This is a genomic window from Streptomyces sp. NBC_01549, assembly GCF_026339955.1.
Taxonomy (GTDB): Bacteria; Actinomycetota; Actinomycetes; order Streptomycetales; family Streptomycetaceae; genus Streptomyces.
This window is the reverse complement of record NZ_JAPEPW010000002.1, coordinates 1,542,399-1,599,579: the sequence shown is the minus strand read 5'-3', so window position 1 is coordinate 1,599,579 and position 57,181 is coordinate 1,542,399. Positions and strand designations below refer to the sequence as shown.

50 protein-coding genes and 2 pseudogenes (1 of these 52 running past the window's edge) are annotated in these 57,181 nt (G+C 70.5%); 39 read left to right on the top strand and 13 right to left on the bottom strand.

Annotation, left to right across the window (positions count from 1 at the left end; all coding sequences use genetic code 11):
- The first annotated feature begins 104 nt into the window (after positions 1–104).
- The 4 genes from OG819_RS42120 (at position 105) to mmpA (ending at position 2,628) form a co-directional block, all read left to right on the top strand.
- Complete coding sequence (locus tag OG819_RS42120) at positions 105–1,193, top strand: oxidoreductase (protein WP_266654445.1); 1,089 nt, start codon at positions 105–107, stop codon at positions 1,191–1,193.
- 103 nt (positions 1,194–1,296) lie between these two features.
- Positions 1,297–1,623 carry a plasmid stabilization protein gene (locus tag OG819_RS42115; protein ID WP_266654443.1) on the top strand — a complete coding sequence of 109 codons (327 nt, stop codon included), beginning with the start codon at positions 1,297–1,299 and terminating at the stop codon, positions 1,621–1,623.
- Positions 1,624–1,671: 48 nt separating this feature from the next.
- Positions 1,672–2,406: an endonuclease V gene (locus tag OG819_RS42110; RefSeq protein WP_266654441.1), complete on the top strand. Its 735-nt coding sequence runs from the start codon at positions 1,672–1,674 to the stop codon at positions 2,404–2,406.
- 75 nt (positions 2,407–2,481) lie between these two features.
- On the top strand, positions 2,482–2,628 hold the full coding sequence (gene mmpA / locus OG819_RS42105; protein WP_266431944.1) for a morphogenic membrane protein MmpA: 147 nt from the start codon (positions 2,482–2,484) through the stop codon (positions 2,626–2,628).
- 17 nt (positions 2,629–2,645) lie between these two features.
- Here mmpA and OG819_RS42100 read toward each other — a convergent pair whose 3' ends face one another.
- Positions 2,646–3,818: a trans-acting enoyl reductase family protein gene (locus OG819_RS42100; RefSeq protein ID WP_266631995.1), complete on the bottom strand. Its 1,173-nt coding sequence runs from the start codon at positions 3,816–3,818 to the stop codon at positions 2,646–2,648.
- 365 nt (positions 3,819–4,183) lie between these two features.
- On the opposite strand from OG819_RS42100, the gene OG819_RS42095 reads away from it, so the two are divergent.
- The 5 genes from OG819_RS42095 to OG819_RS42075 are packed head-to-tail and all read left to right on the top strand — an operon-like array spanning position 4,184 to position 11,003.
- Positions 4,184–5,350: a CaiB/BaiF CoA-transferase family protein gene (locus OG819_RS42095; RefSeq protein ID WP_266654439.1), complete on the top strand. Its 1,167-nt coding sequence runs from the start codon at positions 4,184–4,186 to the stop codon at positions 5,348–5,350.
- Positions 5,350–6,363: an LLM class F420-dependent oxidoreductase gene (locus OG819_RS42090; RefSeq protein WP_266631999.1), complete on the top strand. Its 1,014-nt coding sequence runs from the start codon at positions 5,350–5,352 to the stop codon at positions 6,361–6,363. Before OG819_RS42095 ends, OG819_RS42090 begins: the two co-directional genes overlap by 1 nt.
- A 14-nt stretch (positions 6,364–6,377) precedes the next feature.
- Positions 6,378–7,520 carry an acyl-CoA dehydrogenase family protein gene (locus tag OG819_RS42085; RefSeq protein ID WP_266654437.1) on the top strand — a complete coding sequence of 381 codons (1,143 nt, stop codon included), beginning with the start codon at positions 6,378–6,380 and terminating at the stop codon, positions 7,518–7,520.
- A 30-nt stretch (positions 7,521–7,550) separates the two neighbouring features.
- Entirely contained in the window at positions 7,551–8,765 is a 1,215-nt protein-coding gene (locus tag OG819_RS42080; RefSeq protein ID WP_266632003.1) for an acetyl-CoA C-acetyltransferase, read from the top strand.
- A 57-nt stretch (positions 8,766–8,822) separates the two neighbouring features.
- Positions 8,823–11,003 carry a 3-hydroxyacyl-CoA dehydrogenase NAD-binding domain-containing protein gene (locus tag OG819_RS42075; RefSeq protein WP_266632005.1) on the top strand — a complete coding sequence of 727 codons (2,181 nt, stop codon included), beginning with the start codon at positions 8,823–8,825 and terminating at the stop codon, positions 11,001–11,003.
- A 58-nt stretch (positions 11,004–11,061) separates the two neighbouring features.
- Here OG819_RS42075 and OG819_RS42070 read toward each other — a convergent pair.
- Positions 11,062–12,284, bottom strand: a pseudogene (locus OG819_RS42070) (RNA-guided endonuclease InsQ/TnpB family protein).
- Positions 12,285–12,582: 298 nt separating this feature from the next.
- A complete protein-coding gene (locus OG819_RS42065; protein ID WP_266654435.1) occupies positions 12,583–13,344 on the bottom strand; it encodes a MerR family transcriptional regulator in 762 nt (253 codons plus the stop codon).
- A 113-nt stretch (positions 13,345–13,457) separates the two neighbouring features.
- Here OG819_RS42065 and OG819_RS42060 point away from each other — a divergent pair, with 113 nt between their 5' ends.
- From OG819_RS42060 to OG819_RS42050, 3 genes are all read left to right on the top strand, one after another.
- Positions 13,458–13,580, top strand: coding sequence for a hypothetical protein (locus OG819_RS42060; RefSeq protein ID WP_266632009.1), 123 nt, complete (start codon positions 13,458–13,460; stop codon positions 13,578–13,580).
- A 43-nt stretch (positions 13,581–13,623) separates the two neighbouring features.
- Entirely contained in the window at positions 13,624–14,103 is a 480-nt protein-coding gene (locus tag OG819_RS42055; protein ID WP_266632011.1) for a macro domain-containing protein, read from the top strand.
- A 185-nt stretch (positions 14,104–14,288) separates the two neighbouring features.
- Positions 14,289–14,765 (top strand): hypothetical protein, encoded by a 477-nt coding sequence (locus tag OG819_RS42050; protein WP_266654433.1) that lies wholly within the window; start codon positions 14,289–14,291, stop codon positions 14,763–14,765.
- Positions 14,766–14,863: 98 nt separating this feature from the next.
- Here the strand turns inward: OG819_RS42050 and OG819_RS42045 are convergent, their stop codons facing one another.
- Entirely contained in the window at positions 14,864–16,363 is a 1,500-nt protein-coding gene (locus OG819_RS42045) for a M1 family metallopeptidase (protein ID WP_266654431.1), read from the bottom strand.
- A 180-nt stretch (positions 16,364–16,543) separates the two neighbouring features.
- Between OG819_RS42045 and OG819_RS42040 the strand changes: the two genes are divergently transcribed.
- Complete coding sequence (locus OG819_RS42040; RefSeq protein ID WP_266654429.1) at positions 16,544–18,505, top strand: Xaa-Pro dipeptidyl-peptidase; 1,962 nt, start codon at positions 16,544–16,546, stop codon at positions 18,503–18,505.
- A gap of 13 nt (positions 18,506–18,518) precedes the next feature.
- Here the strand turns inward: OG819_RS42040 and OG819_RS42035 are convergent, their stop codons facing one another.
- Positions 18,519–19,493 carry an FAD-dependent oxidoreductase gene (locus OG819_RS42035; protein WP_266654427.1) on the bottom strand — a complete coding sequence of 325 codons (975 nt, stop codon included), beginning with the start codon at positions 19,491–19,493 and terminating at the stop codon, positions 18,519–18,521.
- A 66-nt stretch (positions 19,494–19,559) separates the two neighbouring features.
- Between OG819_RS42035 and OG819_RS42030 the strand changes: the two genes are divergently transcribed.
- Positions 19,560–20,585, top strand: a complete 1,026-nt coding sequence (locus OG819_RS42030; protein WP_266654425.1) for an oxidoreductase — start codon at positions 19,560–19,562, stop codon at positions 20,583–20,585.
- An 85-nt stretch (positions 20,586–20,670) separates the two neighbouring features.
- Positions 20,671–22,311, top strand: a complete 1,641-nt coding sequence (locus tag OG819_RS42025) for an ABC-F family ATP-binding cassette domain-containing protein (RefSeq protein ID WP_266654423.1) — start codon at positions 20,671–20,673, stop codon at positions 22,309–22,311.
- A 113-nt stretch (positions 22,312–22,424) separates the two neighbouring features.
- On the opposite strand, the gene OG819_RS42020 is transcribed toward OG819_RS42025, so the two are convergent.
- Together OG819_RS42020 and OG819_RS42015 are read right to left on the bottom strand one after the other, a co-directional pair.
- The gene (locus tag OG819_RS42020; protein WP_266632024.1) at positions 22,425–24,812 is read right to left on the bottom strand and encodes a Tex family protein; all 2,388 of its coding nucleotides are present in this window, start codon (positions 24,810–24,812) and stop codon (positions 22,425–22,427) included.
- 88 nt (positions 24,813–24,900) lie between these two features.
- Complete coding sequence (locus tag OG819_RS42015; protein WP_266632026.1) at positions 24,901–25,767, bottom strand: hypothetical protein; 867 nt, start codon at positions 25,765–25,767, stop codon at positions 24,901–24,903.
- A 111-nt stretch (positions 25,768–25,878) separates the two neighbouring features.
- Here OG819_RS42015 and OG819_RS42010 point away from each other — a divergent pair, with 111 nt between their 5' ends.
- Both OG819_RS42010 and OG819_RS42005 read left to right on the top strand, forming a co-directional pair.
- Positions 25,879–26,832, top strand: coding sequence for a GlxA family transcriptional regulator (locus OG819_RS42010; protein ID WP_266654421.1), 954 nt, complete (start codon positions 25,879–25,881; stop codon positions 26,830–26,832).
- A gap of 50 nt (positions 26,833–26,882) precedes the next feature.
- The gene (locus OG819_RS42005) at positions 26,883–27,518 is read left to right on the top strand and encodes a DJ-1/PfpI family protein (RefSeq protein ID WP_266632030.1); all 636 of its coding nucleotides are present in this window, start codon (positions 26,883–26,885) and stop codon (positions 27,516–27,518) included.
- Here OG819_RS42005 and OG819_RS42000 read toward each other — a convergent pair.
- Positions 27,508–28,338, bottom strand: a complete 831-nt coding sequence (locus OG819_RS42000; RefSeq protein WP_266654419.1) for an enoyl-CoA hydratase-related protein — start codon at positions 28,336–28,338, stop codon at positions 27,508–27,510. The two genes, OG819_RS42005 and OG819_RS42000, sit on opposite strands and share 11 nt — an antisense overlap.
- A 294-nt stretch (positions 28,339–28,632) precedes the next feature.
- Between OG819_RS42000 and OG819_RS41995 the strand changes: the two genes are divergently transcribed.
- The gene (locus OG819_RS41995) at positions 28,633–29,139 is read left to right on the top strand and encodes an ATP-binding protein (RefSeq protein ID WP_266431806.1); all 507 of its coding nucleotides are present in this window, start codon (positions 28,633–28,635) and stop codon (positions 29,137–29,139) included.
- 33 nt (positions 29,140–29,172) lie between these two features.
- Here OG819_RS41995 and idi read toward each other — a convergent pair whose 3' ends face one another.
- The 4 genes and pseudogenes from idi to galE form a co-directional block, all read right to left on the bottom strand.
- Positions 29,173–29,766, bottom strand: coding sequence for an isopentenyl-diphosphate Delta-isomerase (gene idi / locus OG819_RS41990; protein WP_266427509.1), 594 nt, complete (start codon positions 29,764–29,766; stop codon positions 29,173–29,175).
- Between the two features lie 374 nt (positions 29,767–30,140).
- A pseudogene (locus OG819_RS41985) lies at positions 30,141–30,893 on the bottom strand (cyclopropane-fatty-acyl-phospholipid synthase family protein); the annotation flags it as partial.
- A gap of 230 nt (positions 30,894–31,123) precedes the next feature.
- Positions 31,124–32,062, bottom strand: a complete 939-nt coding sequence (locus tag OG819_RS41980; protein WP_266654417.1) for a cation diffusion facilitator family transporter — start codon at positions 32,060–32,062, stop codon at positions 31,124–31,126.
- A gap of 137 nt (positions 32,063–32,199) precedes the next feature.
- Positions 32,200–33,177, bottom strand: coding sequence for a UDP-glucose 4-epimerase GalE (galE, locus tag OG819_RS41975; protein ID WP_266632036.1), 978 nt, complete (start codon positions 33,175–33,177; stop codon positions 32,200–32,202).
- Between the two features lie 360 nt (positions 33,178–33,537).
- Here galE and OG819_RS41970 point away from each other — a divergent pair, with 360 nt between their 5' ends.
- From OG819_RS41970 to OG819_RS41880, 20 genes are all read left to right on the top strand, one after another.
- On the top strand, positions 33,538–35,331 hold the full coding sequence (locus OG819_RS41970; protein WP_266634939.1) for a DUF5941 domain-containing protein: 1,794 nt from the start codon (positions 33,538–33,540) through the stop codon (positions 35,329–35,331).
- On the top strand, positions 35,328–36,080 hold the full coding sequence (locus OG819_RS41965; protein ID WP_266632038.1) for a phosphocholine cytidylyltransferase family protein: 753 nt from the start codon (positions 35,328–35,330) through the stop codon (positions 36,078–36,080). Before OG819_RS41970 ends, OG819_RS41965 begins: the two co-directional genes overlap by 4 nt.
- A complete protein-coding gene (locus OG819_RS41960; RefSeq protein WP_266632040.1) occupies positions 36,068–37,129 on the top strand; it encodes an iron-containing alcohol dehydrogenase family protein in 1,062 nt (353 codons plus the stop codon). Before OG819_RS41965 ends, OG819_RS41960 begins: the two co-directional genes overlap by 13 nt.
- A complete protein-coding gene (locus tag OG819_RS41955; protein ID WP_266654415.1) occupies positions 37,107–37,886 on the top strand; it encodes a CDP-alcohol phosphatidyltransferase family protein in 780 nt (259 codons plus the stop codon). The genes OG819_RS41960 and OG819_RS41955 overlap by 23 nt, the downstream gene beginning before the upstream one ends.
- A complete protein-coding gene (locus OG819_RS41950) occupies positions 37,883–38,767 on the top strand; it encodes a glycosyltransferase family 2 protein (RefSeq protein ID WP_266427494.1) in 885 nt (294 codons plus the stop codon). The genes OG819_RS41955 and OG819_RS41950 overlap by 4 nt, the downstream gene beginning before the upstream one ends.
- Positions 38,768–38,885: 118 nt before the next feature.
- Positions 38,886–39,815, top strand: coding sequence for an ABC transporter permease (locus tag OG819_RS41945; protein WP_266632044.1), 930 nt, complete (start codon positions 38,886–38,888; stop codon positions 39,813–39,815).
- Positions 39,808–40,581: an ABC transporter ATP-binding protein gene (locus OG819_RS41940; RefSeq protein ID WP_266427487.1), complete on the top strand. Its 774-nt coding sequence runs from the start codon at positions 39,808–39,810 to the stop codon at positions 40,579–40,581. Before OG819_RS41945 ends, OG819_RS41940 begins: the two co-directional genes overlap by 8 nt.
- 358 nt (positions 40,582–40,939) lie before the next feature.
- On the top strand, positions 40,940–41,842 hold the full coding sequence (hpnC, locus tag OG819_RS41935; protein WP_266632048.1) for a squalene synthase HpnC: 903 nt from the start codon (positions 40,940–40,942) through the stop codon (positions 41,840–41,842).
- The gene (hpnD, locus tag OG819_RS41930) at positions 41,839–42,789 is read left to right on the top strand and encodes a presqualene diphosphate synthase HpnD (protein ID WP_266654410.1); all 951 of its coding nucleotides are present in this window, start codon (positions 41,839–41,841) and stop codon (positions 42,787–42,789) included. Before hpnC ends, hpnD begins: the two co-directional genes overlap by 4 nt.
- Positions 42,789–42,929: a DUF6380 family protein gene (locus OG819_RS59225; protein WP_353961895.1), complete on the top strand. Its 141-nt coding sequence runs from the start codon at positions 42,789–42,791 to the stop codon at positions 42,927–42,929. Before hpnD ends, OG819_RS59225 begins: the two co-directional genes overlap by 1 nt.
- Positions 42,926–44,341, top strand: a complete 1,416-nt coding sequence (gene hpnE / locus OG819_RS41925) for a hydroxysqualene dehydroxylase HpnE (RefSeq protein WP_266632052.1) — start codon at positions 42,926–42,928, stop codon at positions 44,339–44,341. The genes OG819_RS59225 and hpnE overlap by 4 nt, the downstream gene beginning before the upstream one ends.
- Complete coding sequence (locus tag OG819_RS41920; RefSeq protein ID WP_266632054.1) at positions 44,341–45,468, top strand: polyprenyl synthetase family protein; 1,128 nt, start codon at positions 44,341–44,343, stop codon at positions 45,466–45,468. The genes hpnE and OG819_RS41920 overlap by 1 nt, the downstream gene beginning before the upstream one ends.
- 111 nt (positions 45,469–45,579) lie before the next feature.
- Complete coding sequence (shc, locus tag OG819_RS41915; protein ID WP_266654408.1) at positions 45,580–47,604, top strand: squalene--hopene cyclase; 2,025 nt, start codon at positions 45,580–45,582, stop codon at positions 47,602–47,604.
- A complete protein-coding gene (locus OG819_RS41910; protein WP_266632058.1) occupies positions 47,604–48,245 on the top strand; it encodes a 1-hydroxy-2-methyl-2-butenyl 4-diphosphate reductase in 642 nt (213 codons plus the stop codon). The genes shc and OG819_RS41910 overlap by 1 nt, the downstream gene beginning before the upstream one ends.
- 5 nt (positions 48,246–48,250) lie before the next feature.
- Positions 48,251–49,273: an adenosyl-hopene transferase HpnH gene (gene hpnH / locus OG819_RS41905; protein ID WP_266427467.1), complete on the top strand. Its 1,023-nt coding sequence runs from the start codon at positions 48,251–48,253 to the stop codon at positions 49,271–49,273.
- Positions 49,274–49,277: 4 nt separating this feature from the next.
- On the top strand, positions 49,278–50,435 hold the full coding sequence (gene ispG / locus OG819_RS41900; RefSeq protein ID WP_266632060.1) for a flavodoxin-dependent (E)-4-hydroxy-3-methylbut-2-enyl-diphosphate synthase: 1,158 nt from the start codon (positions 49,278–49,280) through the stop codon (positions 50,433–50,435).
- A gap of 28 nt (positions 50,436–50,463) precedes the next feature.
- Positions 50,464–52,392, top strand: a complete 1,929-nt coding sequence (gene dxs / locus OG819_RS41895) for a 1-deoxy-D-xylulose-5-phosphate synthase (RefSeq protein ID WP_266632062.1) — start codon at positions 50,464–50,466, stop codon at positions 52,390–52,392.
- Positions 52,389–53,789 carry an aspartate aminotransferase family protein gene (locus OG819_RS41890; RefSeq protein WP_266632064.1) on the top strand — a complete coding sequence of 467 codons (1,401 nt, stop codon included), beginning with the start codon at positions 52,389–52,391 and terminating at the stop codon, positions 53,787–53,789. The genes dxs and OG819_RS41890 overlap by 4 nt, the downstream gene beginning before the upstream one ends.
- Before the next feature lie 121 nt (positions 53,790–53,910).
- Positions 53,911–54,564: an XRE family transcriptional regulator gene (locus OG819_RS41885; protein WP_266654406.1), complete on the top strand. Its 654-nt coding sequence runs from the start codon at positions 53,911–53,913 to the stop codon at positions 54,562–54,564.
- A 149-nt stretch (positions 54,565–54,713) separates the two neighbouring features.
- Complete coding sequence (locus tag OG819_RS41880) at positions 54,714–54,830, top strand: DUF6126 family protein (protein ID WP_266431802.1); 117 nt, start codon at positions 54,714–54,716, stop codon at positions 54,828–54,830.
- Positions 54,831–54,867: 37 nt separating this feature from the next.
- On the opposite strand, the gene OG819_RS41875 is transcribed toward OG819_RS41880, so the two are convergent.
- On the bottom strand, positions 54,868–55,665 hold the full coding sequence (locus OG819_RS41875) for a tyrosine-protein phosphatase (RefSeq protein ID WP_266632066.1): 798 nt from the start codon (positions 55,663–55,665) through the stop codon (positions 54,868–54,870).
- 182 nt (positions 55,666–55,847) lie between these two features.
- On the opposite strand from OG819_RS41875, the gene OG819_RS41870 reads away from it, so the two are divergent.
- Positions 55,848–57,181 carry the 5' portion of an alpha-galactosidase gene (locus OG819_RS41870; protein ID WP_266632068.1) on the top strand. The gene runs 736 nt beyond the window's last position, so 1,334 of the gene's 2,070 nt are visible here — the first part of the coding sequence; it begins with the start codon at positions 55,848–55,850; the stop codon falls past the right edge of the window.

Sequence of the window (57,181 nt, the reverse complement as noted above, 5' to 3'; positions counted from 1 at the left end):
TTCCGACATGCCCGCGATACCGGAGAGGACACCAACCGCGGCCCCCGGGTTCCCGCCGAAGGCCATCTGGACGGCGCCAAGGGAGTGGGCTAGCTTCGCCCGCCATGAGGGGCTTGGGGAAGTCGAGACGTACGAGTCGGGCGGTCACCGTGGGACTGTGCGCGGCGGCGTTCGCCGCCGCGCTGACGGCGGCGCCCGCGCAGGCACACGAGGCGGGGAAGGCGGCCCACTGGGCGCTCAAGGACAGCAGCAGCGACGTTCGCTTCCGCGGACTGTCGGCCGTCAGCCGGGACACCGCCTGGGTGGCGGGTTCCCAGGGCACTGTCCTGCGGACCACCGACGGCGGCGCGAAGTGGCGGAACGTGTCGCCGCCCGGCGCCGCCGACCTGGAGTTCCGCGACATCGAGGCGTTCGACGCGCGGCGCGCGGTGGTCCTCGCCATCGGTGAGGGCGAGGCCTCCCGGGTCTTCAGGACCGACGACGGCGGCGCGACCTGGACCGAGTCCTTCCGCAACACCGACGCGAAGGCCTTCTACGACTGTCTGACCTTCTTCGACCGGCGCCACGGCCTTGCGCTGAGCGACCCCGTGGACGGCAGGTTCCGCATCCTGTCCACCAGCGACGGCGGACGGTCCTGGAAGGTGCTGCCCAACGACGGCATGCCCGCCGCACAGGACGGCGAGGCGGGCTTCGCCGCCAGTGGACAGTGCCTCGTCAGCGCGGGATCGCACGATGCCTGGCTGGCCACCGGCGGGGGCGCACACGCACGTGTGCTGCACTCCACCGACCGGGGACTGACCTGGAAGGCGGCCGAGACGCCGATCCCGGCGGGCGACCCGGCGCGTGGCGTCTTCGCCCTCGCCTTCCGGGACCGCGCCCACGGCCTCGCGGTCGGCGGCGACTACCGCGCCGACCAGGCATCGCCCCAGGCGGCCGCCCTCACCCCCGACGGCGGGCGCACCTGGACGCCGGCCGTCCAGCCGCCGCCCGCCTACCGCTCCGGTGTCGCCTGGCTCCCGCACAGCCGCACCTCCGCGCTCGCGGTCGGCCCGACCGGCACCGATCTCACGACCGACGGCGGCCGCACCTGGCACGCCCTGGACACCGGCTCGTACGACACCGTGGACTGCACCCCCGACCTGGGCTGCTGGGCGTCCGGGGAGAAGGGCCGGGTGGCACGTCTGGAGCGGTGATCGCCGCGTGCCCCGCGACGAGTGGGGTACCCGTGTCGCCGAGACGCAATGAAGAGATCGGCGACACGGAAGCGATCCGCGACACGGAAGGAAGTGAGCCGTCATGCCTCGTGGCTCCAGCCCCAAGCGCGAACGCCAGTACGAGCACATCAAGGAGAGCGCACTCGACCGGGGAGAGAGCAGGGATCGCGCCGAGGAGATCGCCGCGCGCACCGTCAACAAGGAGCGCGCCCGGTCCGGCGAGTCGAAGACCGCGAGCCGCACGTCCACCCAGGACATCTCCTCCGGCAGGCGCGGCGGCCTGCGCTCCCACCAGGGCGCCCAGGGACCCACCTACGACCAGCTGTACGAGGAGGCCAAGCGCCGCGACATCCACGGCCGTTCGGACATGAACAAGGAGGAGCTGAGGCGCGCGCTGGGCGGCAAGTGACCGGCCGGGGATCTCCTCGGGTGCCGGGGGTCTAGTCTCGTCAGCACCATGAACACCACGTCGAACACGGTACCGATTCCTGCGGGTTGGCCCGTGACCGAGGAGCAGGCCCGCGCCGTGCAGGACGAGCTGCGGGGGCGCGTGGTCCTCGACGAGCCAGGGCCGCCGCCGGGCACCGGCAGGGTGACGGGCGTCGACGTGGCGTACGACGACGAGCGGGACGTCGTCGTGGCCGCGGCCGTCGTGCTCGACGTGGCGACCCTCGTCGTCGTCGCCGAGGCGACCGCCGTCGGACAGGTCTCCTTCCCCTACGTTCCCGGGCTGCTCGCCTTCCGCGAGATCCCGGCCGTGCTGGCCGTGCTCGACGCGCTGCCGTGCGCGCCGGGTCTCGTGGTCTGCGACGGCTACGGGCGCGCCCACCCCCGCCGTTTCGGCCTCGCAAGCCACCTCGGCGTACTCACCGGGTTCCCCACGATCGGGGTGGCCAAGAACCCGTTCACCTTCTCCTACGAGGAACCCGGCGCGCGGCGCGGCAGCGCCTCCCCGCTGCTCGCGGGCGAACCGACGGGCCCGGAGGAGGTCGGCCGCGCACTGCGCACCCAGGACGGCGTCAAGCCGGTCTTCGTCTCGGTCGGCCACCGCATGAGCCTCGACAACGCCTGTGCGCACACCCTCGGGCTCGCCCCGAAGTACCGCCTCCCGGAGACCACCCGAAGCGCGGACTCCCTGTGCCGGCGGGCCCTGAAGGAGACAACTCCCTCGGAAGCCCCACCCGTTGACTGAGTACGTGCCCTGAGTAGTTGTTCTGAGTACCTGTACGGATGCGGGGGCGCCGTCATGATCGGCAGGCTGTTCCGCATGACGACGCACCGCTCCCCGAAGCCCGCCGCCGGCACCACCCAGCCCGTCGAGCGCACCGTGATGGCCGCGCTGGTCCTCTCCGTCCTCGCCGGGGTCGGCTGGATCGGCGGGATGATCTATACGGTGCTGGGCTGGCCCCTCTAGGGACCTTCCGGACGGTTCTACCGGGTCGCGGCCACCCGGAAGGTGATCCCCGCCCCGCGCAGCCGGTCGATGAGCGCGTCGCCCATCGCCACCGCCGTCGTGACCTGTCCCGCCGTCTTGGGCAGGTCGTCGAAGGCGAGGGACAGCGCGGACTCCGCGAACATCTTGGCGGTCTCGCCGTAGCCGGGGTCGCCGCCCGCGACCTCGGTGTACACGCGCCGCCCGCCGCCCTCGCCCACGAACCGCACCGAGAACCAGCTCTTCGCCCGCAGGGAGGCACTGGGGCCCTCGCCCGGCTTGATCCGGTCGGACAGCCAGCGTCGCGCGGGCGGCACCTGGGCCGCCGCGAACACCGCGCCGACGGCGGTGACCCCGCCCAGCGCGACCGGCAGCCGTTCGACGGCCGCGTAGTGGCGGTAGCGGAAGTCGGGCCCGTAGCGCTCCAGCGCCCGCGCCGAGCGCTGCACGACCTGGGCGTCGATCGTGGGCAGCGGCAGCGCCCACGCCCCGACCTCCTTGGCGAACCGCGGCGCGCTCAGCGGCGCGTACGCCCGCCGCCCCACCAGCCGCGGTTCGTGCCGCCCGCGATCCCGCGCCGCGGCCAGGATCTGCCGCCCGCGTGCGAACTGGGTGAGCGCGGAGGTGAAGGTGCCGCCCGAGAACATCGCCCGGGTGCGGACGAAACCGTCGACCCGCAGCGGCACACCCTCGGGCAGCTGCCGCACCGTGAAGTAGGCGCCCAGGTCGTGCGGTATCGAGTCGAAACCGCAGGCGTGCACAAGGCGCGCCCCGGTCTCCCGCGCGCGTGCGTCGTGCCGGACGTACATCAGGTCCACGAATTCGGGCTCGCCGGTGAGGTCCAGATAGTCGGTGCCCGCGTCGGCGCAGGCGGCGACCAGTTCCTCGCCGTGCAGGACGTACGGCCCGACCGTACTGGCCACCACGCGCGCGCTGCGGGCGAGTTCGCGCAGTGACGCCGGATCGGCGACATCCGCCCGCAGCACGTCGGGGGCACCGGACAACCGCTCCCGCAGCCGCTCCAGCTTCTCCTCGCCGCGGCCCGCGATCGCCCAGCGCAGCCCTTCGGGCGCGTGCGCGGCGAGGTACTCCGCGGTGAGGGCCCCGACGAACCCGGTGGCTCCGAAGAGCACGATGTCGTACGTGCGAGCCGTCTCGTTCAGCCTGCTCATGACACCCCTCTGTCGGGCGCGAAGCGCCGTTGTCGGTGGCTGAGGCTAGCGTGAGGTACGAGCAGCCGAACGATTGAGGTCGACGTAGAGGTCGGAGGTGGCCATGACCGTGCCGGGGAATGCCCTGAAAAAGCGGGAGAAGGCGTGTGACCTCACCCTCGGCCCGAAGGCGATAGCCCCGGCCGGGCGAGGCACGTCGGCCACGCGGCGGCATACCCGCTGACATGCCCTGTTTCGTCACTTTTCATCACGATACGCCACCCGGGATTTAACTAAGCGCTTGCTCGCTGGGGGCTTGCCCGGCGTGGTACACGTTCTTAACATCACTGATGTCACATCAGTGGTGTCACAGTGCTGGGGGTTCGATGGCAGTGGCAGGGACGCCGGCGCACGGCCCGCTGGCCGGAGTGCGGGTGGTGGAGCTGGCGGGCATCGGCCCCGGCCCGTTCGCCGCCATGCTCCTCGCCGACCTCGGCGCGGACGTGGTCCGCGTGGACCGGCCCGGCGGCACGGGGCTCGCCGTCAACCCGGAGTACGACATCACCAACCGCAACAAGCGGTCGGTCGTGATCGACCTGAAGGTCGAGGACGGTCCCGCGCGCGTCCTCGACCTGGTCGAACGCGCGGACATCCTCGTCGAGGGGTACCGCCCCGGCGTCGCCGAGCGTCTCGGCGTCGGCCCCGAGACCTGCCACGCCCGCAACCCCCGACTCGTCTACGGCCGGATGACCGGCTGGGGCCAGCAGGGCCCGCTCGCGCCGCGTGCCGGGCACGACATCGCGTACATCGCCCTCACCGGCACCCTCGGCATGATCGGCAGGCCGGACGAGCCGCCCACGGTCCCCGCGAACCTCGTCGGCGACTACGCGGGCGGCTCGCTCTACCTCGTCGTCGGCGTCCTCGCCGCGCTCCACCACGCGCGCGCCACCGGCGTCGGGCAGGTCGTGGACACGGCGATCGTCGACGGCGCCGCGCACCTGGCCTCGATGATCCACGGCATGCTCGCCGCGGGCGGCTGGCAGGACCGGCGCGGCGCCAACCTCCTGGACGGCGGCTGCCCGTACTACGGCACGTACGAGACGGCCGACGGGAAGTACATGGCGGTGGGCGCCCTGGAGCAGCAGTTCTACGCCGAGTTCGTGGAACTGCTCGGCATCGAGGAGTACGCCGACGCCCGCAAGGACCTGGCCCGCTGGGGCGAGCTGCGCGAGGCGGTCGCGGCCCGCTTCAAGACCCGCACCAGGGACGAGTGGAGCGCGGTCTTCGAGGGTTCCGACGCCTGCGTGGCCCCCGTCCTGTCGCTGCGGGAGGCCCCGGCCCATCCCCACCTCGCCGCCCGCGGCACCTTCACCGACCACGGCGGCATCACCCAGCCCGCCCCCGCACCCCGCTTCTCCCTGACCCGCACCTCCGTCCGCACCGGCCCCGCCCTGCCCGGCGCCGACACCGCGGACGTGGCCCGCGACTGGGACGTACCACGGCTGACGGGGCACGGCCTCATGAAGGACGACTCGATGAAGGACGGCGACTGATGGAGCTCTCCCTCCCGCTCGACTACGCCGGCGACCCCCGGCAGGCCGCCGACGAGGTCGCCGCCCTGGAGTCCGCGGGTCTGGACGCCGTCTGGGTCGCGGAGGCCTACGGCTTCGACGCGCCCACGATCATGGGCTATCTGGCCGCCCGCACCGAGCGCATGAAGATCGGCTCCGGGATCCTCAACGTCTACTCGCGCACCCCGGCGCTCCTCGCGCAGACCGCCGCCGGACTCGACGCGCTCTCGGGCGGCCGCGCCATGCTGGGGCTCGGTGCCTCGGGCCCGCAGGTCGTCGAGGGCTGGCACGGGAAGGCGTACGACAAGCCGCTGGGCCGCACCCGCGAGGCCATCGAACTGACCCGCCGCATCCTGCGCCGCGAGGTCATCGACCACCACGGCATCACCGACATGCCCCGCCCCGGCGGCCCGGGCAAGCCCCTGAAGCTCCTCACCAAGCCGGTGCGCCCCGACATCCCGCTTTACGTGGCGTCCCTGGGCCCCGCCAACGTCCGGATGACCGCCGAAGTCGCCGACGGCTGGCTGCCCACCCTCTTCATCCCGGAGAAGGCCCACCAGGTGTGGGGCGGCCCCCTCGCGGAGGGCGCCGCACTGCGGGACCCGGCGCTCGGCCCGCTGCGGACCGTCGCCGGCGGCCTGCTCGCCATCGGCGAGGACGCGGCGGCCGTACGGGAACTCGCGCGACCCAAAATCGCCCTCTACGTAGGCGGCATGGGCGCCCCCGGCAAGAACTTCTACAACGACCTCGCGGTGGCCTACGGCTACGAGAAGGAGGCCCGGCTCATCCAGGAGCTGTACCTCTCCGGTCGTAAGAAGGAGGCCGAGGCCGCCGTACCGGCCGAGTTCTGCGAGCTGATCTCGCTGTGCGGGCCGGAGAGCTATGTGCGCGAGCGGGTCGAGGCCTTCCGGGAGGCCGGGGTCGACATGCTCAACATCACTCCCGTGGGGCCCGAGCCGACCCGGCTGGTCGAGACCGTCAAGAGCTGGCTCTAGGAGGGCATTCGCGCATGAAGCGGCAGATTTTCGGCGCCGAGCACGACGCGTTCCGTGAGACCGTGCGCACCTTCCTCGGCAAGGAGGTGACGCCGTACTACGAACAGTGGGAGAAGGACGGCATCGTCTCGCGCGAGGCCTGGCGCGCGGCCGGCAGGCAGGGGCTGCTCGGCCTCGCCGTACCGGAGGAGTACGGAGGCGGCGGCAACGCCGACTTCCGCTACAGCGCCGTACTCGCCGAGGAGTTCACGCGCGCGGGGGCCGCGGGTCTCGCCCTCGGGCTGCACAACGACATCATCGGGCCGTATCTGACGGACCTGGCCACCGAGGAGCAGAAGCGGCGCTGGCTGCCCGGGTTCTGCGACGGCTCGCTCATCACGGCGATCGCGATGACGGAGCCCGGCGCCGGATCCGACCTCCAGGGCATCAGGACGCACGCCGAGGACCGGGGCGAGCACTGGCTGCTCAACGGCTCCAAGACCTTCATCTCGAACGGGATCCTGGCCGACCTGGTGATCGTCGTCGCGAAGACGACCCCGGAAGGCGGCGCTCACGGTCTGTCTCTGCTCGTCGTGGAGCGCGGCATGGCAGGCTTCGAACGTGGCCGCAACCTCGACAAGATCGGTCAGAAGGCACAGGACACGGCCGAGCTGTTCTTCCACGACGTACGCGTCCCCAAGGAGAACCTGCTCGGGGAGCTCAACGGCGCCTTCGTGCACCTCATGACGAACCTCGCGCAGGAACGCATGGGCATCGCCGTCGCCGGGATCGCGGCGGCCGAGCACCTGCTGGAGATCACCACCCAGTACGTCAAGGAGCGCGAGGCCTTCGGACGGCCGCTCTCCAAGCTCCAGCACATCCGCTTCGAGATAGCCGAGATGGCGACCGAGTGCGCCGTCACCCGTACGTTCCTCGACCGCTGCGTCGTCGACCACACGAACGGGGAACTCGACGCCGTGCACGCCTCGATGGCCAAGTGGTGGGCCACCGAACTGCAGAAACGCGTCGCGGACCGCTGCCTCCAGTTGCACGGCGGCTACGGCTACATGGCGGAGTACCGCGTCGCCAGGGCCTTCACGGACGGCCGCATCCAGACCATCTACGGCGGGACCACAGAGATCATGAAGGAGATCATCGGCCGCTCCCTGCTCGGCTGATCCTCCGCACCCTCCCCGAAAGGCTTATCAGTGAGCACCGAAGCGTACGTGTACGACGCGATCCGCACCCCGCGCGGGCGCGGCAAGGCGAACGGCGCCCTGCACGGCACCAAGCCCATCGACCTGGTCGTCGGGCTCATCCACGAGATCCAGCGCCGCTTCCCGGGCCTGGACCCGGCCGCGATCGACGACATCGTGCTCGGTGTCGTGGGCCCGGTCGGCGACCAGGGCTCCGACATCGCGCGGATCGCAGCCATCGCCGCCGGACTGCCCGACACGGTCGCCGGAGTCCAGGAGAACCGCTTCTGCGCCTCGGGCTTGGAAGCCGTCAACCTGGCCGCGATGAAGGTCCGCTCCGGCTGGGAGGACCTGGTGCTCGCGGGCGGCGTCGAGTCGATGTCCCGCGTGCCCATGGCCTCGGACGGCGGCGCCTGGTTCGCCGACCCGATGACCAACATCGCCACCAACTTCGTGCCGCAGGGCATCGGCGCCGACCTCATCGCCACCATCGAGGGCTTCTCACGGCGTGACGTCGACGAGTACGCGGCCCTCTCCCAGGAGCGCGCGGCCGCCGCCTGGAAGGACGGCCGCTTCGACCGGTCCGTCGTCCCCGTGAAGGACCGCAGCGGACTCGTCGTCCTCGACCACGACGAGCACATGCGCCCCGGCACCACCGCCGACTCACTCGGCAAGCTGAAGGCCTCGTTCGCGGACATCGGCGAGCTGGGAGGCTTCGACGCCGTGGCGCTGCAGAAGTACCACTGGGTCGAGGAGATCGACCACGTCCACCACGCGGGCAACTCCTCCGGCATCGTCGACGGCGCCTCCCTGGTCGCCATCGGCTCCAAGGGGGTCGGCGAGCGCTACGGCCTCACTCCCCGCGCGCGGATCGTCGCCGCGGCCGTCTCCGGCTCCGAGCCCACCATCATGCTCACCGGCCCCGCGCCCGCGACCCGCAAGGCGCTCGCCAAGGCCGGACTGACCATCGACGACATCGACCTCGTGGAGATCAACGAGGCCTTCGCCGCCGTCGTCCTGCGCTTCGTGAAGGACATGGGCCTGTCCCTGGACAAGGTCAACGTCAACGGTGGCGCGATCGCACTCGGCCACCCGCTGGGCGCCACCGGCGCGATGATCCTCGGCAGCCTCGTCGACGAACTGGAGCGCCAGGACAAGCGCTACGGCCTCGCCACGCTGTGCGTGGGCGGCGGCATGGGCATCGCGACCATCGTCGAGCGCCTGTAACCCCCGGCGGACCCCCAGACTTCCACGGCTTAAACGGCTTCTACGGAGACCCTCCTCATGACCGAGAGCACCACCATCCGCTGGGAACAGGACGAGACCGGTGTCGTCACCCTCGTCCTCGACGACCCCAACCAGTCCGCCAACACCATGAACCAGGCCTTCAAGGACTCGATCGCGGCGATCGCCGAACGCGCCGAGGCCGAGAAGGACTCCATCCGGGGCATCATCTACACCTCCGCCAAGAAGACCTTCTTCGCGGGCGGCGACCTCAAGGACATGATCAAGGCAGGTCCGGAGAACGCCCAGGACGCCTTCGACACCGGCATGGCCATCAAGTCCTCCCTGCGCCGCATCGAGACCTTGGGCAAGCCGGTCGTCGCCGCGATCAACGGCGCGGCCCTCGGCGGCGGCTACGAGATCGCCCTCGCCTCGCACCACCGCGTCGCCCTGGACGCCCCCGGCTCCAAGATCGGCCTGCCCGAGGTCACCCTCGGCCTGCTGCCCGCGGGCGGCGGCGTCACCCGCACCGTCCGCCTCATGGGCATCACCGACGCGCTGCTGAAGGTGCTCCTCCAGGGCACCCAGTACTCCCCGCAGCGGGCCCTGGAGAACGGGCTCGTCCACGAAGTGGCGGCCACCTCCGAGGAGATGCTCGCCAAGGCGCGCGCCTTCATCGACGCCAACCCCGAGTCGCAGCAGCCCTGGGACAAGCCCGGCTACAAGATCCCGGGCGGCACGCCGTCGAACCCGAAGTTCGCCGCCAACCTGCCCGCCTTCCCGGCCAACCTGAGGAAGCAGCTGAACGGCGCCCCCTACCCGGCCCCGCGCAACATCATGGCGGCCGCCGTCGAGGGCTCCCAGGTCGACTTCGAGACCGCGCAGGTCATCGAGGCCCGCTACTTCACCGAGCTGGTCACCGGGCAGACCTCGAAGAACATGATCCAGGCGTTCTTCTTCGACCTCCAGGCGGTCAACTCCGGTGCCAACCGCCCCCAGGGCATCGAGCCGCGCCCGGTCCGCAAGGTCGCCGTCCTTGGCGCCGGGATGATGGGCGCGGGCATCGCCTACTCCTGCGCCCGCGCGGGCATCGACGTCGTTCTGAAGGACGTGTCGGCGGACGCGGCGGCCAAGGGCAAGGCCTACTCCGAGAAGCTCTGCGCGAAGGCCGTCTCCCGGGGCCGTACGACCCAGGCGAAGGCCGACGAACTGCTCGCCCGCATCACGCCCACCGCCGACCCGAACGACCTGGCCGGCTGCGACGCCGTGATCGAGGCCGTCTTCGAGGACACGGCCCTCAAGCACAAGGTGTTCCAGGAGATCCAGAACGTCGTCGAGCCCGACGCGCTGCTGTGCTCCAACACCTCGACCCTGCCGATCACCGTGCTCGCCGAGGGCGTGGAGCGGCAGGACGACTTCATCGGACTGCACTTCTTCTCGCCCGTCGACAAGATGCCGCTCGTCGAGATCATCAAGGGCGAGCGGACCGGTGACGAGGCACTGGCGCGCGCCTTCGACCTCGTACGACAGATCAAGAAGACCCCGATCGTCGTCAACGACTCGCGCGGCTTCTTCACCTCCCGTGTCATCGGCCACTTCATCAACGAGGGCGTCGCGATGGTCGGCGAGGGCATCGAGCCCGCCTCCGTCGAGCAGGCGGCGGCCCAGGCCGGCTATCCCGCCAAGGTCCTCTCCCTGATGGACGAGCTGACGCTCACCCTGCCCCGCAAGATCCGCAAGGAGTCCAAGCAGGCCGTCGAGGAGGCGGGCGGCACCTGGCAGACGCATCCGGCGGAGGCGGTCATCGACCGCATGGTCGACGAGTTCGGCCGCACCGGGCGCAGCGGCGGCGCGGGCTTCTACGAGTACGCCGAGGACGGCAAGCGCGGCAAGCTCTGGCCCGGGTTGCGCGAGCACTACACCAAGCCCGGCTACGAGATCCCGTTCGAGGACATGCAGGAGCGCATGCTCTTCTCCGAGGCGCTGGACACCGTCCGGCTCCTGGAGGAGGGCGTCCTGACGTCCGTCGCCGACGCCAACATCGGGTCCATCTTCGGGATCGGCTTCCCGGGCTGGACCGGCGGCGTGCTGCAGTACATCAACGGCTATGACGGCGGTCTGTCCGGATTCGTGGCGCGCGCGCGTGAACTCGCCGAGCGCTACGGGGAGCGGTTCACGCCGCCCGCGCTGCTCGTCGAGAAGGCGGAGAAGAGCGAGGGCGAGAGGTTCGGCGACAATTGACTTGCTCCGTGGGCTGAAGCCCGAGGGTTCTGGCCTTCCCGCCCGGAACCCCGTGCCGCTACGCGGCACGGGGTCCCGGCGGGGATCCGTGGCTTCCTGTTTCTTCGCGCTGTGCCGGGACGAGTCCTGGTCTTACCTGCGCTCCGCAGGCTGTCACCGCCAGTCCGGCGGCCGTTTTGACGTTCTTCGCGGCGTTGTGGTCCCGGTCGTGGAGGGTGCCGCAGGCGGTGCAGGTCCATTCCCGGACGTTCAGGGGTTTGGGTCCGCCTTTGATGCCGCAGGCCGAGCAGGTCTGGGAGGTCGGCTCGAACCGGCCGATCCTGACCAGGGTCCGGCCGTACCGGGCGGCCTTGTATTCCAGCATGTGGACGAATGCCGACCATCCGGCGTCGTGAACGCTCTTGGCCAGCCTGGTGCGCGCGAGTCCTTTGACCGCCAGGTCTTCCACGCCGATCGCTTGGTTGTCGCGGATCATCGTGGTGGAGAGCTGGTGGTGGAACTCACGGCGGGCGTCGGTCACCTTCGCGTGGGCGCGGGCGACCTTGAGGCGGGCCTTCTCCCGGTTCTTGGATCCCTTCTGCTTGCGGGAGAGCTCCCGCTGGGCCTTCTTCAGCTTCTTCTCCGCCCGGCGCAGAAACCGCGGCGAGTCGATCTTCGTCCCGTCGGAGAGGACCGCGAAATGGGAAAGGCCCAGGTCGACGCCGACAGCCTGGTCGGTACCGGGCATCCGGGCGGCGTCCGCGGCCGGGTCGGTGTCGACGACAAACGAGGCGAAATACCGTCCGGCCGCGTCCTTGACCACGGTGACCGACGAGGGCTGCGCGGGCAGGGACCGGGACCACTTCACCTTCACCGCACCGATCTTCGGAAGGTTCAGCCTCCCGGAACCGGTGAGCGACCAGCGGGCATTGGCCGTGAAGCGGATCGACTGACGGCTGTCCTTGCGGGACTTGAAGCGGGGCGCACCGCTCTTCGCACCTTTCCGCTCGCCCTTGAGGGAGGCGAAGAAGTTCTTGTAGGCGGCCTCCGCGTCGCGCAGGGACTGCTGGAGGACGACCGCGGAGACCTCGCCCAGCCAGGACCGCTCGGGTGTCTGCTTCGCCTGGGTGATCAGCTTCCGGGACAGCACACCCGCCGTGGGGAAGGGTTCGCCCGCCCTGCGGGCGTCCTCACGGCACGCACGGCGTCGTTGTACACGACGCGGGCGCACCCGAACGCCCTGGCCGGCGCAAGGCGTTGGCCCGGTTCCGAGTACAGCCTGAAGGCATACCGAAGCTGCATGCGGTGATCGTACGAACGAGCGCCACCCACTACCAGAGGGAACGTATGAACGGTCAGTACTCCCTTGAACCGGGGGAGTGGAACGGGCCGAACGGGATAGGCGTCGCCCGGCTCGTCGGACCGGGCCCCGTGACGCTCCGCGTCGGCCATGGTGACGCCTGCCCTCTCATGCTCCGCAGGACAGCATCCGTGACGCTCCGCGCCACCATGACAGATTCGCTTCACCACCGGCCTGAAGGCCGATGCACTGCGAATGAATCCCGGTAGCGCCGACACGTCAGTGAGCGGGGAGAGTGGCTCAGGACTCCTTGAGCCACTCCCGCAGCTCCTCCTTCAGGGAGCGCTGGAACGTGGTCAGCAGCGCCTGCACCACCAGCGGCTGCATGTGCGCCGACAGGGACTTCACCGCCGCCACCGACTCGTGCTCGCCCACCGCCTCGCGCAGCAGCGCGGACAGCTCGCGTGCCGCCGCGCGGGAGTGCTCCAGCAGGACGCCGCGCGCGGCGAGGATCGACTCGTGCGCGAGCGGGACGTCGAGGAGCTGGACGCCGAGGGCCAGCAGCGCCGGGTCCACTCGGAAGGAGACCGGTGAGCCCGGAGAGACCGAGGAGCCTGGGCAGTCCATGGAGCCCATCGTCTCCGGGGCGCCCTCGGCGCCGTCGATGACGTTCATCGCGACCAGCCGCTCCAGATCCTCCTCGCCCAGGGGGCGGCCGGCCCGCCGTTCCAGTTCCTCGCGTGTCACGTCCTCCGCGGCGTCCGGCGCCCAGGAGGCGACCACGGCGCGGTGGAGGGCGAGATCCTGGGCGCTCAGGTCGGCAGGCAGCTGCTGAAGATGGCGCTCGATCGCGGCCAGCGTCATGCCCTGGCGCTGCAGCTCCTCGATCAGCGCGAGCCGGGCCAGATGTTCCTGGCTGTAGTGCCCCACCCGGCGGGGTCCGATCACGGGCGGCGGGAGCAGCCCCTTGGAACTGTAGAAGCGGACGGTACGGACCGTGACGCCCGCGCGTGCGGCCAGCTCGTCGACGGTGAGCGTCGGCTCGTCGGTGTCCGTCGTCATGGCAGGTCCTTGCCTCTTCGATGGTGCGGTGATCGGGTGCAACAGTATTGCTGTCTCACCGGTCCTGTGAAAGCGCTGTCGAGGATTTATGCACTCTTTGATCACCATGTGAGATGTTTCGCGATACCCTGCTCCTCGTCCCGGTGATCGCGGCCCTGCTGATCGGCGGCTGGTTCGCGATCCGCCACCGCGTCTCGACGACCACGGACCAGGAACTGAGAGAGCTGACGAAGTAGCGGGCCGGACGCCGTTGTCAGTGGCTGCACCTACGGTGGCGTCATGTCGGAGATCACGTATGTCCGGGGTGATGCCACCGCTCCGTCGGGCAAGGGCGTCAAGCTGATCGCCCATGTCTGCAATGACATCGGGGGCTGGGGGAAGGGCTTCGTCCTGGCCCTCTCCCGCCGTTGGACCGAGCCCGAGGCGGCGTACCGGGCGTGGCACCGGGACCGCGCCCACAACGACTTCGGGCTGGGCGCGGCTCAGTTCGTCCAGGTCGAGAAGTACGTGTGGGTGGCGAACCTGATAGGCCAGCGGGGCATACGGACGGGCAGCAAGGGGGTCCCTGTCCGCTACGAGGCGATCGACATGGGCCTCGCCCACCTCGCGACCAAGGCCGCCGAGCTCGACGCATCCGTCCACATGCCTCGCATCGGCTGCGGTCTGGCCGGCGGTCACTGGTCCCGCGTGGAGCCGCTCGTCACGCGACGGCTGGTGGAGCAGGGGGTGGCGGTGACGGTGTACGACCACGGGGAGTGAGCGGTGCCCGAAACCCGGCCGCGGGCTCGCGCGACGGCGTTGTCGGGTACGGGGTCCGTCGGTGGCCGGGAGCGCGGTTCCCCGCGCCTGTGACAGGGCGCCGGGGTCGGCTGGAAGGGCTACTTTCGGTCAACTCTGGCGCAGATGCGCGTTGGTTCGCACGCATGAGCGGGTAAGTCACGGCCATGGAACTCATCCCCTACCCGATAGGTCCACTCAACCCGAAGGTTCAGGACGTCGGCTACGCCCTGGCGCTGTTCGCCTTCATCTATGTGTGCGTCACCCGCGTACTCCCGCGGATGAACCGGGCGCTCGAACTGCGGGACGACGCGATCAACGGCACCAAGGAGCGTGCCGAAGCCGTGCGCGCCCGCGCCGAGAGTGAGCGTGCCGCGACCGAGGTCCTGTTGGCCGAGGCCCGCCACGACGCCGCCCGGATCCGCCAGCAGGCCCTCGAACAGGGCTCCGCCCTGATCGCCGAGGCCCGCGCGGACGGGCAGCGCGAACGTGACGCCGTCGTGGCCGACGGCCGCGCCCGCATCGAGTCCGAGTGTGCGGCGGCCGAGGTCGAACTCCGTATGTCCGTCTCGGAGTTGGCCTCGGAGCTGGCGAGCCGCATCGTGGGCGAGCGGATCGCGGCCCCGGTGGAGCAGGGCAACTGACGCCCGTACGGGAACGGCCCCCACTCGCCCGCCCCGAAAGGGAGAAGGGCGGACGAGTGGGCGAAGGCCCGGCTCACGGGCCCGGGGTGGGTGCCGGTTCAGCCGGAGTGGACGGAGTCGGTCGCCGCGATCTTCTTCCATGACCTGGGTTGCGCCGGGGTACCCGTGGTGGCCGGGGCCACCGCGATCGACGCACCCCGCGCCGCGGGCGCCGCCGGCTTCGACGGTTCGAACAGCCAGGTGTCGAAGAGCGTGGCGAGCGACGTGCCGGACACCTTCTCCGCGTACTTCTGGAAGTCCCCGACCGACGCGTTCCCGTAGGCGTGCTCCTGGGGCCACCCCTTCAGGATGGCGAAGAACGTGTCGTCCCCGACCTCGTTGCGCAGTGCCTGGATCGCCAACGCGCCCCGGTCGTAGACCGCGATGTCGAACTGGTTGTCCGGACCGGGGTCACCGGGCGCGACCGTCCAGAAGGCGTCGCCCGCCGGGTGCGAGGCGTACACATAGTCCGCGAGTTCCTGAGCCGTCCCCTCGCCCTCGTGCTCGGACCACAGCCACTGCGCGTAGCGCGCGAAGCCCTCGTTGATCCAGATGTCCTTCCAGCCCTTAAGGGACACGTCGTCGCCGTACCACTGGTGCGCCAACTCATGGACGGCCACGGAGGTGTTGGCGCCGTTCGCGAACTGCCGGGGGCTGTAGTACACGCGGGTCTGGGTCTCCAGCGCGTACCCGGTGGTGGTGTTCGGCACGTATCCGCCCACCGAGCTGAAGGGGTAGGGGCCGAAGTAGCCGGTCAGCCAGTCGACGATCTCCCCGGTCCGCTCGACGCTCGCCCGCGCGGCCCCGTCGTTGTCGCCGAGGTCCTTGCTGTACGCGTTGACGACGGGGACGCCGTCGGACGTCTTTCCCGTCGTGATGTCGAACCTGCCGATGGCGAGCGTGGTGAGATAGGTCGCCTGTGGCCTGTTGGAGCGCCAGTTGTAGCGGGTCCAGCCCAGCTGTGAAGTCGTCGACTGGAGCGTGCCGTTGGAGATCGCCTGCGTACCGTTCGGCACGGCTACCGAGACGTCGTAGGTGGCCTTGTCACTGGGGTGGTCGTTGCTGGGGAACCACCACCAGGCCGACTCGGGCTCGTCCGCCGCGACGGCCCCGTCCGGAGTGCGGTGCCAGGTCGAGAAGCCGTACGCGCTCTTCGTCGAGGGCACCCCGCTGTACCGGACGACGACCGTGACGGGTGTGCCCTTCGGCAGCGGGGTCGCCGGAGTGATCTCCAGCTCGTGCTGGCCCGAACGGGTGAACGAGGCCTTCGCCCCGTTGACCCGCACCTCGCTCACATCGAGCAGGAAGTCCAGGTCGAACCGTGAGAGATCCTGCGTGGTGGTGGCCAGGAGGGTCGCCGTTCCCTGCAACTCGTCGGTCGCGGGCTGGTACTGGAGTCGCAGGTCGTAGTGCGAGACGTCGTATCCGCCGTTGCCGTAGGCCGGGTAGTAGGGGTCGCCGATACCGGGCGCCCCGGGGGTGTAGTCCGCCGCCGATGCCGGGATCGCCAGCAGGAGAGAGGCGGCGAGAGCGCCCGGGGCGATGAGTCTGCGGTGCACGGAGAGCTCCAAGTCATGGGGGAACGAGGACGGTTCGGAGCCTATTGACTCCCTGTGCCGTCACCCTGTCCATCGCCCCTCCTGTCACACGATCGCCATTCGGCCGACATGACCCATTCGGGCCTGGCTGCCTCCACAGACCCTCTTTTGCACGGGAGTTGGCCGGGGTACCTTCCGCGCATGCCGAAACCAGCGCGCCGTATGCGCTTCACGACCTGGAGAGCGCTCGTGACGGCGGCCACCGCCGTCCTGATGGCCGTCTTCCTCGCCCCCGTCGCCGCACACGGCGCGCCCCGGGAGAGCACCCCGGTCTACTCGTACGAGAACGCGATCCGCGAATCCGTCTGGGTGGACACCGGCCTCGACGGCGACGGCGACGGGAAGACCGACCGCGTCGCCGTCGACATCGTCCGGCCCCGCGAACTCGCCCAGCAGGGCCGCAAGGTTCCCGTGATCATGGACGCCAGCCCGTACTACTCCTGCTGCGGGCGCGGCAACGAGAGCCAGCTCAAGACGTACGACGCGAACGGCAACGTCGTCCAGATGCCGCTGTTCTACGACAACTACTTCGTGCCGCGCGGCTACGCCTTCGTCGGCGTCGACCTGGCCGGAACCAATCGGTCCGACGGCTGTGTGGATGTCGGCGGCCGCTCCGACATCCAGTCCGCGAAGTCCGTGATCGACTGGCTCAACGGCCGGGCCAAGGGCTACACCACGCGCACCGGCGCGGACCGGGCCAAGGCGACCTGGACCAACGGCAGCACCGGCATGATCGGCAAGAGCTGGGACGGCACCATCGCCAACGGTGTCGCCGCGACCGGCGTCAAGGGCCTGAAGACCATCGTGCCGATCAGCGCCATCTCCTCCTGGTACGACTACTACTTCGCCAAGGGCGCCCCGCTGTACGACTCGGGCCCGGACTGGCTCTCCGGCTACGTCGACAGCCCCGAGGCCACCGCCAAGTGCGCCGCCGTGCAGCAGAAGCTCGTCGACGGGGCGCCGCGCACCGGTGACTGGACCAAGTTCTGGACCGAACGCGACTACGTGAAGGACGCGAGCAAGGTCAAGGCGAGCGTCTTCCTGGTGCACGGCATGCAGGACCTCAACGTCCGCACCAAGAACTTCGGCCAGTGGTGGAGCGCCCTCGCCAAGAACGGCGTCGAGCGCAAGATCTGGCTCTCCCAGACCGGCCATGTCGACCCCTTCGACTTCCGTCGCACCGCCTGGGTCGACACCCTGCACCGCTGGTTCGACCACGAACTCCTCGGCTACGACAACGGCATCGACGACGAGCCCATGGCCGACATCGAGCGCCACCCCGACCAGTGGGTCACCTCCAGCGTCTGGCCGCCCCGCGGGACGCGGACGACGACACTCCGTCCGGGCACGGGCACCCAGGCAGGCGTCGGCACCCTCGGCCTGCGTACGGGCTCCGGAACCGAGACCTTCACCGACGACCCGCGGCTGAGCGAGACCGACTGGGCCGCGGACATCGACCGGTCCACCCCCGGGAAGGCCGGGTTCGTCACCAAGGCGCTGACCAGGGACGTGCGGCTGTCCGGTTCCTCCAAGGTGACCGTCACCGCCACGCCGACGACCTCGACGGCCCACCTCTCCGCGGTCCTGGTCGACCTGGGCCCGGACACCATCCGCGACTACGCCGACGGCGGCGAGGGCATCACCACCCTCACCGACCGCACCTGCTGGGGTGCGAGCACGACCGGCGACAGCTCCTGCTACAAGGTCACCCAGGCGAAGAAGACCGACGTCGGGGCCACGGTCTTCAGCCGCGGCTGGGCCGACCTCGGCAACTACGCCTCCGACCTCAAGGGCGTCCCGCTCTCCCCGGGCAAGGCGTACACGATCACGCTCGACCTGGCCGCCACCGACCACGTCGTCCCGGCGGGCCACCGGCTCGCCCTGATCGTCGCGGGCACCGACAAGGACCTCATCGACCCGCCGTCGACCACTCCGACCCTCACCCTGGACCTGTCCCGTACGTCGGCCCGCGTGCCGTTCGTCGGCGGCGCCGAGGCCTTCGCCAGGGCGACCGCGGGATCCGCCGCAGCCGCGTCCACGGCCGGCCGCGACGGCGTACGCGATCCGAGCGGTGCCCGGCGGGTGCCGGGGGAGACCCGCTGATCCACTGACGCCCTCACGGGTGCACGGCGGCCGGTTCCTCGCCCAGCGCGAGGCCGGCCGCCTCCCGCGCACAGCCCCAGGCCACCGTGACGCCCGCGCCGCCATGGCCGTAGTGGTGCACCAACACCCGCCCGCCCGGCAGTACTTCGCGCTCCAGCCGGACCGTGTCGCGCACCGGGCGCAGCCCCACCCGATGGCCGAGCACGCGCGCCCCGGCGATCTCCGGCCGCAGCGCCGCACACCGTTCGACGATCGCCCCGGCCGCCACCGGATCCGGCGTGAGCGACCAGTCGTCCTCGTCGGTCGTGCCACCCAGCACGAGCCGGTCCGGGTGCGGGAAGACATAGGTGGTCGTCCCGGCGTCCGGGTCCGTCGACACGAGCCAGGTGCGGATCCCCGGGTTCTCCACGATCACGAGCTGCCCGCGCACGGGCCGTACTGCCGCATCCGGTACGAGCGAGTGGGCGCCCAGCCCCGTGCAGTTGACGACGACCGGCGCCTCGACCTCCGCGAGATCCGTCACCGTCCGTATCTCGATGACCCCGCCCGCCTCGAGGAACCGCTCGCGCAGCCACCGCAGATGCACCGGCATGTCGATCAGCGGCAGCCGCGCCCACAGCCCCGTACCCGCGTACTCCTCGGCCGTCGCCGCCCGCAGCCCCGGCACCCGGGCGGCCCACGGCTCCAGCTCGTCCAGCCGTGTCTCACCCTGTACGCCCTCGACCACGCGTACGCCCGTCTCCTCCGGCCGGGCCGCCAACTCCTCGTACACGGAGAGTGACTGGAGGGCCCATTCGCCCGCGAGCGCCTTCGGCCGAATGCGGTACGGCCACCACAGCGCGCCGGCAACGGCCGAGGTGGTCAGCTCGCCGGGCTCCCGCGACCACACCCGTACCCGTCTGCCGCGCTCGGCCAGGACCACGGCCGTCGTCAGCCCGACGACACCGCTGCCGACCACGATCACATCATCGCCGCGCCCGTTGTCCATGCCGGGACGTTAGCGGAATATGTCATGCCGTGCTCACATCACTCCCAGTCTGGGGATACTCACAGCATGTCTGCCGAATACGCGACCTTCGGCCTGGCACCGGCGATGCGTGCCGGTGGAGTCCTCGCCAACGGTGACTACCAAGTACACCGGGACTTCGTCGACTTCATCGTCGACGGCCGCCCGCTGCTGTACCAGCTCTCCGACCTCGACGCGGTGTCCCCGCTCGCCTCCGACGTACCACCCGCCATCTTCACCGCCCAGGTCCGAAGCCTCCTCCTGGAGGTCGAGGCTCCGCTCGACGACGGCCGCTACGTGATCTACGGCTGTCCCGAGTGCGAGGGCATCGAATGCGGTGCCGTGACCGCCGTCATCGAGAAGGACGACCCCGCCGACGACTACGTGTGGCGCGACTTCGCCTGGCAGACCGGCGACCACGCCGATCTGGAGCTCAACGGCTACCACGGGATAGGGCCGTTCCGCTTCCACGGCGCCGAGTACCGCAGCGCCCTGAACTCACTCCTCCTCAGCGACCCCGGGGCACGCCGCCGGGTCCTGCTCATCGGCGCCCGGGTCGCCGTGCTTGCCAAGCTCGCCGCCGCCCTGCGCGCCATCGGCATCGGCACCGACATCACCCGCGACGCCACCGACGTCCCGGCCGAGGAACTCTGCGAGTACGGCGCGGTGGCCTTCGGGCGCGCCATCGGCGAGCAGGAGCGCGCGGCCGTACGGCGGTCCTTCGAGCGGGCCGGGGTCGAGGTCGCCTACGTCGACGGACTGGCCCCGATCATCCCGCTCCTCGTCGCCCAGATCGAGCACGCCCTGGCCCGGGGCCCGCACGAGCTGCGCCGGCTCACCCGCCTGGTCGCCGCCGACGGCGAGGCGGGCATCGAGGTCACCTCCACCTGCCGGGTCCAGATCACCGCGTACCGCCTCGACCGCCTGTACCGTACCCACACGCGGGAGGTCTTCGACGGGATCCTGGAGGCGGGCAGACACCGGATCGCGCTGGACGCCAAGGCCGTGAAGGGGGAGTCCTTCCTCGTGGCGCGGACCTCGGGGAGCGTGCTGGTGGAGGCGATGGCCCACTGAGCGGACCGCACAGGACAGGGGGTGCGGCCCCGCACGGAAACGCGGGCGCAGCCGGGGCGGCCGGGCCGTTAGGATCGGCCTCCTGATGACTGCCACTCTCGTCGCCAAGAACCTCGCCGCCGGACACGGCGACCGCTCGCTCTTCTCCGGGCTCGACCTCGTGGTCGCGCCCGGCGATGTGATCGGACTCGTCGGTGCCAACGGCGCGGGCAAGTCCACCCTGCTGCGGATGCTCGCCGGACTGCTCACGCCCGAGGAGGGGGAGCTGCGGCTGTCCCCGCCGTCGGCGACCGTCGGCCATCTGCCGCAGGAGCCGGAGCGGCGCGAGGGCGAGAGCGTCCGGGAGTTCCTGGCCCGGCGCACCGGTGTGGCCGAGGCCCAGCGCGTGATGGACGAGGCGACGCAGGCACTCGTCGACGGCGCGCCGGGCGCGGACGACGCGTACGCGGAGAGCCTGGAGCGCTGGCTCGACCTGGGCGGCGCCGACCTCGACGAGCGCGCCGAGGAGGTCGCCGACACCCTCGGGCTCGGCGTCGACCTCGACCAGCCGATGACGTCGCTGTCCGGCGGCCAGGCGGCCCGCGCCGGACTCGCCTCGCTCCTCCTCTCCCGCTACGACGTCTTCCTCCTCGACGAGCCCACCAACGACCTGGACCTGGAGGGCCTGGAGCGGCTCGAACGCTTCGTCTCCGGGCTGCGCGCGGGCACCGTCGTCGTCAGCCACGACCGCGAGTTCCTGACCCGTACGGTCACCAAGGTGCTCGAACTCGACCTCGCCCAGCAGCAGATCACCCTGTACGGCGGCGGCTACGAGGCCTACCTGGAGGAGCGCGACACCGCCCGCCGACACGCCCGCGACGACTACGAGGAGTACGCCGACAAGCGCTCCGCCCTCGAAGGCCGCGCCCAGATGCAGCGCTCCTGGATGGACAAGGGCGTCAAGAACGCCCGGCGCAAGGCGAACAACGACAACGACAAGATCGGCCGCAAGTTCCGCAGCGAGGCCAGCGAGAAGCAGGCGTCCAAGGCCCGCCAGACCCAGCGCATGATCGAGCGCCTGGACGTCGTCGACGAGCCGCGCAAGGAGTGGGAGCTGCGGATGGAGATCGCGGCCGCTCCGCGCTCCGGCGCCGTCGTCGCCACCCTGCGTGACGCCGAGGTACGGCGCGGCGATTTCACCTTCGGCCCCGCGACCCTCCAGATCGACTGGGCGGACCGGGTTGCCGTCACGGGCGCCAACGGCGCGGGCAAGTCGACCCTGCTCGGCGCCCTGCTCGGCAGGGTTCCGCTGGACGCCGGTCACGCGACCCTCGGTTCCGGGGTGGTCGTGGGCGAGGTCGACCAGGCCCGCAAGCTCTTCCACGGCTCCGAGTCCCTGCTCGACGCGTTCAGCACCGCCGTCCCCGACACCGAACCCGCCGAGGTGCGCACCCTGCTGGCCAAGTTCGGCCTCAAAGCGGAACACGTCCTGCGCCCTGCGGCCACCCTCTCCCCGGGCGAGCGCACCCGCTCGGCCCTCGCCCTGCTTCAGGGCCGGGGCGTCAACCTCCTCGTCCTCGACGAGCCGACCAACCACCTCGACCTTCCCGCGATCGAACAGCTGGAGTCGGCGCTCGACTCGTACGAGGGCACCCTGCTGCTCGTGACCCACGACCGCCGGATGCTCGACGCGGTCCACACCACGCGCCGGCTGGAAGTGGCGGCGGGCAAGGTGACGGAACGCTGACGCTCGGGAATGGCACGCGAGCCGACCTTACGGTCGCTTAGGAGTGTAGGCGCAGCCCCGCGCCCCTTCAGGGGCGCGGGGAACTGCGCGACCAGCCACGATTCACCCGCGGCTCAACGACGGCCCTTCTTCGGATCTACAAGCCCCGCCCGCCGCAAGGCGTCGGCCATCGCACTGTTGGCCGGCGGCGGAGCGGCCTGCCGCGAACCGCCGCCGCTCGCCCCGCCCCGCGGCTGACGCTGCTGCTGGCGCTGCTGCGGGGGCCGGCCACCCCGCTGCGGACGCCCACCCCCACCCTGCTGATCCGCCGGAGCCGCCTCGTCGTCGAGCCGCAGGGTGAGCGAGATCCGCTTGCGCGGGATGTCGATCTCGAGCACCTTCACCTTGACGATGTCGCCCGGCTTCACCACATCGCGCGGGTCCTTCACGAACGTCTTCGACATCGCCGAGACATGCACCAGACCGTCCTGGTGGACGCCGATGTCCACGAACGCCCCGAACGCGGCCACGTTCGTGACGACCCCTTCGAGCACCATCCCGGAGGCCAGGTCGGAGATCTTCTCGACGCCCTCCTTGAAGGTGGCCGTCTTGAAGGCGGGCCGCGGGTCGCGCCCGGGCTTCTCCAGCTCCTTCAGGATGTCCGTGACGGTCGGCAGACCGAACGTCTCGTCCACGAAGTCGGTCGGCCTGAGCGAGCGCAGCACACCGGTGTTGCCGATCAGGGAGGCGACCTCGTTGCCCGCCGTCTTCACCATCCGCCGCACCACGGGGTACGCCTCCGGGTGCACGCTGGACGCGTCCAACGGGTCGTCCCCGCCCCGGATGCGCAGGAAGCCCGCGCACTGCTCGTACGCCTTCGGGCCGAGCCGGGCCACCTTCTTGAGGGCGGTACGGGACGTGAAGGGGCCGTTGGCGTCGCGGTGCGCCACGATGTTCTCCGCGAGCCCGGAGGTGATGCCGGAGACGCGGGCGAGCAGCGGGGCGGACGCCGTGTTCACGTCCACGCCCACGCCGTTCACACAGTCCTCGACCACCGCGTCCAGAGACCGGGAGAGCTTCACCTCGGACAGGTCGTGCTGGTACTGCCCGACACCGATGGACTTCGGGTCGATCTTCACCAGCTCCGCGAGGGGGTCCTGGAGTCGGCGCGCGATGGAGACGGCGCCGCGCAGCGACACGTCCATGTCGGGCAGCTCCTGCGAGGCGAACGCGGACGCCGAGTACACCGACGCCCCCGCCTCGGACACCATCACCTTGGTGAGGTTCAACTCCGGGTGCTTGGTGATGAGTTCACCGGCGAGCTTGTCGGTCTCGCGGGATGCCGTGCCGTTGCCGATCGCGATCAGCTCGACCGCGTGCTCCTTGGCGAGGCGGGCGAGCTTGGCGATGGCCTCGTCCCACTTGTTGGCCGGGACGTGCGGGTAGATCACGTCCGTCGCGACGACCTTGCCGGTCGCGTCGACCACGGCGACCTTCACACCCGTACGGAAACCGGGGTCGAGTCCGAGCGTCGCGCGGGTGCCCGCCGGGGCGGCGAGCAGCAGGTCCCGCAGGTTCGCCGCGAAGACGTTCACCGCCTCGTCCTCGGCGGCCGTACGCAGCCGAAGACGCAGGTCGATGCCGAGGTGCACCAGGATGCGGGTACGCCAGGCCCAGCGGACGGTGTCGGTGAGCCACTTGTCGGCAGGACGGCCGCGGTCGGCGATCTGGAAGCGGTGGGCGACGATTCCCTCGTACGAGGAGGGACCGGGCTGCTCGGAGGGCTCCTCGGGTTCCAGGACGAGGTCGAGGACCTCCTCCTTCTCGCCGCGCAGCATGGCGAGGACGCGGTGCGAGGGCAGCTCCTTGAAGGGCTCGGCGAAGTCGAAGTAGTCGGCGAACTTGGCGCCGGCCTCCTCCTTGCCGTCCCGCACCTTGGCGGCCAGGCGGCCGCGCACCCACATGCGCTCGCGCAGCTCGCCGATCAGGTCGGCGTCCTCCGAGAACCGCTCCGTGAGGATCGACCGGGCGCCGTCCAGCGCGGCCTGCGGGTCGGCGACGCCCTTGTCGGCGTCGACGAAGGCCGCCGCGGCGGCGAGCGGGTCGACCGACGCGTCGCCGAGCAGGCCCTCGGCCAGCGGTTCCAGGCCCGCCTCGCGCGCGATCTGCGCCTTCGTGCGCCGCTTCGGCTTGAACGGCAGATAGATGTCCTCGAGCCGCGCCTTCGTCTCGGCGCCCTGGATCTGCGCCTCGACCTCCTCGGTGAGCTTGCCCTGCTCGCGCACCGATTCGAGGATCGCCGTGCGCCGCTCCTCCAGCTCCCGCAGATAGCGCAGCCGCTCCTCGAGGGTGCGCAGCTGCGCATCGTCGAGCATCTCGGTCGCTTCCTTGCGGTAGCGGGCGATGAAGGGCACCGTCGACCCGCCGTCGAGCAAGTCGACGGCGGCCTTGACCTGCCGCTCCCGTACGCCGAGCTCCTCGGCGATCCTGCCTTCGATGGACCCTACGAGGGGTGTCGTCACGATCCCGTACCGCCTTCTCCACTGAGGTTGCGCGGCAATTGTGGCAGGTGACACCGACAACGGGGGCTCAGGGCGCCGATCGGCGCTGTCAGCCCTTGCCGGTCATGCCTTCGGGGAACGCGCCGGCGGCCAGCGCCCGCATCAGGACGCCCCGTGCCAGCTCGGTCAGACGTTCCACTCCCGCGGCACCGAGATGCTCGTACGGGGCACGGTCCAGCCGGTCCGTGCGGTCCTCGATCTCCTGGCGCAGGGCCACCCCCGCCTCGGTCAACTCGCCCTCCGCGTCGAGCAGTCCGCGCTCGCGCAGCCGCTCGACCGCCGCGTCCCAGTGCGTGCGCGACCAGCCGCGCGTGCCCAGTGCCCATTTCGGGGCCATGCCCTTGCCGGTCGCGGTGTGGCTCACCAGGGCCTCGACGGGGTCGAGCTCCGCGTCGAGCAGCGCCGCGAGATGACCGTCGCCCCGGTGCTCGCGCAGCAGCGTGGCGCCGTGCCAGAAGGCGAGGTGCGGCGCGTCGGGCACCGGCAGGTCGGCGTGCGCCGCGTACAGCGGCCGGGCGGTCCTCGTGCAGGCCTCCGCGGCCCGCAGGGCGAGCTCCGCCGCCTCGGCGACCTCCTTGGAGGCGAGGACGTCCTCGCCGAGGAGCCGGCGCCAGGTCGCGTCGACGGCACGCGCGCGTGCCGCGAGGACGGTCTCCGGGGAGGCCTTCTTCCACACCTCGGGCACATGCCGGGCCACCAGCTCGTGGCGGAAGTTGTAGAACGTCGCCGTCACCGTGCCAGGGCCCACCGGCCCCATGGCGGCGGCCCGCACGGCGAAGTAGGCGCCGTTGCTGTCTTCGATCCCGACGTCGGCCATCTCCCGTCCCAGATCCGGCGAGAAGTAGTGCGTCGAGTGCAGCGGGTTGAGGACGTTGTGGCAGCGCCGCCCGGCGCGCTCCGGCAGAGGTGTGGTCATACCCGAATGTTACCGACTGGTCGGTACGCCGGGAAGACGGGAGGGGCGATGGCAGGAAAGGTGGGGCACTCGTCATTGCGGCCATCGCCCCGCCCGCCAAGAATCGATTCCATGCGAACCGTCCTTGTCGTCCTCTTCGACGACGTGCAGAGCCTTGACGTCACGGGCCCCGTGGAGGTCTTCGCGGGCGCCGAGACCCTCCGGGGCGGCTCGTACCGCATCCACACCGCCTCCCTGGACGGCGCACCCGTGCGCACGACCAGCGGCCTGACCCTCGTCCCGGACCACGCCCTCGCCGACGCGCCCGCCGCGCACACCCTGCTCGTCCCGGGCGGCCTGGGCACCCGGCGCCCCGACCCCCGGCTGACCGACTGGCTGCGCGCGTACGGGCCGCGCGCCGAGCGCCTGGTCTCCGTCTGCACCGGCGCCATCCCGCTCGCCGAGGCGGGCCTTCTGGACGGTCGCCGCGCGACGACCCACTGGGCGTACTGCGACGCACTCGCCCGCGATCACCCGGCCGTCGAGGTCGACCCCGACCCCATCTATGTGCGGGACGGACAGGTGTCCACCTCGGCCGGTGTCACCTCCGGCATCGACCTCGCCCTCGCGCTCGTGGAGGAGGACCTCGGCCGCGAGGCCGCCCTGACGGTCGCCCGCCACCTCGTCGTCTTCCTGCGCCGCCCGGGCAACCAGGCCCAGTTCAGCGCGCAGCTGGCCGCGCAGACGGCGCAGCGCGAACCGCTCCGCGAGGTACAGCAATGGATCACCGAGCATCCCGGCGACGACCTGTCCGTCGAGTCGCTCGCCGCCCGTGCCCGGCTCTCGCCCCGGCACTTCGCCCGCGCCTTCCAGACCGAGACGGGCATGACCCCGGGCCGGTACGTCGACCGGGTGCGCCTCGAACACGCCCGGCGCCTCCTGGAGGACACCGCCGACGGCATAGAGGAGATCTCCCGCGCCTGCGGCTACGGCACTCCCGAGGCGATGCGCCGCGCCTTCGTGAAGGCGCTCGGCACGGCACCGGCGGAGTACCGGCGCCGCTTCCGCCCCGCCCCCGCGCGTTGACCGGCCCTCACCTGACGCCCCTGCCCCACCCGCCCGTGGAAAGGAACCCGATGCAGATCGCCATCGTCCTCTTCGACCGCTTCACCGCCCTGGACGCCGTGGGACCCTACGAGACCCTCGGCCGCCTGCCCGACGCGGAGACCGTCTTCGTCGCGGAGCACACCGGCCCCGTCCGCAACGACAGCGGCAACCTGGCCCTGACCGCCGACAGGACCCTGGCCGAGGTATTGCACCCGGACATCGTCGTGGTCCCCGGCGGACCGGGCCAGACCCCGCAGATGGAGAACCGGGTCCTGCTGGACTGGCTGCGTGCCGCCGACGCCACGAGCACCTGGACGACCTCCGTGTGCACCGGCTCCCTGCTGCTGGCCGCCGCCGGGCTGCTCGAGGGCCGCCGGGCCACCTCGCACTGGCTGGCCCTGGACCACCTCAAGCGGTTCGGTGCCGAGCCGACGGGGGAGCGGGTCGTGTTCGACGGGAAGTACGTGACCGCGGCCGGCGTGTCGTCCGGCATCGACATGGGGCTCGGCCTGCTCGGACGGATCGCGGGCGACGAACACGCACAGGCCGTACAGCTGCTGACGGAATACGATCCGCAGCCGCCCTACGACGCCGGGTCACCCGAGAAGGCTCCCGCACATCTCGTGGAGGAGTTCCGGGCGAAGAGCCGCTTCATCATGGAGTAGTCGCGGAGGGCGACGGAGTGGTCGCGGTGGACGCCGGAGCGGTCGTGGTGGCCGGCTGACTGGTCGCGGTGGACGCCGGCGTGGTCCAGGTGAAGCGCGGCGGCCGGCGCTCAAGGAACGCGGCGACGCCCTCCGCGGTGTCGTCGCTTCCGCGCGCCTGCTCGGCCCAGTACGCGTCCCGGTCGGTCCGCCCATTGGCGAATTCCTTGGCGGACGCCTGCGTCAGCAGCGACCGCGCGGCCAGGACGCGGGTGAACTCGCCGACCCGCTTGCCGAGTTCGCCCTCGGGCAGCACCTCGTCCACCAGCCCCGTGCGCAGCGCCCGTTCGGCGTCGATCAGCTCGCCCGAGAACAACAGGTACTTGGCCGTCGCCGGGCCCACCAGCGACACCAGCCGCCGGGTGGCCGAGGCCGCGTAGACGATCCCCAGCTTCGCCGGCGTCACTCCGAACCCCGCCCCCTCCTCCGCGAAGCGCACGTCGCAGGCCGCCGCGAGCTGGGACCCGCCGCCGACGCAGTACCCGCGGATCGCCGCGAGCGTCGGCTTGGGAAACGTGGCGAGCGCCTCCTCTGCGCGCACGGCGAGCCCCTGCGCCTCGTCCGAGGAGCCCCGCAGCGTCGAGATGTCGGCCCCCGCGCGGAAGGTGCCGCCCTCGCCGGTGAGGACGAGTACACGGACGTCCGGGTCGGCGGCGAGCCCGTCGAGCAGGGGTGGCAGCGCTCTCCACATGTCGGCCGTCATGGCGTTGCGCTTGGCCGGGTGGTGGATGACGACGGTGGCGACCCCGTCGCCGACGCTGTGCAGCAGCTGCGGCTCCATACGCCGGATGCTATCCGCAACCCTCGAACGTACGATCAAGAAGGGGCCGCTGGTCTCGGGGCGCGGCCGTTGACGGACGAATCGGGCGAGCCCGGCGCCCAACCCGTACAACCCGAATAGTTCTCGAAGCAGACACCACACGGGCAGGAGTGGTCGCACGGCTGACTGTGTCATGCGTCAACGGTCAGAAGCCGTCGATAATCGCTGACTTCCGTTCAGCGATGCGGTCCGGACCAGCGCGTTACCAACACTCGACGTGTGGTGACAATCGAGCGCAAGGGTGGCGACCGGACGATGGAGAACCACGGGCGGGGGTTCGACTCCCGCCCTGAAGGCGCCGGGGACGTGTCTCCCGATCGGAGACCGCCGGGTCCGCTGCCGTACGAGGGGGTGTGGCGGTTCACCGCTCCCGCCATCGACGCCTCGGTTCCGCAGGCGCGACACGCTGTTCGTGACCTGCTCTTCCGTCAACAAGTACCCGTCTCGGACGACCTCGCCCACGGGCTCTTGCTGATCGTCTCCGAACTGGTCACGAACGCCGTACGGCACGCGGCACTGCTGTCCCCGATGCTCGCCGTGGAGGTGGCCGTCGGCGCCGAGTGGGTGCGGGTCTCGGTGGAGGACAACCACCCCTATCGCCCGACCGCCCTGGAGGCCGACCACGGCCAGACCGGCGGCCGTGGGCTGCTGCTGGTGCGGGAGGTCGCCAGGGAGTCGGGCGGGGTGTGCGACGTCGAGCACACGGCGAGTGGCGGCAAGGTGATCTGGGCAGCCCTGCCGCTCACCGCGAGCATCCTCTAGAGCCCTCGGGAGAACCTTACGAGGACGGGGCCGTCACCAGCCGGCGGACGGACCCGTCAGCTCCCTGATCGCCGGACGGGCCGCGTCCAGGACCGTCATGAACCACGCCGAGAAGGGGTCCTTCGCGTGCCGCTCCATGAGCTCGGCGGCGGTCACGAACGCGGTGTCCCCGACTTCCTCCGGATCGGGGTGCAGCGACGCCTGCACCATACCGACGAAGAGGTGGTTGTACTCCTGTTCCACCAGGCCCGACTCCGGGTCCGGGTGGTTGTAGCGGACCGTGCCCGCCTCCGCGAGCAGGGAGGGCGAGACACCGAGCTCCTCGTACGTCCGCCGGGCCGCCGCCGCGAAGGGCGCCTCGGCGGGGTAGGGGTGGCCGCAGCAGGTGTTGGACCAGACACCGGGGGAGTGGTACTTGCCCAGGGCGCGCTGCTGGAGCAGCAGCCGGCCGTGCTCGTCGAAGAGGAACACGGAGAAGGCCCGGTGCAGCTGTCCGGGTGGCTGATGGGCGGCGAGCTTCTCCGCCGTGCCGATCGTGTTGCCGTCCTCGTCGACCAACTCGAGCAAGATCGCTTCAACGGTGCCGTTCGACGAACTGTGCGTCGCGGTGGCAGGTGTGATCGGCATACCCATCCTTCGCATCGGTCTTCGAGCCCCAAGTCTGCCGTACGAATCCGGCACTCCCGGCACTTCGCGGCTCCCCGCATGTCCCGCTCCGGGAGCCCGGAGCGGGATACGCGGCCGACGTGTGTCAGTCACCGAAAGCGGCCGGACACTTGATCGTGCCCGGTGCCACGGACGGGGAATCGTCCAGGACAGGGGCCATCAGGTGTTCGCCCGGCGCGTTGGACCCGATGTTCGGCCGGCCCGTCGGACCCGGGCCGGATGCCGCAGTGCGCGGCGGGTTCACCGCGGTGCGCGGCGCACCCGTCGTGCGGCGCCGGACGCAGGCGTCGCCGCGGGTTGCGGGCGGGCAGGACGGGTCAGGCGCCCATGGCGACCGGACGCAGGACATAGCCCACGTAGCCGTACTCCCTCCCGTGCTCGCGGCGCATGGCGATCTCCGCGCGGGCGCCCGCCACCGCCTCGGCCATACCGGGCCGGGTGACATCGGCCACGTCGGCGTGAATGTCGAGCGCGTCGTAGTACTCGTCCCAGTCGGACTCCGGCTGGAGGTACACACCCAGTACGGAGTATCCGGCCTCGCGCGCGACCCGGGTGTCCTCGTCGGTCGAGCGCAACGAATCGTCCCGCCAGAACGCGCGGGCCTGGTCGGACGGCGTGTCGGTGGTCCACACGCAGTGGGTGAGGACCAGCGTGCCGCCGGGGGCGAGCAGTCGGCGCCAATCGCGCAGGGCGGTGTCGAAACCGATGAGATAGGCCGATCCCTCGGCCCAGATCAGGTCGAACGAGCCGTCGGGGTGGGCGAGCTCACCCATGTCCCCGTGGACGATGTCGATCGACGCGGCAAGACCCCGGGCCTCGGCGGCCGTCCGCAGTTCGTCGAGGAACGGTTCGTGCAGATCGACGGCCGTCACCTCGGCCGCGGCCTCGGCGGCCAGGAGCAGCGCCGAGCGGCCGGGGCCGCAGCCCAGGTCGAGCGCGCGGGGACGGGCGGGCAGCGGGCCCGCCAGGGAGAGCAGGTGACGGGTGGTGGCGTCGGAGCCGGGGCCCTGCCGGGGCAGTCGGTGGCGCAGGGTGAAGAAGGCCTCGTGGAGAGCGCTGTGGTCGGACGAGTCGTGATGCTCTGACAACGTGGGAAACCTTTGGATGCGGGGGCCCGGGCCGCCGCGCACGCCGCTCGGCGTGGGTCAGCCGTGGACCCGGAGGACGGGGACGCACCTGTCGCCGCGTACAGCGGCACCGAACGCGACAGTCATCAACCCACCTCTTCCTCGTGTCTTCGGCCACGCTAGCAGCGGAGGTGCCGGCCATGCCCGCGAATTAAGAGCCTGCCGGATCGGGAGCTTCCCGACGGCGTCGCTCAGTGGCAGAGCTTCGCCTCGTGCTCCGCGTGCCCGCTCGGTTCCAGCTGGAAGGTGCAGTGCTCCACGTCGAAGTGGTGGCCCAGGCAGCCCTGGAGCTCGTGGAGCATCTTCTCGTGGCCGATGGCGTTCAGGACGTCGGAGCTGACGACGACATGGGCGGAGAGGACCGGCATGCCCGAGGTGATGGTCCAGGCGTGCAGGTCGTGGACGTCCTCGACGCCGGGCAGGGCCACGATGTGGGCGCGCACCTCCGCCATGTCGACGTTCTTGGGCGCCGCCTCCAGGAGCACGTCGAGCGTCTCGTGGAGCAGCTTCCAGGTACGCGGGACGATCATGACGCTGATGAGGATCGAGGCGATCGGGTCGGCCGCCTGCCAACCTGTGCTCATGATCACAACGGCGGAGATAATCACCGCCACCGAGCCCAGCGCGTCCGCCACCACCTCCAGGAAGGCGCCGCGCACGTTGAGGCTGTCCTTCTGGCCGCGCAGCAGCAGGGTGAGGGAGATCGTGTTGGCGACCAGACCGATCAGACCGAAGACGATGGTCAGACCGCCCTCGGTGTCCGTGGGCGTCACGAAGCGGTGGATCGCCTCGTACAGGACGTAGCCGCCGACGCCGAGCAGCAGCAGACAGTTGGCGAGGGCGGCGAGGATCTCGGCCCGCGCGTAGCCGAAGGTGCGGTTGTCGCTGGGCGGGCGGTTGGCGAAGTGGATCGCGAGCAGCGCCATGCCCAGCCCCACCGCGTCCGTCGCCATGTGCGCCGCGTCCGCGACGAGCGCGAGCGAATCGGCCATGAGGCCGCCGACGATCTCGACCACCATCACCGTGAGCGTGATCGACAGCGCGACCCGCAGTCTCCCGCGGTACGCGGCTGCCGCCGTACCGCTGGTGGGAGCGCCGTGGGCGTGCCCGTGATCGTGTCCAGCCCCCATGGAAGCCGCCTCCTGTGCGCTGCGCGGGATCACAGTGAACTACGGGTGGGGGGTATCCGGCAACGCCGCACTGAACATCGTTGTCATATGCTCTGACCTGCGGAAACGATCCGCAGGTCAGAGCATGGTCAAGATCGTTAACCCTGCGTCCGGGGGTGATGCAGCAGCCACCCCTGCCACGCCGAGTCCACCATCTCCCGCACCCCGCGCCGTGCGCTCCAGTCGAGTTCCCGCGCGGCCAGCCCGGCCGAGGCGACCGCGCGCGGCGCGTCCCCCGGGCGGCGCGGCTCCACGACCGGCCGCCGGGTGTCCCCGCTGACCTCCCCGATCAGCGTGAGCAGTTCACGTACCGAAACCCCTTCCTCGCGGCCGATGTTCACCGTGAGGTCGCCCGTCGCACCGCCGGCCAGCCGCCGGGCCGCCGCGAGGTGTGCCTCGGCGAGGTCGGCGACGTGAATGTAGTCACGGACGCAGGTGCCGTCCGGTGTCGGATAGTCGTCGCCGAAGATCCGCGGGGCCTCGTCGCGGGTGAGGCGGTCGAAGACCATCGGGATCACGTTGAACACACCGGTGTCGGCCAGCTCGGGTGTGGCCGCGCCCGCCACGTTGAAGTAACGCAGGCACACGGTCGCGATGCCGTGCGCCCGGCCCGCCGCGCGGACCAGCCACTCCCCGGCGAGCTTCGTCTCGCCGTACGGGCTCATCGGCGCACAGGGGGTGTCCTCCGTGATGAGGTCCACATCCGGGTTGCCGTAGACAGCCGCGGACGAGGAGAAGAGGAAACGCTTGACGCCCGCCCCGGCGACCGCCTCCAGGAGCGTCGCGAGTCCGCCCACGTTCTCCTGGTAATAGCGCGTCGGCTCGGCCACGGACTCGCCGACCTGCTTGCGCGCGGCGAGATGCACCACACCCGTCACCGCGTGCTCGGCGAGGACCCGCTTGAGCAGATCCCCGTCCAGTGACGAGCCCTGCACCAGCGGGATGCTCTCCGGAAGCCGGTTGGGAACGCCGGCCGAGAGGTCGTCGAGGGCGACGACGCGCTCCCCGGCCTCCGCCATCGCCCGCGCCACGTGTGCCCCGATGTATCCGGCCCCGCCTGTGATCAGCCATGTCATGGACGACCACCCTATGCCGGTGCGCCGCCGGCGGCGCCGGGGCCGGCTCCCGATCCGACCGTCCTGCCCCACTACGGGAGGGTGCGTAGGGTGTCGTGATCAATAGCGCGAATAGTGCGTTCTGTACGTGCGGGTTTGTGGCACAGCCCCCGGATCACCGATGATGATCGCGGCGGAGGCGGTACGCAGATGTGGTTGATCGCGCAGTGAACGGGCGGTGAACGCCCGCTTCTCATCATCCGATAGCCTCTGCCGACATGCCGCCCAGCGGCCTGAGCCCTCCGCGGGCCTGGGGCCGGGGCCTTCCCACCACGTACATGCCCGGCGCGACGCCGCGTCGGCACTCAGGGAGTGAGTTCGCTGTCGACCGCCATCCTCACCGGCCAGCCGGTCCCCGGATCGTCGCTCGAGAGCGATCTGCGGTCGCTCGGCTTCGACGTGCGGCTCGCCGACGAAGCCGGTGACGCCGAGACGCTGCTGGCCGCCGTACCGGCGGACCAGCGGGTCGCCGTCGTCGACGCCCGCTTCGTGGGGCACCTGCACGCACTGCGCCTCGGCCTCACGGACCCACGGTTCGCGGCCTCCGCGCTGCCCGGCGCCGTATCGGTGCAGCCCGAGGCCCGCCGGGCGCTGACCCGGGCCGTGGCCCGTGAGGGCTCCGCCTCCGGCGGTCTCGCCGTCGCCACCGACAACCTCGCCGAGCGCCTCACCGCGGCCCTCGACGCGGACGGCGTCGCCGTGTTCCGCCCCGAGCTCGGCACCCTCGTCGCCGCGGTTCCCGCCGACCCGCAGGAGCGCAACGAGGTCCGGCAGGCCGTCTCCGCCGTGGACGACGAAGCCGTACGCCTGCGCAGCGCCGTGAAGGCCCGCGACGGCTTCTTCACCACGTACTGCATCAGCCCGTACTCGCGCTACATCGCCCGCTGGTGCGCCCGCCGCGGCCTGACCCCGAACCAGGTCACCACCGCCTCTCTGCTCACCGCGCTCATCGCCGCGGGTTGCGCCGCCACCGGCACCCGCGCCGGATTCGTCGCGGCCGGGCTGCTGCTCCTGTTCTCCTTCGTCCTGGACTGCACGGACGGGCAGCTCGCCCGCTACTCGCTGCAGTACTCGACGCTCGGTGCCTGGCTGGACGCGACCTTCGACCGCGCCAAGGAGTACGCCTACTACGCGGGCCTCGCCCTCGGAGCGGCCCGCGGCGGCGACGACGTATGGGCCCTCGCGCTCGGCGCGATGATCCTGCAGACCTGCCGGCACGTCGTGGACTTCTCCTTCAACGAGGCGAACCACGACGCCACCGCCAACACCAGCCCCACCGCCGCGCTCTCGGACAAGCTCGACAGCGTCGGCTGGACGGTCTGGGTGCGCCGGATGATAGTCCTGCCCATCGGCGAACGATGGGCGATGATCGCCGTCCTCACGGCGCTGACGACCCCCCGCATCACCTTCTACGCGCTGCTCGTCGGCTGCGCGTTCGCCGCGACGTACACCACGGCGGGCCGCGTACTGCGCTCGCTCACCCGCAAGGCCCGGCGCACGGACCGGGCGGCGCAGGCGCTGGCGGACCTCGCGGACAGCGGACCGCTCGTCGAACCGCTGGTACGTCTCGCGCGCGGCACGGTCCGTATCGCGGCGCCCGTCAGCGCGGCCGTCGGCGGCGTCCTCGTGGTGACCTCGACCCTGCTGTGGGGCGCGGGCTGGCAGACCGTCCTGTGCGCCGTCGGCTACGTGCTCCTGTCCGCCCTCGCCGTCGCCCGCCCCCTCAAGGGCGCCCTCGACTGGCTGGTGCCCCCCTTCTTCCGCGCCGCCGAATACCTCACCGTTCTGGTACTGGCGGCCAAAGCCGATGTGAACGGAGCACTTCCCGCGGCTTTCGGCCTGGTGGCGGCCGTCGCCTACCATCACTACGACACGGTGTACCGCATCCGCGGCAACGCCGGAGCTCCCCCGCACTGGCTGGTGCGGGCGATCGGCGGGCACGAAGGCAGGACGCTGTTGGTCACCGTCCTGGCAGCGCTGCTCACCGCCGCACAGTTCAAGGTCGCGCTCACGGCGCTCGCCGTGGCCGTGGCGCTGCTGGTGCTCGTCGAGAGCATCCGCTTCTGGGTGTCCTCCGGGGCCCCCGCCGTACACGATGAAGGAGAACCCGCATGATCGGCCTCGTGCTGGCGGCCGGCGCCGGACGGCGTCTGCGTCCCTACACCGACAGCCTCCCCAAGGCTCTCGTGCCGGTGGGCCCCGCGGGCATAGAGGACAGCATCACGGTCCTGGACCTGACGCTCGGCAACTTCGCCGAGATCGGTCTGACCGAGGTCGGGATCATCGTCGGCTACCGCAAGGAAGCCGTGTACGACCGCAAGGACGCCCTGGAGGCCAAGTACGGCCTCAAGATCACCCTCATCGACAACGACAAGGCCGAGGAGTGGAACAACGCCTACTCCCTGTGGTGCGGGCGTGACGCCCTCAAGGACGGTGTGATCCTCGCCAACGGCGACACCGTGCACCCGGTCTCCGTCGAGAGGACGCTGCTGGCCGCGCGCGGCGACGGCAAGAGGATCATCCTCGCCCTCGACACGGTGAAGAAGCTCGCCGACGAGGAGATGAAGGTCGTCGTGCACCCCGACAAGGGTGTCCAGAAGATCACCAAGCTGATGGAGCCCGCCGAGGCCACCGGCGAGTACATCGGTGTCACCCTCATCGAGGGCGACGCGGCCGCCGACCTGGCCGACGCCCTGAAGACGGTGTGGGAGACGGACCCGCAGCAGTTCTACGAGCACGGCTACCAGGAGCTCGTCAACCGCGGCTTCAAGATCGACGTGGCGCCGATCGGTGAGGTCAAGTGGGTCGAGATCGACAACCACGACGACCTCGCCAAGGGACGGGAGATCGCGTGCCAGTACTGACGAGGCTCATTCCCTCGCCGGTCGTCGTCGACATCCGCCCGGGTGCCCTGGACGACCTGGCGAGCGTGCTCTCCGACGAGCGGATCTCGCACTCCGGGAAGCTGGCCGTCGCCGTGAGCAACGGCTCCGGCGCGAAACTGCGCGAACGGATCGCCCCTGCCCTGCCCGGCGCCACCTGGTACGAGGTCGGCGGCGGCACCCTCGACGACGCGATCCAGCTGGCCGGTGCCATAAAGGCGGGCCACTACGACGCGGTCGTGGGCCTGGGCGGCGGCAAGATCATCGACTGCGCCAAGTTCGCCGCGGCGCGGGTCGGGCTTCCGCTGGTCGCCGTGCCGACCAACCTCGCGCACGACGGCCTGTGCTCGCCCGTCGCGACCCTCGACAACGACGCGGGCCGCGGCTCCTACGGTGTGCCGAACCCGATCGCGGTCGTCATTGACCTGGACGTGATCCGCGACGCACCGGCGCGCTTCGTGCGGGCCGGCATCGGCGACGCGATCTCCAACATCAACTCGATCGCGGACTGGGAACTCTCCAACCGCGTCAACGGCGAAAAGATCGACGGCCTCGCCTCCGCGATGGCCCGCCAGGCCGGCGAGGCGGTGCTCCGGCATCCGGGCGGCATCGGGGACAACGGCTTCCTCCAGGTGCTGGCCGAGGCGCTGGTCCTCACCGGCATCGCGATGTCGATCTCGGGCGACTCACGGCCCGCCTCGGGCTCCTGCCACGAGATCAACCACGCCTTCGACCTCCTCTTCCCCAAGCGCGCGGCGAGCCACGGCGAGCAGTGCGGTCTGGGCGCGGCCTTCGCGATGTACCTGCGGGGGGCGCACGAGGAGTCGGCGTACACGGCCGAGGTGCTGCGCCGACACGGGCTGCCGGTACTGCCCGAGGAGATCGGGTTCACCGTGGACGAGTTCGTACAGGTCGTGGAGTTCGCTCCGCAGACCCGGCCGGGCCGTTACACGATCCTCGAACACCTCGACCTGAAACCCAACCAGATCAAGGACATCTACTCCGACTATGCCAAGGCCATCAGTAGCTGAACTCCGCCCCGTCGTTCATCCCGCAGGGGTGAAGGACCGGCGCAGCGGTGAGCATTGGGCGGGACGCCTCTACATGCGAGAGATCTCGCTGCGCTGCGACCGCTACCTGGTGAACACCAGGGTCACGCCCAACCAGCTCACGTACCTGATGACTGTCTTCGGCGTGCTCGCTGCCCCGGCCCTGCTGGTGCCGGGGATCCCGGGCGCCGTGCTCGGCGTGATCATGGTCCAGCTCTATCTGCTGCTCGACTGCGTCGACGGCGAGATAGCGCGCTGGAAGAAGCAGTTCTCGCTCGGCGGGGTCTACCTGGACCGGGTCGGTGCCTATCTGACGGACGCCGCGGTGCTCGTCGGCTTCGGCCTGCGTGCCGCCGATCCCTGGGGTTCCGGGCGGATCGACTGGCTCTGGGCCTTCCTCGGCACCCTGGCGGCCCTCGGCGCGATCCTGATCAAGGCCGAGACCGACCTCGTCGGCGTCGCCCGTCACCAGGGCGGCCTGCCACCGGTCAAGGAGTCGGCGTCCGAGCCGCGCTCGTCCGGCATGGCGCTGGCCCGCAAGGCCGCCGCGGCGCTGAAGTTCCACCGGCTGGTGCTCGGCATCGAGGCGTCCCTGCTGATCCTGGTGCTGGCCATCGTGGACTCGGTGCGCGGAGACCTGTTCTTCACCCGCCTCGGCGTCGCGGTCCTGGCCGGCATCGCGCTCCTGCAGACCGTGCTGCACCTCGTGTCCATCCTCGCCTCCAGCAGGCTGAAGTGAGTACGGCGATGAAGGTCGGCGCGGTCATCATCACCATGGGCAACCGCCCCGACGAACTGCGAGCCCTGCTGGACTCCGTCGCCAAGCAGGACGGCGACCGGGTCGAGGTGGTCGTGGTCGGCAACGGCTCGCCCGTCCCGGACGTCCCCGACGGCATACGCACCGTCGAGCTGCCCGAGAACCTCGGCATACCCGGCGGCCGCAACGTGGGCATCGAGGCCTTCGGCCCCGGCGGCACGGACGTCGACATCCTGCTCTTCCTCGACGACGACGGCCTCCTCGCCACCCACGACACCGCCGAGCTGTGCCGCCGGGCCTTCACCTCCGACCCCGATCTCGGCATCATCAGCTTCCGGATCGCGGACCCCGAGACCAAGGAGACCCAGCGCCGCCACGTACCGCGGCTGCGCGCCTCCGACCCGATGCGCTCCTCGCGCGTGACCACCTTCCTCGGCGGCGCCAACGCGGTCCGTACGAAGGTCTTCGCCGAGGTCGGCGGACTTCCGGACGAGTTCTTCTACGCCCACGAGGAAACCGACCTGGCATGGCGGGCCCTCGACTCGGGCTGGATGATCGACTACCGGTCCGACATGGTGCTGTACCACCCCACGACCGCCCCTTCGCGGCACGCGGTCTACCACCGCATGGTGGCCCGCAACCGCGTCTGGCTCGCGCGCCGAAACCTTCCCGCGCCGCTCGTCCCCGTGTACCTCGGTGTCTGGATGCTCCTCACCTTGGCCCGCCGTCCCTCGGGACCTGCCCTGAAGGCGTGGTTCGGCGGTTTCAAGGAGGGCTGGACCAGTCCCTGCGGCCCTCGGCGTCCGATGAGGTGGCGTACGGTGTGGCGGCTTACCCGCCTCGGTCGTCCTCCCGTCATCTGACAAGCTCCCACACCATCTGACAAGCTCGGTACCGGGAGCACGTTAGCCGTACCGCGATCCGTGCCCCAGCCTCTGCCCGACCAGGCCGTGCGCATCATGAAGACGAAAGTTTCCATTTGTGAGTGAGACAACGCATGACGGAGCTGTCGCGGTGAGCGATCGTCCGTCCCCCGATGACGGGCTCTCCGCGGCCGACGTGGCCGCCAAGTACGGGCTCGCGGTCAGCGGTGCCCGGCCCGGGCTCGTCGAGTACGTGCGTCAGCTGTGGGGGCGACGGCACTTCATCCTCGCCTTCTCGCAGGCGAAGCTCACCGCCCAGTACAGCCAGGCCAAGCTCGGCCAGCTGTGGCAGGTGGCGACGCCGCTGCTGAACGCGGCCGTGTACTACTTCATCTTCGGCGTGATCCTCAAGGCCAGCCGAGGCATGTCCCACGACACCTACATCCCGTTCCTGGTGACCGGTGTCTTCGTCTTCACCTTCACGCAGAGCTCGATCATGGCGGGCGTCCGCGCGATCTCGGGCAACCTCGGGCTGGTGCGCGCGCTGCACTTCCCGCGCGCCTCGCTGCCCATCTCCTTCGCGCTCCAGCAGCTCCAGCAACTGCTCTTCTCGATGCTCGTGCTGTTCGTCGTGGTGATCGGCTTCGGCAGTGTTCCGGGTCTGTCCTGGCTGCTGATCGTCCCGGTGCTGGTGCTGCAGTTCCTCTTCAACACCGGCCTCGCGCTGATCGTCGCGCGCATGGGCTCCAAGACGCCGGACCTCGCCCAGCTGATGCCGTTCATCGTGCGCACCTGGATGTACACCTCGGGCGTCATGTTCTCCATCAGCAACATGCTGGTCGGGCGGCCGGAGTGGTTCATCCGCGCGCTCCAGGTGAACCCGGCCGCGATCTACATGGACCTGATGCGCTTCGCTCTCATCGACGGCTACGGCGCCTCCAACCTGCCGCCCCATGTGTGGGCCATCGCCGCCTTCTGGGCCGTGGTCGTCGCCGGCGGCGGGTTCGTGTACTTCTGGAAGGCGGAAGAGAGGTACGGCCGTGGCTGAGCAGACATCCCACATCCCGACCGTCATCGCGGACGAGCTGCACATCGTCTACCGCGTGAACGGCGCCAAGACCGGAAAGGGCAGCGCCACCGCCGCCCTCAGCCGCATCATCAAGCGCGGCGAGGAGCGGGGCGTGCGCAAGGTGCACGCCGTCAGGGGCGTCTCCTTCACGGCCTACCGCGGCGAGGCCATCGGCCTGATCGGCTCCAACGGCTCCGGCAAGTCCACGCTCCTGCGGGCCATCGCCGGGCTGCTGCCCGCCGAGAAGGGCAAGGTCTACACCGACGGTCAGCCCTCGCTGCTCGGCGTGAACGCGGCCCTGATGAACGACCTCACGGGCGAACGGAACGTCATATTGGGCGGGCTCGCGATGGGCATGTCCCGCGAGCAGATCCGGGAGCGCTACCAGGAGATCGTGGACTTCTCGGGCATCAACGAGAAGGGCGACTTCATCACCCTCCCGATGCGCACCTACTCCTCCGGCATGGCCGCGCGGCTGCGGTTCTCCATCGCGGCCGCCAAGGACCACGACGTCCTGATGATCGACGAGGCCCTCGCCACCGGAGACCGCTCCTTCCAGAAGCGCTCCGAGGCCCGCATCCGCGAGCTGCGCAAGAGCGCGGGCACGGTGTTTCTGGTCAGCCACAACAACAAGTCGATCCGCGACACCTGCGACCGTGTGCTCTGGCTGGAGCGCGGTGAGCTGCGGATGGACGGTCCGACCGAAGAGGTCCTCAAGGAGTACGAGAAGTTCACGGGCAAGTAGCCCGCAACGCCCAGGGCCCCGCCGCAACGATTCGGCGGGGCCCTGCGTCTGCAAAGGAAACGCCAACTCCTGCTGGCCTTAGGAATCTTGACACCAATCGGTGTGTTGTTGTGATGTGCAGGACACCCCGACGAACCTCGCTGCGTTGTACAACGTAAGCTGTACCGGTGCTGAATCGCGGCAAGTGGGGCGATACCGCGCGACATCCGGCACCGGCGCGCCGCGCGGAATCCCGGGCGGCGTGTCCGAAATGGGCACTATTGGGTCGGCAGTGTAGAACGGGAGATGTGACGGCAATGGCTACGGAAACTCTCCAGCTCCGCGACGCGTGTGCCGTCCCCGCGCCGGGCGGCGAGCGGTGACCCAAGCCGGTACGGCGCGCACTGGTGAGACGGAGCGCGGAACGCTCGACAAGGCCGCGGGCGAGAACTTCCCCGTGGCCCCCTTCTTCCTGCCCCGGGCCTGGCGCGACGACCTGATGGCCGTCTACGGCTTCGCGCGCCTCGTCGACGACATCGGTGACGGCGACCTCGCCCCGGGCGGCGCGGACGCCAGGCTGCTCGGCGTGTCGCCCGAAGAGGCCGAGGACCGCCTCGCACTCCTGGACGCCTTCGAGGCCGACCTGCACCGAGTGTTCGACTCGACGCCGGGGCACCCGCTGCTGCGACGCCTGCAGCCCACGGTCCGCCGCGCGGGCCTCACCCCCGAACCCTTCCTCGGCCTGATCGCGGCCAACCGCCAGGACCAGCTGATCAAGCGCTACGAGACCTACGACGATCTCGTGGCCTACTGCGAACTGTCCGCCAACCCCGTCGGCCGCCTGGTGCTGTCCGTCACCGGCACCTCGACGCCCGAGCGGATCCGCCGCTCGGACGCGGTCTGCACGGCGTTGCAGATCGTCGAGCACCTCCAGGACGTCGCCGAGGATCTCGGCCGCGACCGCATCTACCTGCCGGCCGAGGACATGAAGCGCTTCCATGTCCAGGAGACGGATCTCGCCACGGCCACAGCAGGCGCATCGGTGCGCGCGCTGGTTGCCTACGAATCAGAACGCGCGCTCCACCTCCTGAATGAAGGCACCCCCCTCGTGGGTAGCGTCCACGGCAGGTTGAAGCTGCTGCTCGCGGGGTTCGTGGCAGGGGGAAGGGCGGCGATCCGTGCGATCGCCGCCGCCGAATACGACGTACTTCCCGGCCCGCCCAAGCCCGGCAAGCTCCAGTTGCTGCGCGAGGTGGGAGTGACTCTGCGAGGAAAGGGGTGATCCGGACCGTGGAGTCGGAACAACACGTGTCTGCACCGGTACTCGCCGCTTACAGCTACTGCGAGGCAGTGACCGGTCAGCAGGCCCGTAATTTCGCCTATGGCATCAGACTTCTGCCGACGCCCAAGCGTCGCGCGATGTCGGCGCTCTACGCGTTCTCGCGCCGTGTCGACGACATCGGCGACGGCACGCTGGCACCGGATGTGAAGGCGGCGCGGCTCGAGGACACCCGGGCGCTGCTTGCCCGGGTCCGCGAGGGCGGTGTGGCTGAGGACGACACCGACCCGGTCGCGGTCGCCCTCAGCCACACCGCCGCGTACTTCCCGGTGCCGCTGGGCGGCCTCGATGAACTCATCGACGGCGTCCTGATGGACGTACACGGTGAGACGTACGAGACCTGGGACGACCTGAAGGTGTACTGCCGGTGCGTGGCCGGGGCGATCGGGCGGCTCTCGCTCGGCGTGTTCGGTACGGAACCGGGGGCGCGTGGCGCCGAGCGCGCGCCGGAGTATGCGGACACGCTCGGGCTCGCGCTTCAGCTCACCAACATCCTGCGGGACGTACGGGAGGACGCCGCCGGCGGGCGCACCTATCTGCCCGCGGACGACCTCGCGAAGTTCGGCTGCTCGGCCGGGTTCAACGGCCCGACTCCACCCGAGGGCTCCGACTTCGCGGGCCTCGTCCACTTCGAAGTGCGACGGGCCCGCACTCTTTTCGCCGAGGGCTACCGACTGCTGCCCATGCTCGACCGGCGCAGCGGCGCCTGTGTCGCGGCCATGGCCGGCATTTACCGGCGGCTCCTCGACCGCATCGAGCGCGAGCCGGAGGCCGTGCTGCGCGGCCGCGTCTCGTTGCCGGGGCGTGAGAAGGCGTACGTCGCCGTGCGCGGCCTCTCCGGTCTGGACGCCCGGCATGTCTCCCGGCGCACTGTCAGGAGGCGCGCCTGATGGACAATATGGGCCAAGGTGATTCCACCGGCGAAAAGCGGCACGCAACCCTCCGGGACCGGGTGGCGTCCCTGACTGCGATGGCCTGCCGTGCACCGTTCAATCACCGCGGCACGGCCGCTGGGGAGGGTGCACGATGAGCGAGGAGACGCAGCCCGCGGAGACCGCGGGCAGCCCGGGAGGGGCCGGCGCCGTAGTGGTCGGCGGCGGGCTGGCCGGAATCACGGCCGCGCTCGCACTGGCGGACGCCGGGGTGCGGGTCACCCTGCTCGAAGGCCGACCGCGGCTCGGCGGGCTCGCCTTCTCCTTCCAGCGCGGCGAGCTCACCGTGGACAACGGACAGCATGTGTATCTGCGCTGCTGCACCGCATACCGCTGGTTCCTCGACCGCGTCGACGGGGCCTCGCTCGCGCCACTGCAGGATCGTCTCGACGTGCCCGTTCTCGACGCCGAGGCGAAACCCGGGCGGCGTCTCGGCAGAATCGGCCGCAGCGCGCTGCCTGTTCCCCTGCATCTCGCGCGCAGCCTGGCGACGTATCAGCATCTGTCGCTCGCGGAACGCGCCAAGGTCGGACGTGCCGCACTGGCGCTCAAAGCGCTCGATCTCGACGATCCGGCCCTCGACGACCAGAACTTCGGCCAATGGCTCGCCGAACACGGTCAGTCGGAGCGTGCCGTCGAGGCACTGTGGGACCTGGTGGGGGTCGCCACCCTCAACGCGGTGGCCGGCGATTCCTCGCTCGGGCTCGCCGCGATGGTGTTCAAGACCGGTCTGCTGTCCGACCCGGGCGCGGCCGACATCGGCTGGGCACGCGTCCCGCTGGGCGAACTGCATGACACGCTGGCCCGCAAGGCGCTCGACTCCGCGGGCGTGCGTACCGAAGTCCGTACACGCGTCACCTCCATCTCCCTTAACGAGAACGGGCGTTGGAGCGTTCAGGTTCCCGGTGAAACGCTGGACGCCGACACCGTCGTCCTCGCCGTACCCCAGCGCGAGGCCCACGAGCTGCTGCCCGAGGGAGCGCTCGACGCCCCCGAGCGGCTCCTGGAGATCGGCACCGCGCCGATCCTCAACGTCCATGTCGTCTACGACCGGAAGGTGCTGGCGCGACCGTTCTTCGCGGCGCTCGGCTCCCCGGTGCAGTGGGTCTTCGACCGCACCGACGCGTCCGGACTGCGCGAAGGGCAGTACCTCGCCCTCTCGCAGTCGGCCGCCCAGGACGAGATCGACGAGCCCGTCGCCGTGCTGCGCGAGCGCTATCTGCCGGAGCTGGAGCGGCTGCTGCCCGCCGCGCGCGGCGCGCAGGTGAAGGACTTCTTCGTGACCAGGGAGCGCACGGCGACGTTCGCCCCCACCCCAGGCGTCGGGCGGCTGCGGCCCGGCGTCCGCACCAGAGCCCCCGGCCTGTATCTGGCCGGCGCGTGGACCGCCACCGGGTGGCCCGCGACCATGGAGAGTGCGGTCCGCAGCGGTGTCGGTGCGGCGCGAGCCGCACTGAGCGCCCTGGGTCGGCCCCGCGACCACCTCCTCGCGTTCGAGGAGGCGGCCTGATGCTCGACGAGCGCGCGGCAGACCCCCGCACCCCCGGTACCGCAACAAGAGGAGAGATTGTGCCCACTGTGCCCCCGGCCGACAAGGCTGCCGACGCGGTGGACGTGACCGCGCTCCTGGAGCGCGGCCGGACCCTGGCCACACCGGTGCTGAAGGCGGCGGTCGACCGCCTGGCGTCACCCATGGACACCGTCGCCGCCTACCACTTCGGCTGGATCGACGCCCAGGGCAACCCCGCGGACGGCGACGGCGGCAAGGCCGTGCGCCCCGCGCTGGCCGTGCTCTCCGCGCAGGTCGCGGGTGCCGCCCCCGAGGTCGGCGTGCCCGGCGCGGTCGCGGTCGAGCTGGTGCACAACTTCTCCCTGCTGCACGACGACCTGATGGACGGCGACGAGCAGCGCCGCCACCGCGACACCGTCTGGAAGGTGCACGGTCCCGCCCAGGCGATCCTCGTCGGCGACGCCCTGTTCGCGCTGGGCAACGAGATCCTCCTCGAACTCGGCACCGTCGAGGCCGGCCGCGCCACCCGCAGGCTGACCACCGCCACCCGCGCCCTCATCGACGGGCAGGCCCAGGACATCTCCTACGAGCACCGCGACCGCGTCAGCGTCGAGGAGTGCCTGGAGATGGAGGGCAACAAGACGGGCGCCCTGCTCGCCTGCGCCTGCTCCATCGGCGCGGTCCTCGGCGGCGCGGACGACCGGACCGCCGACACGCTGGAGAAGTACGGCTACCACCTCGGCCTGGCCTTCCAGGCCGTCGACGACCTCCTCGGCATCTGGGGCGACCCGGAGGCCACCGGCAAGCAGACCTGGAGCGATCTGCGCCAGCGCAAGAAGTCACTGCCGGTCGTGGCCGCGCTCGCCGCGGGCGGGCCCGCCTCCGAGCGGCTCGGGGAACTGCTCGCCGAGGACGCCAAGGCCAGCGACTTCGAGAACTTCTCCGAGGAGGAGTTCGCCGCGCGCGCCGCGCTCATCGAGGAGGCGGGCGGCCGCGAGTGGACCGCCCAGGAGGCACGCCGCCAGCACACCATCGCCATCGAGGCCCTGAACGCCGTCGACATGCCCGACCAGGTGCGGGCCCAGCTCGTGGCGCTCGCCGACTTCGTCGTCGTACGGAAGAGATGATCACTATCGGTCGAATAAACCTCGCGTAGTCGCCGGCCGGTGTCGCGGGACAACGACGCACCGGCCGACGGCGGACCCAGCAGAGACGTACCACTGCACGAAGGGGAAGCCATGACAGCGACGACCGACGGAAGCACCGGGGCTCTGCCGCCCCGGGCTGCCGCGGCCAGCGAAATCCAGGAACAGACGACTCCCGTGGCGGCCGGGACAGTCGAGACCCGAGACGTCGCCACGCACGCCATACAGCGAGCCACCGATTTCCTGCTCTCGCGGCAGGACGCGGAGGGCTGGTGGAAGGGCGACCTCGAGACGAACGTCACGATGGACGCCGAGGATCTGCTCCTTCGTCAGTTCCTGGGAATCCGCGACGAGACGACCACACGCGCCGCCGGACTGTTCATCCGTGGCGAGCAGCGCGAGGACGGCACCTGGGCCACCTTCTACGGCGGCCCCGGCGAGCTCTCCGCCACCATCGAGGCGTACGTCGCCCTGCGGCTGGCCGGGGACGGCACGGACGAGCCGCACATGGCGAGGGCGGCCGCCTGGATCCGCGAGCGGGGCGGCATCGCCTCGGCCCGTGTCTTCACCCGGATCTGGCTCGCCCTGTTCGGCTGGTGGAAATGGGACGACCTGCCCGAACTCCCGCCGGAACTCATCTACTTCCCGAAGTGGATGCCGCTCAACATCTACGACTTCGGCTGCTGGGCACGGCAGACGATCGTGCCGCTGACCGTCGTCTCGGCGAAGCGCCCGGTGCGGCCCGCGCCGTTCCCGCTCGACGAGCTGCACGTCGACGCCCGGGACCCCAACCCGGTCAAACCCCTCGCCCCCGCGGCGAGTTGGGACGGGGTCTTCCAGCGTCTGGACAAGGTCCTGCATCAGTACCGCAAGGTCGCGCCGCGCAGGCTGCGCCGGTCCGCGATGAACGCGGCGGCGCGCTGGATCATCGAACGGCAGGAGAACGACGGCTGCTGGGGCGGCATCCAGCCGCCCGCGGTGTACTCGGTCATCGCGCTGCACCTGCTCGGCTACGACCTCCAACACCCCGTGATGCGCGAGGGGCTGGCCTCACTGGACCGGTTCGCCGTCTGGCGCGAGGACGGCGCCCGGATGATCGAGGCCTGCCAGTCGCCCGTCTGGGACACCTGCCTCGCCACCATCGCGCTCGCCGACGCGGGCCTGCCCGCCGACCATCCACAGTTGGTGAAGGCCGCGGACTGGATGCTCGGCGAGGAGATCGTGCGGCCCGGGGACTGGGCGGTGAAGCGGCCCCACCTTCCGCCCGGGGGTTGGGCCTTCGAGTTCCACAACGACAACTACCCCGACATCGACGACACCGCCGAGGTCGCCCTCGCGCTGCGCCGCGTCCGCCACCACGACCCGGAGCGCGTCGAGCACGCCATCGGGCGCGGGGTGCGCTGGAACCTCGGTATGCAGTCCAAGGACGGCGGCTGGGGCGCCTTCGACGTCGACAACACCAGCGCCTTCCCCAACCGGCTCCCGTTCTGCGACTTCGGGGAGGTCATCGACCCGCCGTCCGCCGACGTCACCGCCCATGTGGTGGAGATGCTCGCGGTCGAGGGGCTCTCGCACGACCCGCGCACCCGCCGGGGCATCGAGTGGCTGCTCGCTCACCAGGAGCCGGACGGCTCGTGGTTCGGCCGCTGGGGCGTCAACTACGTCTACGGAACGGGCTCGGTACTCCCGGCGCTCGTGGCCGCCGGACTGCCCGCCTCCCACCCGGCGATCCGCCGGGCCGTCGCCTGGCTGGAAACCGTCCAGAACGACGACGGCGGCTGGGGCGAGGACCTGCGCTCCTACCACGAGGTCGCCGAGTGGAGCGGACGCGGCGCCTCGACCGCCTCCCAGACCGGCTGGGCACTGCTCGCCCTGCTGGCCGCGGGGGAGCGGGAGTCCAAGGCGGTGGAGCGCGGGATCGCCTGGCTCGCGGAGACCCAGCTGGCGGACGGCTCCTGGGACGAGCCGTACTTCACCGGCACCGGGTTCCCGTGGGACTTCTCGATCAACTACCACCTCTACCGGCAGGTCTTCCCGCTCACCGCGCTCGGCCGCTATGTCCACGGAGAGCCGAGCTTCGTCCATGGCGAGTCGTTCGCCGAGGTCAAGGGGGGTTGATGAGCACGAAGCCCGATCGGGCCCCGCTGCTGATCGCCTGCGCGCTGGGCATCGAGCACCTCGCCCTGCGCATCGGCGACCGTACCGGGGCCGACGGGCCCGTCACCGTCCTGCGCACCGGCATGGGTCCCAAGGCCGCCGAGCGCTCGCTCACCCGGATCCTCGCAGACCCGGCGCTGAGCGAGGCCGCCGTCCTGGCCACGGGTTTCTGCGCGGGGCTCGCCCCGGGCATGCACCCCGGTGACCTCGTGGTCGCCGAGGAGACCCGGGACCCGCGCGGCAGCACCCCGTGCGTGGGCACCGAACTGCTCGTCAAGGAACTCGTGCGTACCGTGCCCGGGCGCACCGTCCACACCGGGCCGCTCACCGGCTCCGACCACGTCGTGCGCGGTCACGAACGGTCGGATCTGTTCGCGACCGGCGCGATCGCGGTCGACATGGAATCCGCGGCCACGCTCCACAGCGCCGTGCGAGCGGGCGCGCGCCCGGTTGCGGCCGTGCGGGTGGTCGTGGACGCTCCTGAACATGAGCTCGTCCGAATCGGCACAGTGCACGGTGGAATATCAGCATTCCGTGTTCTTCGTGCCGTTCTTCCCGCTTTCTTTGAATGGCACCGTTCTTTGTTGCTCCCTCGGAGGTGAGCCAGATGGCTATGCCGCTTCGGCAGTCCATGAAGGTCGCTGCGTACCTGTTTGAACAGAAGCTCAGGAAGCGGGACAAATTCGCGCTGCTGGTCGAGTTGGAACCCCTCTTCGCCTGCAATCTCAAGTGCGAGGGCTGCGGCAAGATCCAGCACCCGGCGGGGGTGCTCAAGCAGCGCATGCCGGTTGCCCAGGCCGTGGGAGCGGTCCTCGAATCCGGTGCGCCGATGGTGTCCATCGCCGGCGGCGAGCCGTTGATGCACCCGCAGATCGACGAGATCGTGCGGCAGTTGGTGGCCAAGAAGAAATTCGTCTTCCTGTGCACGAACGCGCTGTTGATGCGCAAGAAGATGGACAAGTTCAAGCCCTCGCCGTATTTCGCCTGGGCCGTGCACATCGACGGGCTGCGCGAGCGGCACGACGAGTCGGTGGCCAAGGAGGGCACCTTCGACGAGGCGGTCGCGGCCATCAAGGAGGCCAAGCGGCGCGGCTTCCGGGTCACCACCAACTCGACCTTCTTCAACACCGACACCCCGCAGACCGTCATCGAGGTCCTCAACTTCCTCAATGACGACCTGAAGGTGGACGAGATGATGCTCTCGCCCGCCTACGCCTACGAGAAGGCGCCCGACCAGGAGCACTTCCTCGGCGTCCAGCAGACCCGGGAGCTGTTCAAGAAGGCCTTCTCGGGCGGCAACCGGCGCCGCTGGCGGCTCAACCAGAGCCCGCTCTTCCTGGACTTCCTGGAAGGCAAGGTCGACTTCCCGTGCACCGCGTGGGCGATCCCCAGCTACTCGCTCTTCGGCTGGCAGCGGCCCTGCTACCTGATGAGCGACGGGTACGTGCAGACGTACAGGCAGCTCCTGGAGGAGACCGACTGGGACTCCTACGGGCGCGGCAAGGACGAGCGGTGCGCGAACTGCATGGCGCACTGCGGCTACGAGCCGACCGCCGTCCTCGCCACCATGGGCTCCCTCAAGGAGTCGCTGCGCGCCGCCCGAGAGACCTTCACGGAAAGCCGCGGGTGACGACATGACCGCCGTTTCCTTGGGCCTCCCCGAGGTGCCGGTCCGACCGATCGCCGAGCGACGTGTGTCGCGGCGGATCCAGGTCGGAGCGGTGGCGGTCGGGGGCGGAGCACCCGTTTCGGTGCAGTCGATGACGACGACGCGTACGTCGGACATCGGTGCCACCCTGCAGCAGATCGCGGAACTCACCGCGTCCGGCTGCCAGATCGTCCGCGTCGCCTGCCCCACGCAGGACGACGCGGACGCCCTCGCGACCATCGCCCGCAAGTCCCAGATCCCGGTGATCGCCGACATCCACTTCCAGCCCAAGTACGTGTTCGCCGCCATCGACGCGGGCTGTGCGGCGGTGCGGGTGAACCCGGGCAACATCAAGCAGTTCGACGACAAGGTCCGCGAGATCGCGCGGGCCGCCTCGGACGCCGGGACCCCGATCCGGATCGGGGTCAACGCCGGGTCGCTCGACCGGAGGCTGCTGCAGAAGTACGGCAAGGCGACGCCGGAGGCGCTGGTCGAGTCGGCGTTGTGGGAGGCGTCCCTCTTCGAGGAGCACGGGTTCCGGGACATCAAGATCTCGGTGAAGCACAACGACCCGGTGGTGATGGTCAACGCCTACCGGCAGCTCGCCGCCCAGTGCGACTACCCGCTGCATCTCGGCGTGACGGAGGCCGGCCCGGCCTTCCAGGGCACGATCAAGTCCGCCGTCGCCTTCGGGGCGCTGCTCAGCGAGGGCATCGGGGACACCATCCGGGTCTCCCTCAGCGCCCCGCCCGCCCAGGAGGTCAAGGTCGGCCTCCAGATCCTGGAGTCGCTGAACCTGAAGCAGCGCCGCCTGGAGATCGTCTCGTGTCCGTCCTGCGGACGCGCCCAGGTCGACGTCTACAAGCTGGCCGACGAGGTCACGGCCGGCCTGGAGGGGATGGAGGTCCCGTTGCGCGTCGCGGTCATGGGCTGTGTCGTCAACGGCCCCGGCGAGGCGCGGGAGGCGGACCTGGGGGTCGCCTCCGGCAACGGCAAGGGGCAGATCTTCGTCAAGGGCGAGGTCATCAAGACCGTGCCCGAGTCGAAGATCGTCGAGACCCTCATCGAGGAGGCGATGAAGATCGCCGAGCAGATGGAGAAGGACGGCGTCGCCTCCGGCGAACCCGCCGTCACCGTGAGCTGATCAGCACGGACCGAGAGGGGGCCCGAGCGTGACGATTCTGGAGAGCATCCGGGGACCACGCGACCTGAAGGCGCTGTCCGAGGCGGACGTCGGTGTACTGGCGGATGAGATCAGGGAGTTCTTGGTGCACGCGGTCGCCAGGACCGGCGGTCACCTCGGGCCCAATCTGGGGGTGGTGGAACTCTCCATCGCGCTCCACCGGGTCTTCGAGTCACCCGTCGACCGCATCCTGTGGGACACCGGCCATCAGAGTTACGTACACAAGCTGCTGACCGGACGCCAGGACTTCTCCAAGCTGCGGGGAAAGGGCGGCCTGTCCGGCTATCCCTCGCGCGAGGAGTCCGAGCACGACATCATCGAGAACAGCCACGCCTCCACGGCGCTCGGCTGGGCGGACGGGCTCGCCAAGGCCCGTCAGGTGCAGGGCGAGAAGGGCCATGTCGTCGCGGTCATCGGCGACGGCGCGCTGACCGGCGGCATGGCGTGGGAGGCGCTGAACAACATCGCCGCCGCCAAGGACCGCCCGCTGATCATCGTCGTCAACGACAACGAACGCTCGTACGCGCCGACCATAGGTGGCCTCGCCAACCACCTCGCGACCCTGCGGACGACCGACAGTTACGAGAAGGTCCTCGCCTGGGGCAAGGACGTACTGCTGCGCACGCCCGTCGTCGGACACACGATCTACGAGTCGCTGCACGGCGCGAAGAAGGGGTTCAAGGACGCCTTCGCACCGCAGGGCATGTTCGAGGACCTGGGGCTCAAGTACGTCGGGCCGATCGACGGACACGACGTCGGGGCCATGGAGTCCGCGCTGCGCCGCGCGAAACGTTTCCACGGGCCGGTGCTGGTGCACTGCCTGACCGAGAAGGGGCGCGGTTACGAGCCCGCGCTCGCCCACGAGGAGGACCACTTCCACACGGTCGGTGTGATGGACCCGCTGACGTGCGAGCCGCTCGCGCCCTCGGGCGGGCCGTCCTGGACCTCGGTGTTCGGCGACGAGATCGTCCGGATCGGTGAGGAACGGGAAGACGTCGTGGCGATCACGGCGGCCATGCTGCATCCGGTGGGGCTCGGGAAGTTCGCCGAGCGGTTCCCCGACCGGGTGTGGGACGTAGGGATCGCCGAACAGCACGCCACGGTGTCGGCGGCAGGGCTCGCCACCGGCGGCCTGCACCCCGTCGTCGCCGTCTACGCCACGTTCCTCAACCGGGCCTTCGACCAGCTCCTCATGGACGTCGCCCTGCACCGCTGCGGAGTGACCTTCGTGCTGGACCGGGCGGGGGTCACCGGCGTCGACGGTGCCTCGCACAACGGCATGTGGGACATGTCGATCCTCCAGGTCGTGCCGGGCCTCAGGATCGCCGCGCCGCGCGACGCCGACCAGCTGCGGGCCCAGCTGCGGGAGGCGGTCGCCGTCGACGACGCGCCGACGTTGATCCGCTTCCCGAAGGAGTCGGTGGGCCCCGAGATCGAGGCGGTCGACCATCTGGGCGGACTCGACGTCCTGCACCGCTCCGACGACACCCCGCAGGTCCTCCTGGTCGCCGTCGGCGTCATGGCGCCGGTCTGCCTCCAGGCGGCCGAGCTGCTGGAGGCCCGTGGGGTCGGCTGCACGGTCGTCGACCCGCGCTGGGTCAAACCCGTCGACCCGGCGCTGCCCGGCCTCGCCGCCGAGCACCGGCTCGTCGCGGTCGTCGAGGACAACAGCCGGGCGGCCGGCGTCGGCGCGGCGGTCGCGCTGGCGCTCGGGGACGCCGAGGTCGACGTGCCCGTACGGCGCTTCGGCATCCCGGAGCAATTCCTCGCGCACGCCAAGCGCGGGGAGGTGCTGGCCGACATAGGTCTCACGCCCGTCGAGATCGCCGGGCGGATCAGCGCCGGTCTGGCCGTCAAGGACGCGCTGTCGAAGGACGTGCCGTTCGAGGATGAGTTGTCCAAGGAGAAACAGGAATGACCGACCCTGTGGAGAAGGGGGAGTTCGACCTCGGCGCGCTCCTCGCCGAGCGCGGAGCCGAGCGCTACGAGCTGCATACCAAGTACCTGAACCACCAGCTTCCGCGCATGCTGCACACCATCGGCTTCGACAAGGTGTACGAGAAGGCCGAGGGGGCGCACTTCTGGGACGCGGACGGCAACGACTACCTGGACATGCTCGCCGGGTTCGGGGTGATGGGCCTGGGCCGCCACCACCCCGTCGTTCGCAAGGCGCTGCACGATGTCCTGGACGCCTCGCTCGCCGACCTCACCCGCTTCGACTGCCAGCCCCTGCCGGGGCTCCTCGCGGAGAGGCTGCTCACCCACAGTCCGCACCTGGACCGGGTGTTCTTCGGCAACAGTGGTACCGAGGCGGTGGAGACCGCGCTCAAGTTCGCCCGGTACGCCACCGGGAGGCCGAGGATCCTCTACTGCTCCCACGCCTTCCACGGGCTGACCACCGGCTCGCTGTCCGTGAACGGCGAGGACGGCTTCCGCGACGGCTTCGCCCCGCTGCTGCCCGACACCGCCGTTCCGCTCGGCGATCTCGACGCTCTGGCCCAGGAGCTGAAGAAGGGCGATGTCGCCGGGCTGATCGTCGAGCCCATCCAGGGCAAGGGCGTGCACGAGGCCCCGCCCGGATATCTGCGCGCCGCGCAGGAACTGCTGCACCGGCACAAGGCGCTGCTCATCGCGGACGAGGTGCAGACGGGCCTCGGGCGGACCGGGGACTTCTACGCCTACCAGCACGAGGAGGGCGTCGAACCGGACCTGGTGTGTGTGGCGAAGGCGCTGTCCGGCGGCTATGTGCCGGTCGGCGCGACACTCGGCAAGGACTGGATCTTCAAGAAGGTCTACTCGTCCATGGACCGGGTCCTCGTTCACTCGGCGAGCTTCGGCTCGAACGCGCAGGCCATGGCGGCGGGGCTCGCCGTGCTCTCCGTGATGGAGAACGAACAGATCGTGGCGAACGCCCGGGCCACGGGAGAACAACTCAGGTCCCGGCTCACGGCACTCATCGACAAGTACGAACTGCTGAGCGACGTACGCGGCCGGGGCCTGATGATCGGCATCGAGTTCGGGCGGCCCAAGTCGCTCAAGCTGCGCAGCCGGTGGACCATGCTGCAGGCCGCGCGCAAGGGCCTGTTCGCGCAGATGGTCGTCGTCCCACTGCTTCAGCGGCACCGGATCCTCACCCAGGTCTCCGGCGACCACCTGGAGGTGATCAAGCTGATCCCGCCGCTGATCATCGGTGAGGCCGACGTGGACCGGTTCGTGGAGGCCTTCACCGCGGTGATGGACGACGCGCACAGCGGCGGCGGTCTGATGTGGGACTTCGGAAAGACACTGGTCAAGCAGGCGGTGGCCAACCGCTAGACCCAAGGCACGAAGGGGCGGGACGGGCTCGGAGTACGGGCCCGCCCTCGTCGCGACGGAGGGGTTTGCCTCTGTGGCAAGAAATTTGCCCGAGAGGCAAGGATGCGGCTCAATGGAGTACATGAGCCCTGTCGAACCGGGGGCGGCCGCCACGCCGCCCGAGTCCGCAGCAGCCGAGGCGCTGCCCGCCGTCGCACCGCAACTGCGTGCGCTGCGCCGTCGCGCCTCGCTCACCCTGGAGGCCGCGGCCCGCGCCGCCGGTCTCTCGGCCGCCCACCTCTCCCGACTGGAGACGGGGCAGCGCCAGCCCTCGCTGCCGATGCTGCTCGCACTCGCTCGCATCTACGGTACGACGGTCTCGGAACTGCTGGGCGAGACGGTCGCCGAACGGGACGCGATCGTCCGGGCCGCCGACATGGAGCCGACGCAGGCGGGCGGCTGGACCTACTGGCAGTCCGGTGCCCCGGGCCACGGGATGCAGGCCCTTCGGGTGCACGTCCCGTACGGCTCTCAGGGCGACATCGTGCGCGTCCACCCCGGCGAGGAGTGGCTCTACGTCCTCCAGGGGCGGCTGCGGCTGCGCCTCGGGGATACCACCCAGGTGCTCGCGCCCGGGGACAGCGCGCACTTCGACTCGCTGACCCCGCACCGCATCGCGGCCGCCGATCAGTCGGGGGCCGAGCTCCTCTTCGTACACACCCTGCTGCAGAGCCCCACCGCCGCGCTGTGCCTCGGCCCGGCGGCAGGGCACCCGACGACCGGAGAGCTGTCATGACGGAATCCACGCGATCCACCGAGTCCACGGAGCCCACCGAGTCCACGGAGCCCACCGAGTCCACGGAGCCCACCGAGTCCACGGAGCCCACCGAGTCCACGGAGCCCACCGAGCCCACCGAATCCGGTGCACCCGCCACTCGGCGGCGCATGGTCGAGAAGTTCCCCCGCGCCCTGTGGGTACGCCTCATCATCTACATCGCCGTCGGCCACCTCTTCGCGGCCTTCATCTTTCTGCTGTTCGAACTGGGCGCGAAGCACCAATAGCCCAGGGTTCCGTCCCCCAGGGTTCCGCCCCCGGGGATCAGTCCAGCAGGCGCTCGCGCAGCCGCTCCCGCTGCTCGGGTGTGACCCCCAGCCCCTGCTCCAGGTAGGCGTCGACGCCGCCCCAGGTCTCCTCGATCGTCTCGAAGGCCGCGGTCAGATACTCGGCGCGGGCGTCGAACAGGGGGCTCAGCAGCTCCATGACCTCGGGGGAGCGGGCCTCTTCCGAGGAGCCGTTGCGACGCACCTTGTAGCGACGGTGCGTCGCGTTCGACTCTAGGTAGTCGGCCACGATCGCGTCGCGCTCGATATCGAGGGCGAGGAGCGTCACGGCTATGGAGAGGCCCGCGCGGTCCTTGCCGGCCGCGCAGTGCATCAGCGCGGGCACGCTGTCCTCGGCCAGGGCGTGCAGCACGTGCGCGTGCTCGGCCGTGCGGTCCCTGACGATCGTGCGGTAGGAATTGATCATCCGGTTCGCAGCCTTGCCGTCGCCGAGGTGTCCGCGCAACTGGTCGACGTCGCCGTCGCGGACCATCTTCCAGAACTCACTGCCATCGGCAGGGTCGGTGAGCGGAAGGTTCACGTTCCGTACACCCGGCAGCTCGACGTCCGGCCCCTCCAGCTTCTGGTCCGCGGCATTGCGGAAGTCGAAGATCGTGTGCAGCCCGAGCGAGGAGAGGAACGCCGCGTCCTCCTCCGTGGCGTGCGCGAGATGGCCACTGCGGAACAGCTGTCCGTGGCGCACCCGCCGGCCGTCCACGGTGGGCAGGCCGCCCACGTCTCGGAAGTTGCGCACTCCGGCCAGCTCCGGCTCGGTCGACGGGACCTGCTGCGTCACGGGGGCTCCTCCCATTGGACCGTCGGCGCTGCTCGGCGACGCTCGCCGACGGGAATCGCGGTTTCGACGATACGACATGGGTTCCTCAGGCAATGAAGTTGTCCACAGCCGTTGCCTCCCGGGTGAGACGCCGTTGAGGATGTTGGTGATTGAGTGCGGCTGTTTGAATCTGTGAGGGTTTGATGATCGAAATCGGCGGAGATGGTCGTACGTGGCTTCTTTCGGGTCCCACGAGCGGCTACGCCCTACGGCTGACCGACCTCGACGAACTGCTCCACCTCCACTGGGGGCCACGGATCACCCTCGCCGACGCCGAGTCACTGGCCGCCCTGCCCGGCCCGCCGTACCGGCCCTTCGAGTCCCGGCTCGACGGGCGCGAGGAATATCCCGTCGAGGGCGGCCCCCGCTTCGTACGCCCGGCGCTGTCCGTCCGGACACAGGAGCGGCGCGGCACCGAATGGCGCTTCGAGGCGTACGAGGCGGACGGCGACGAACTGCGGCTGCGTTTCGAGGACGACGGGCTCGGCATCACCCTCCACTACCGGATGCGCGGCGACGTCGTCGAGCGTTGGGTGACCCTGGCCAACGCGGGACGCTCCCTGGAGTTGCTGCGCGCGGACTCCGCGACCTGGACCCTGCCCGAGCGCGACGGCTGGCGCCTCTCCCAGCTGCACGGACGGTGGGCGGCCGAGTCCCGGCTCGCGCGCTCCCCCCTCACCTACGGTGAGAAGGTCATCGGCAGCCGCCGTGGGCACACCGGGCACCAGCACCTGCCATGGGTCGCGCTCGACAGCGGGGCGGGTGAGGAGAGTGGCGAGGTCTACGGGTGCGCGCTCGGCTGGTCGGGCTCGTGGCGGATCTGCGTGGCCCAACTCCCCGACGCGCGTGTGCAGATCTCCGGCGGCGCCGGGTACGACGACTCCGGGCTGTTGCGCCTGGAGCCGGGGGAGTCGTTCACCACCCCCGTCTTCGCGGGGCTGTGGAGCGACGGCGGCTTCGGCGCGGCGAGCCGGACGTGGCACGCGTACCAGCGGTCGTACGTGATCCCGGACGCGGAGCTGGACCGGCCGGTGCTGTTCAACTCCTGGGAGGCCACCCACTTCGACATCTCGGAGGAGCGGCAGCGGGAGCTGGCCCGGCGCGCCGCGGCGATGGGCGTCGAGCTGTTCGTCGTCGACGACGGCTGGTTCGGGGCGCGGACGAGCGACCGTGCCGGGCTCGGTGACTGGACCCCCAACCCGGACCGCTTCCCGCAGGGGCTGAAGCCGCTCGCCGACGACGTGCACGCGCTCGGCATGCAGTTCGGGATCTGGGTCGAGCCGGAGATGGTCAATCCGGACAGCGAGCTGTACCGCGCACACCCCGACTGGGTGCAGTTCCAGCCGGGGCGGACCAGGACGGAGTTCCGCAACCAGCTCGTACTCAACCTCGCCCGTCCGGACGTACAGGAGTACCTGTGGGAGCAGCTCGACAGTCTGCTCTCGAGCGCCCCGATCGACTATGTGAAGTGGGACTT

What these genes read in the sequence shown, in the direction of transcription:
- OG819_RS42120 (WP_266654445.1), top strand. Translation starts at nt 105, where the DNA reads ATGAGGGGCTTGGGGAAGTCGAGACGTACGAGTCGGGCGGTCACCGTG.
- OG819_RS42115 (WP_266654443.1), top strand. Translation starts at nt 1,297, where the DNA reads ATGCCTCGTGGCTCCAGCCCCAAGCGCGAACGCCAGTACGAGCACATC.
- OG819_RS42110 (WP_266654441.1), top strand. Translation starts at nt 1,672, where the DNA reads ATGAACACCACGTCGAACACGGTACCGATTCCTGCGGGTTGGCCCGTG.
- mmpA (WP_266431944.1), top strand. Translation starts at nt 2,482, where the DNA reads ATGACGACGCACCGCTCCCCGAAGCCCGCCGCCGGCACCACCCAGCCC.
- OG819_RS42100 (WP_266631995.1), bottom strand. Translation starts at nt 3,818, where the DNA reads ATGAGCAGGCTGAACGAGACGGCTCGCACGTACGACATCGTGCTCTTC.
- OG819_RS42095 (WP_266654439.1), top strand. Translation starts at nt 4,184, where the DNA reads ATGGCAGTGGCAGGGACGCCGGCGCACGGCCCGCTGGCCGGAGTGCGG.
- OG819_RS42090 (WP_266631999.1), top strand. Translation starts at nt 5,350, where the DNA reads ATGGAGCTCTCCCTCCCGCTCGACTACGCCGGCGACCCCCGGCAGGCC.
- OG819_RS42085 (WP_266654437.1), top strand. Translation starts at nt 6,378, where the DNA reads ATGAAGCGGCAGATTTTCGGCGCCGAGCACGACGCGTTCCGTGAGACC.
- OG819_RS42075 (WP_266632005.1), top strand. Translation starts at nt 8,823, where the DNA reads ATGACCGAGAGCACCACCATCCGCTGGGAACAGGACGAGACCGGTGTC.
- OG819_RS42065 (WP_266654435.1), bottom strand. Translation starts at nt 13,344, where the DNA reads ATGACGACGGACACCGACGAGCCGACGCTCACCGTCGACGAGCTGGCC.
- OG819_RS42060 (WP_266632009.1), top strand. Translation starts at nt 13,458, where the DNA reads ATGTTTCGCGATACCCTGCTCCTCGTCCCGGTGATCGCGGCCCTGCTG.
- OG819_RS42055 (WP_266632011.1), top strand. Translation starts at nt 13,624, where the DNA reads ATGTCGGAGATCACGTATGTCCGGGGTGATGCCACCGCTCCGTCGGGC.
- OG819_RS42050 (WP_266654433.1), top strand. Translation starts at nt 14,289, where the DNA reads ATGGAACTCATCCCCTACCCGATAGGTCCACTCAACCCGAAGGTTCAG.
- OG819_RS42040 (WP_266654429.1), top strand. Translation starts at nt 16,544, where the DNA reads ATGCCGAAACCAGCGCGCCGTATGCGCTTCACGACCTGGAGAGCGCTC.
- OG819_RS42035 (WP_266654427.1), bottom strand. Translation starts at nt 19,493, where the DNA reads ATGGACAACGGGCGCGGCGATGATGTGATCGTGGTCGGCAGCGGTGTC.
- OG819_RS42030 (WP_266654425.1), top strand. Translation starts at nt 19,560, where the DNA reads ATGTCTGCCGAATACGCGACCTTCGGCCTGGCACCGGCGATGCGTGCC.
- OG819_RS42025 (WP_266654423.1), top strand. Translation starts at nt 20,671, where the DNA reads ATGACTGCCACTCTCGTCGCCAAGAACCTCGCCGCCGGACACGGCGAC.
- OG819_RS42015 (WP_266632026.1), bottom strand. Translation starts at nt 25,767, where the DNA reads ATGACCACACCTCTGCCGGAGCGCGCCGGGCGGCGCTGCCACAACGTC.
- OG819_RS42010 (WP_266654421.1), top strand. Translation starts at nt 25,879, where the DNA reads ATGCGAACCGTCCTTGTCGTCCTCTTCGACGACGTGCAGAGCCTTGAC.
- OG819_RS42005 (WP_266632030.1), top strand. Translation starts at nt 26,883, where the DNA reads ATGCAGATCGCCATCGTCCTCTTCGACCGCTTCACCGCCCTGGACGCC.
- OG819_RS42000 (WP_266654419.1), bottom strand. Translation starts at nt 28,338, where the DNA reads ATGGAGCCGCAGCTGCTGCACAGCGTCGGCGACGGGGTCGCCACCGTC.
- OG819_RS41995 (WP_266431806.1), top strand. Translation starts at nt 28,633, where the DNA reads ATGGAGAACCACGGGCGGGGGTTCGACTCCCGCCCTGAAGGCGCCGGG.
- idi (WP_266427509.1), bottom strand. Translation starts at nt 29,766, where the DNA reads ATGCCGATCACACCTGCCACCGCGACGCACAGTTCGTCGAACGGCACC.
- OG819_RS41980 (WP_266654417.1), bottom strand. Translation starts at nt 32,062, where the DNA reads ATGGGGGCTGGACACGATCACGGGCACGCCCACGGCGCTCCCACCAGC.
- galE (WP_266632036.1), bottom strand. Translation starts at nt 33,177, where the DNA reads ATGACATGGCTGATCACAGGCGGGGCCGGATACATCGGGGCACACGTG.
- OG819_RS41965 (WP_266632038.1), top strand. Translation starts at nt 35,328, where the DNA reads ATGATCGGCCTCGTGCTGGCGGCCGGCGCCGGACGGCGTCTGCGTCCC.
- OG819_RS41955 (WP_266654415.1), top strand. Translation starts at nt 37,107, where the DNA reads ATGCCAAGGCCATCAGTAGCTGAACTCCGCCCCGTCGTTCATCCCGCA.
- OG819_RS59225 (WP_353961895.1), top strand. Translation starts at nt 42,789, where the DNA reads ATGGACAATATGGGCCAAGGTGATTCCACCGGCGAAAAGCGGCACGCA.
- hpnE (WP_266632052.1), top strand. Translation starts at nt 42,926, where the DNA reads ATGAGCGAGGAGACGCAGCCCGCGGAGACCGCGGGCAGCCCGGGAGGG.
- OG819_RS41920 (WP_266632054.1), top strand. Translation starts at nt 44,341, where the DNA reads ATGCTCGACGAGCGCGCGGCAGACCCCCGCACCCCCGGTACCGCAACA.
- shc (WP_266654408.1), top strand. Translation starts at nt 45,580, where the DNA reads ATGACAGCGACGACCGACGGAAGCACCGGGGCTCTGCCGCCCCGGGCT.
- OG819_RS41910 (WP_266632058.1), top strand. Translation starts at nt 47,604, where the DNA reads ATGAGCACGAAGCCCGATCGGGCCCCGCTGCTGATCGCCTGCGCGCTG.
- hpnH (WP_266427467.1), top strand. Translation starts at nt 48,251, where the DNA reads ATGGCTATGCCGCTTCGGCAGTCCATGAAGGTCGCTGCGTACCTGTTT.
- ispG (WP_266632060.1), top strand. Translation starts at nt 49,278, where the DNA reads ATGACCGCCGTTTCCTTGGGCCTCCCCGAGGTGCCGGTCCGACCGATC.
- OG819_RS41890 (WP_266632064.1), top strand. Translation starts at nt 52,389, where the DNA reads ATGACCGACCCTGTGGAGAAGGGGGAGTTCGACCTCGGCGCGCTCCTC.
- OG819_RS41885 (WP_266654406.1), top strand. Translation starts at nt 53,911, where the DNA reads ATGAGCCCTGTCGAACCGGGGGCGGCCGCCACGCCGCCCGAGTCCGCA.
- OG819_RS41880 (WP_266431802.1), top strand. Translation starts at nt 54,714, where the DNA reads ATGGTCGAGAAGTTCCCCCGCGCCCTGTGGGTACGCCTCATCATCTAC.